The sequence below is a fragment of the Sphingomonas rhamnosi genome, from assembly GCF_036663615.1.
GTDB lineage: Bacteria > Pseudomonadota > Alphaproteobacteria > Sphingomonadales > Sphingomonadaceae > Sphingomonas.
In genome coordinates this window covers 1-53,934 of sequence record NZ_JAXOJJ010000010.1, presented here as the reverse complement: position 1 = coordinate 53,934, position 53,934 = coordinate 1, and the positions used below count along the sequence as shown (strand labels likewise).

45 protein-coding genes and 3 pseudogenes are annotated in these 53,934 nt (G+C 62.7%); 24 read left to right on the top strand and 24 right to left on the bottom strand.

All coding sequences use genetic code 11. The features are described 5' to 3' along the window. A partial coding sequence (locus tag U1701_RS17275; RefSeq protein WP_332783821.1) for an Ig-like domain-containing protein occupies positions 1–1,418 on the top strand: 1,418 nt, incomplete at its 5' end. Positions 1,419–1,562: 144 nt separating this feature from the next. Here U1701_RS17275 and U1701_RS17270 read toward each other — a convergent pair. Together U1701_RS17270 and U1701_RS17265 are read right to left on the bottom strand one after the other, a co-directional pair. Continuing rightward, positions 1,563–2,453: a hypothetical protein gene (locus tag U1701_RS17270; protein ID WP_332783820.1), complete on the bottom strand. Its 891-nt coding sequence runs from the start codon at positions 2,451–2,453 to the stop codon at positions 1,563–1,565. A gap of 332 nt (positions 2,454–2,785) precedes the next feature. Further along, positions 2,786–3,742, bottom strand: a complete 957-nt coding sequence (locus tag U1701_RS17265) for a glycosyltransferase (RefSeq protein WP_332783819.1) — start codon at positions 3,740–3,742, stop codon at positions 2,786–2,788. A gap of 174 nt (positions 3,743–3,916) precedes the next feature. Here U1701_RS17265 and U1701_RS17260 point away from each other — a divergent pair, with 174 nt between their 5' ends. From U1701_RS17260 to U1701_RS17240, 5 genes are all read left to right on the top strand, one after another. Continuing rightward, positions 3,917–5,404, top strand: a complete 1,488-nt coding sequence (locus tag U1701_RS17260) for a lipopolysaccharide biosynthesis protein (RefSeq protein ID WP_332783818.1) — start codon at positions 3,917–3,919, stop codon at positions 5,402–5,404. A gap of 207 nt (positions 5,405–5,611) precedes the next feature. Then, complete coding sequence (locus tag U1701_RS17255) at positions 5,612–6,592, top strand: NAD-dependent epimerase/dehydratase family protein (protein WP_332783817.1); 981 nt, start codon at positions 5,612–5,614, stop codon at positions 6,590–6,592. Positions 6,593–6,595: 3 nt separating this feature from the next. Continuing rightward, positions 6,596–7,660: a glycosyltransferase family 4 protein gene (locus tag U1701_RS17250; RefSeq protein ID WP_332783816.1), complete on the top strand. Its 1,065-nt coding sequence runs from the start codon at positions 6,596–6,598 to the stop codon at positions 7,658–7,660. Beyond that, positions 7,657–8,808 (top strand): GumK N-terminal domain-containing glycosyltransferase, encoded by a 1,152-nt coding sequence (locus U1701_RS17245; RefSeq protein ID WP_332783815.1) that lies wholly within the window; start codon positions 7,657–7,659, stop codon positions 8,806–8,808. Before U1701_RS17250 ends, U1701_RS17245 begins: the two co-directional genes overlap by 4 nt. An 84-nt stretch (positions 8,809–8,892) precedes the next feature. Next, the gene (locus U1701_RS17240; RefSeq protein WP_332783814.1) at positions 8,893–11,424 is read left to right on the top strand and encodes a cellulase family glycosylhydrolase; all 2,532 of its coding nucleotides are present in this window, start codon (positions 8,893–8,895) and stop codon (positions 11,422–11,424) included. Positions 11,425–11,448: 24 nt separating this feature from the next. On the opposite strand, the gene U1701_RS17235 is transcribed toward U1701_RS17240, so the two are convergent. From U1701_RS17235 to U1701_RS17200, 8 genes are all read right to left on the bottom strand, one after another. Beyond that, positions 11,449–12,315: a glycosyltransferase family 2 protein gene (locus U1701_RS17235; RefSeq protein ID WP_332783813.1), complete on the bottom strand. Its 867-nt coding sequence runs from the start codon at positions 12,313–12,315 to the stop codon at positions 11,449–11,451. Continuing rightward, positions 12,315–13,382, bottom strand: a complete 1,068-nt coding sequence (locus tag U1701_RS17230; protein WP_332783812.1) for a glycosyltransferase — start codon at positions 13,380–13,382, stop codon at positions 12,315–12,317. Before U1701_RS17230 ends, U1701_RS17235 begins: the two co-directional genes overlap by 1 nt. After that, positions 13,379–14,203 (bottom strand): polysaccharide pyruvyl transferase family protein, encoded by an 825-nt coding sequence (locus U1701_RS17225; RefSeq protein ID WP_332783811.1) that lies wholly within the window; start codon positions 14,201–14,203, stop codon positions 13,379–13,381. The genes U1701_RS17230 and U1701_RS17225 overlap by 4 nt, the downstream gene beginning before the upstream one ends. 46 nt (positions 14,204–14,249) lie before the next feature. Next, a complete protein-coding gene (locus U1701_RS17220; RefSeq protein ID WP_332783810.1) occupies positions 14,250–15,338 on the bottom strand; it encodes a glycoside hydrolase family 5 protein in 1,089 nt (362 codons plus the stop codon). A gap of 3 nt (positions 15,339–15,341) precedes the next feature. Further along, a complete protein-coding gene (locus U1701_RS17215) occupies positions 15,342–16,460 on the bottom strand; it encodes an acyltransferase family protein (RefSeq protein ID WP_332783809.1) in 1,119 nt (372 codons plus the stop codon). Beyond that, on the bottom strand, positions 16,457–17,692 hold the full coding sequence (locus tag U1701_RS17210) for a hypothetical protein (protein WP_332783808.1): 1,236 nt from the start codon (positions 17,690–17,692) through the stop codon (positions 16,457–16,459). The genes U1701_RS17215 and U1701_RS17210 overlap by 4 nt, the downstream gene beginning before the upstream one ends. 144 nt (positions 17,693–17,836) lie before the next feature. Next, positions 17,837–18,985, bottom strand: coding sequence for an acyltransferase family protein (locus tag U1701_RS17205; protein ID WP_332783807.1), 1,149 nt, complete (start codon positions 18,983–18,985; stop codon positions 17,837–17,839). Positions 18,986–19,117: 132 nt separating this feature from the next. Next, on the bottom strand, positions 19,118–19,924 hold the full coding sequence (locus U1701_RS17200; RefSeq protein WP_332783806.1) for a WecB/TagA/CpsF family glycosyltransferase: 807 nt from the start codon (positions 19,922–19,924) through the stop codon (positions 19,118–19,120). Between the two features lie 240 nt (positions 19,925–20,164). Here U1701_RS17200 and U1701_RS17195 point away from each other — a divergent pair, with 240 nt between their 5' ends. Then, positions 20,165–20,419 carry a hypothetical protein gene (locus U1701_RS17195; RefSeq protein ID WP_332783805.1) on the top strand — a complete coding sequence of 85 codons (255 nt, stop codon included), beginning with the start codon at positions 20,165–20,167 and terminating at the stop codon, positions 20,417–20,419. Between the two features lie 123 nt (positions 20,420–20,542). Here U1701_RS17195 and U1701_RS17190 read toward each other — a convergent pair whose 3' ends face one another. The 7 genes from U1701_RS17190 to U1701_RS17160 form a co-directional block, all read right to left on the bottom strand. Further along, a complete protein-coding gene (locus U1701_RS17190) occupies positions 20,543–21,427 on the bottom strand; it encodes a tyrosine-protein kinase family protein (protein WP_332783804.1) in 885 nt (294 codons plus the stop codon). Next, entirely contained in the window at positions 21,424–22,797 is a 1,374-nt protein-coding gene (locus U1701_RS17185) for a GNVR domain-containing protein (protein WP_332783803.1), read from the bottom strand. The genes U1701_RS17190 and U1701_RS17185 overlap by 4 nt, the downstream gene beginning before the upstream one ends. Then, the gene (locus U1701_RS17180) at positions 22,794–24,068 is read right to left on the bottom strand and encodes an ATP-binding protein (RefSeq protein ID WP_332783802.1); all 1,275 of its coding nucleotides are present in this window, start codon (positions 24,066–24,068) and stop codon (positions 22,794–22,796) included. Before U1701_RS17180 ends, U1701_RS17185 begins: the two co-directional genes overlap by 4 nt. A 41-nt stretch (positions 24,069–24,109) precedes the next feature. Further along, complete coding sequence (locus U1701_RS17175) at positions 24,110–24,964, bottom strand: polysaccharide biosynthesis/export family protein (protein WP_332783801.1); 855 nt, start codon at positions 24,962–24,964, stop codon at positions 24,110–24,112. A gap of 11 nt (positions 24,965–24,975) precedes the next feature. Then, positions 24,976–26,235, bottom strand: coding sequence for a hypothetical protein (locus tag U1701_RS17170; protein WP_332783800.1), 1,260 nt, complete (start codon positions 26,233–26,235; stop codon positions 24,976–24,978). A gap of 190 nt (positions 26,236–26,425) precedes the next feature. Beyond that, complete coding sequence (locus U1701_RS17165) at positions 26,426–27,061, bottom strand: polysaccharide pyruvyl transferase family protein (RefSeq protein ID WP_332783799.1); 636 nt, start codon at positions 27,059–27,061, stop codon at positions 26,426–26,428. Between the two features lie 328 nt (positions 27,062–27,389). Beyond that, a complete protein-coding gene (locus tag U1701_RS17160) occupies positions 27,390–28,493 on the bottom strand; it encodes a hypothetical protein (protein WP_332783798.1) in 1,104 nt (367 codons plus the stop codon). A gap of 207 nt (positions 28,494–28,700) precedes the next feature. Between U1701_RS17160 and U1701_RS17155 the strand changes: the two genes are divergently transcribed. From U1701_RS17155 to U1701_RS17125, 7 genes are all read left to right on the top strand, one after another. After that, the gene (locus U1701_RS17155; RefSeq protein WP_332783823.1) at positions 28,701–29,516 is read left to right on the top strand and encodes a GGDEF domain-containing protein; all 816 of its coding nucleotides are present in this window, start codon (positions 28,701–28,703) and stop codon (positions 29,514–29,516) included. A 119-nt stretch (positions 29,517–29,635) separates the two neighbouring features. Next, the gene (locus tag U1701_RS17150) at positions 29,636–29,893 is read left to right on the top strand and encodes a helix-turn-helix domain-containing protein (protein WP_332783797.1); all 258 of its coding nucleotides are present in this window, start codon (positions 29,636–29,638) and stop codon (positions 29,891–29,893) included. A gap of 160 nt (positions 29,894–30,053) precedes the next feature. After that, positions 30,054–31,253 (top strand): AAA family ATPase, encoded by a 1,200-nt coding sequence (locus U1701_RS17145; protein WP_332783796.1) that lies wholly within the window; start codon positions 30,054–30,056, stop codon positions 31,251–31,253. 41 nt (positions 31,254–31,294) lie between these two features. Further along, the gene (locus U1701_RS17140; RefSeq protein ID WP_332783795.1) at positions 31,295–32,383 is read left to right on the top strand and encodes a ParB/RepB/Spo0J family partition protein; all 1,089 of its coding nucleotides are present in this window, start codon (positions 31,295–31,297) and stop codon (positions 32,381–32,383) included. A 172-nt stretch (positions 32,384–32,555) separates the two neighbouring features. Next, the gene (locus U1701_RS17135) at positions 32,556–33,779 is read left to right on the top strand and encodes a replication initiator protein A (protein WP_332783822.1); all 1,224 of its coding nucleotides are present in this window, start codon (positions 32,556–32,558) and stop codon (positions 33,777–33,779) included. 459 nt (positions 33,780–34,238) lie between these two features. Further along, entirely contained in the window at positions 34,239–34,589 is a 351-nt protein-coding gene (locus tag U1701_RS17130; RefSeq protein ID WP_332783794.1) for a hypothetical protein, read from the top strand. Between the two features lie 53 nt (positions 34,590–34,642). After that, positions 34,643–35,143, top strand: coding sequence for an RES family NAD+ phosphorylase (locus U1701_RS17125; RefSeq protein ID WP_332783793.1), 501 nt, complete (start codon positions 34,643–34,645; stop codon positions 35,141–35,143). A gap of 11 nt (positions 35,144–35,154) precedes the next feature. Here the strand turns inward: U1701_RS17125 and U1701_RS17120 are convergent, their stop codons facing one another. After that, on the bottom strand, positions 35,155–36,639 hold the full coding sequence (locus tag U1701_RS17120; protein WP_332783792.1) for a lipopolysaccharide biosynthesis protein: 1,485 nt from the start codon (positions 36,637–36,639) through the stop codon (positions 35,155–35,157). 200 nt (positions 36,640–36,839) lie between these two features. Here U1701_RS17120 and U1701_RS17115 point away from each other — a divergent pair, with 200 nt between their 5' ends. Together U1701_RS17115 and U1701_RS17110 are read left to right on the top strand one after the other, a co-directional pair. Next, entirely contained in the window at positions 36,840–37,556 is a 717-nt protein-coding gene (locus tag U1701_RS17115) for a hypothetical protein (RefSeq protein WP_332783791.1), read from the top strand. Positions 37,557–37,679: 123 nt separating this feature from the next. Further along, on the top strand, positions 37,680–38,429 hold the full coding sequence (locus U1701_RS17110) for an HAD-IIB family hydrolase (RefSeq protein ID WP_332783790.1): 750 nt from the start codon (positions 37,680–37,682) through the stop codon (positions 38,427–38,429). 315 nt (positions 38,430–38,744) lie between these two features. On the opposite strand, the gene U1701_RS17105 is transcribed toward U1701_RS17110, so the two are convergent. Both U1701_RS17105 and U1701_RS17100 read right to left on the bottom strand, forming a co-directional pair. Beyond that, complete coding sequence (locus U1701_RS17105) at positions 38,745–39,947, bottom strand: acyltransferase family protein (RefSeq protein ID WP_332783789.1); 1,203 nt, start codon at positions 39,945–39,947, stop codon at positions 38,745–38,747. Positions 39,948–40,188: 241 nt separating this feature from the next. Then, positions 40,189–41,268, bottom strand: a complete 1,080-nt coding sequence (locus U1701_RS17100) for a helix-turn-helix transcriptional regulator (protein ID WP_332783788.1) — start codon at positions 41,266–41,268, stop codon at positions 40,189–40,191. A gap of 246 nt (positions 41,269–41,514) precedes the next feature. Here U1701_RS17100 and U1701_RS17095 point away from each other — a divergent pair, with 246 nt between their 5' ends. Then, positions 41,515–42,366 (top strand): hypothetical protein, encoded by an 852-nt coding sequence (locus U1701_RS17095; RefSeq protein WP_332783787.1) that lies wholly within the window; start codon positions 41,515–41,517, stop codon positions 42,364–42,366. Positions 42,367–42,546: 180 nt separating this feature from the next. On the opposite strand, the pseudogene U1701_RS17090 reads toward U1701_RS17095, so the two are convergent. Then, positions 42,547–42,744, bottom strand: a pseudogene (locus U1701_RS17090) (IS3 family transposase); the annotation flags it as partial. 507 nt (positions 42,745–43,251) lie between these two features. Beyond that, positions 43,252–43,554 carry a hypothetical protein gene (locus U1701_RS17085; protein ID WP_332783786.1) on the bottom strand — a complete coding sequence of 101 codons (303 nt, stop codon included), beginning with the start codon at positions 43,552–43,554 and terminating at the stop codon, positions 43,252–43,254. A gap of 168 nt (positions 43,555–43,722) precedes the next feature. On the opposite strand from U1701_RS17085, the gene U1701_RS17080 reads away from it, so the two are divergent. The 7 genes from U1701_RS17080 to tnpB all read left to right on the top strand — a co-directional run bounded on the left by U1701_RS17080 (position 43,723) and on the right by tnpB (position 51,704). After that, positions 43,723–44,160 (top strand): hypothetical protein, encoded by a 438-nt coding sequence (locus U1701_RS17080; protein ID WP_332783785.1) that lies wholly within the window; start codon positions 43,723–43,725, stop codon positions 44,158–44,160. A 52-nt stretch (positions 44,161–44,212) separates the two neighbouring features. After that, the gene (locus tag U1701_RS17075; RefSeq protein ID WP_332783784.1) at positions 44,213–46,144 is read left to right on the top strand and encodes a M10 family metallopeptidase C-terminal domain-containing protein; all 1,932 of its coding nucleotides are present in this window, start codon (positions 44,213–44,215) and stop codon (positions 46,142–46,144) included. A gap of 670 nt (positions 46,145–46,814) precedes the next feature. Further along, positions 46,815–47,681 (top strand): UTP--glucose-1-phosphate uridylyltransferase GalU, encoded by an 867-nt coding sequence (gene galU, locus U1701_RS17070; RefSeq protein WP_332783783.1) that lies wholly within the window; start codon positions 46,815–46,817, stop codon positions 47,679–47,681. A 773-nt stretch (positions 47,682–48,454) separates the two neighbouring features. Next, on the top strand, positions 48,455–49,438 hold the full coding sequence (locus U1701_RS17060; protein ID WP_332783782.1) for a replication initiator protein A: 984 nt from the start codon (positions 48,455–48,457) through the stop codon (positions 49,436–49,438). Positions 49,439–49,876: 438 nt separating this feature from the next. Next, positions 49,877–50,734 (top strand): helix-turn-helix domain-containing protein, encoded by an 858-nt coding sequence (locus U1701_RS17055; protein ID WP_332783781.1) that lies wholly within the window; start codon positions 49,877–49,879, stop codon positions 50,732–50,734. A gap of 239 nt (positions 50,735–50,973) precedes the next feature. After that, positions 50,974–51,270, top strand: a complete 297-nt coding sequence (locus tag U1701_RS17050; protein WP_332783780.1) for a transposase — start codon at positions 50,974–50,976, stop codon at positions 51,268–51,270. A gap of 119 nt (positions 51,271–51,389) precedes the next feature. Then, complete coding sequence (gene tnpB, locus U1701_RS17045) at positions 51,390–51,704, top strand: IS66 family insertion sequence element accessory protein TnpB (protein WP_332783779.1); 315 nt, start codon at positions 51,390–51,392, stop codon at positions 51,702–51,704. 910 nt (positions 51,705–52,614) lie between these two features. Here the strand turns inward: tnpB and U1701_RS17040 are convergent. After that, a pseudogene (locus U1701_RS17040) lies at positions 52,615–53,444 on the bottom strand (IS3 family transposase); the annotation flags it as partial. 407 nt (positions 53,445–53,851) lie between these two features. Next, positions 53,852–53,934, bottom strand: a pseudogene (locus tag U1701_RS17035) (integrase catalytic subunit); the annotation flags it as partial.

The following is a 53,934-nucleotide window of genomic DNA, read 5'->3' as shown; positions in this document are numbered from 1 at the left end:
GCAGCTTCGTTTATACCGCCAAGACCGGCTTTGTGGGCACCGACACGTTCACCTATGCCGCAAGCGACGGCCATTCGTCGAGCAATGCCAAGGTTACGCTCAAGGTCAGCGCGCCGGTGCCGATCGCGCTCGCCGATGCGGTTTCGGCGGTCTCCGGGACCGCGGTCACTGGCAACGTGCTGAGCAACGACAAGAGCGGCACCGGCGCCGCCCTCACCAGCATCCTGGCCACCGGACCGAGCCACGGCGCGCTCCAGTTGGCAAGTAACGGCAGCTTCACCTATGTCCCCGATGTCGATTTCACCGGCACAGACAGCTTCACTTATTTGGCGTCGGACGGTTCGGCATCCGACGCTGCCAAGGTGACGATCACCGTCACTTCCAAGCCCAACACTGCCCCGGTCGCTGTGGCCGACAATGCCGGCAGCGTCGAAGCTGGCGCACTGTTGACCGGTAACGTGCTGACCAACGACAAGGACGCCAATGGCGACGCGCTGACGGCAAGGCTGATCAATGGTCCTGCCCATGGCACCCTCAAGCTGTTGGCCGATGGCAGCTTTGTCTACACTGCCGACACTGACTATAGCGGCGCAGACAGTTTCACCTACAGCGCGTCCGACGGCAAGGCTGCCGACACCGCGCTGGTATCGATCAACGTGACGGCGCCGCCGTCCGGGTCGTCGCCGCTCGAAAAACTGCTCGCCGCGCACCAGACGATCGACGGCTCCGCTTCCTCCAGTGAGGTGTTGACGGGGCCGAGGGGGGCCAACGCCTTCTACTTCGACGTGAACGAGAAATCGGGCAATGACACCGTCGTCAATCTGGAGGGTAGCGATGTGCTGATCTTCAGCAACGCGCTGAACGACGGCAATGGCGATGGCCTGATCACTTTCAGCGGTAACAGGCTGCGGGTCGATCGCACCAACACGGGCGACGTGCTCATCCTGACCGACGTAAGTTCGCTGCGCTATCTCGGCGCCGCGATGGACGGTGCGCATGTCTATGCCGATGGCGCGGTGAAGCCTGAGGGCACACTCGAAAGCCTGTTGGGTAATGATCGCATGTCAGGCGATATCGTCGATAAAGGAGTGCAGAAGTTCTTTTTCGACACCGCTCTCGGCTTTGACCTCGGCGACGACACGATCGTTAACATGGGCAAGAAGGACATCCTCGTCACGACCACCGCCCTGAGCGATGGCGATCATGACGGGATCGTCGGATCCGGCGCCGGCGCGCAATTTGATTTGGGCAAGACGCCGCAGACCATTGGCGACGCAGGTCATGTCAACATCTTCAACACGACAGGCGCGGCCGTCAACACACTCGAGTTCGACGGGTCTGTCATCCACGATGGCGTCAGCTATTATGTCTACAGCCTCGAAGGCTCGACCGGCGGCCTGGCGACGCTAGGATTCTAGCAGGTTGTATACAGAAGAGCCGGGCGTCAGGCCCGGCTCTTCTCATGACTGATACTGTTTCTGACGCGCCGCCTGATAATATCAAACAAGAAAGGCGCGCTCTTGCGAGCGCGCCTTTTGCATGTCCAACGGTGATGCTGCCGATTAAGCAGAGGCACCTTCCGGGAAGCCGTAATAATAATAGGTGTGGCCTTCGATGACCTGCTCACCCAGGATCGTCAGCGAACTCGGAGTCGGCGACCCTGCGCTACCGAATACGATCTGACCGCCGGGGTTCTGCGAGGGATCCGAATAAACGCCGCCATTCGAACCAGGAAGATCGAGAACGCGGTTGGTGCCGTAGGTGATCTCGCCATTGGTGTTCTGGTTCCAGATCTCACTCGTGGTCACGATCACGTCACCGGCACCGAAGTTGCTGATCGTGTCGCGGCCCAGATTGAGACCAAGCGCGGTGTCGAACAGGAAATAATCGCTGCCCGACGTGCCAGTCAGCGTGTTGTCGCCAACGGTGCCCTCGATCACGTTTGCCGTAGCGCCCGAATAGAGAAATTCGTTCAACGCGCTATGATCCGGGGTCAACTGGTTGGACGAGTTGAGCGAATTGTAGAGATCGACGCGCGTTGCCGCATCGGCATAGACGAATGCGCCGTTGGCACCGGCGCCGCCCTTGCTGCCGAGTTCACGCATGGCGTAGATCGACTCACCGCTCTCGTTAATCATGTTGAATTGCGCCGTCCCGCCCTTCGTCGCGCTGGAACGCTCGACGTCGAGGCGCGCATTGGCGCCGAGAACGATGTAACCATCGTTGTTGCCGTCGAAGATCTCGGAGCCGGCGAGCAGCGAATCGTTCAACCCGAAGTTTTCGAACAGCTTGTCGCCGACCGAGGCGCCGCCACGAGTGTTGTCGAAGTAATAGGCGTTGGCGCCGGCGGTACCTGCCAGCACGTCACCAGCGTCGCCCGTGCCGTCCGGCGAGGCGTCGAGACCAAATTCCGTAAACGTCGCGCCCTTAACCAAAGTCGAATTCGCGGCCATGTTAACATCCCTCTTTCGGTGAATTTTACCGTTAACGAAACGTTAATGGTTTGATCCCCAGTGGAGTCTGATTAAGAACTTGTCAACTAAATTGGCGATCGAACGCGCCATAGGACCAAGTGTCCTAAATTAATACACTTTCCGGTAAGTGATTAACCAGGGAACCAAAGGCTTACCCGGGAGCGCGAACCAACCCAGCGATCTTGATCGGCAGACAAGATAGGCAACATAATGGGCCTATTCGGGCCGGGGATTGGACCCAAAGGCGCAGCAAAACCGGCGTGGCAAGCGTTCCGCCAAGTACCGTGTAGGATGCTGATTCCCGCGGCCGGTCAGCGATCGAACGCTTGCAGGCGGCGCGCCAATACAGACCGGGCAATCGACCACACGCCCGGTATCCGGTGAGTAACGCCCAACAGCCAGATCATCGCGACCTGACGCGTCAAGCATTCGGCGCGCGCGGTCGTTACCAACGACCAGCCGGTGACCTTGTCGCCCATTACCATGCGCCTTGCGCCGGTCCAGGCGATGGTTCGGGCAAGCCTAGGGGATTTCTTGCGGAGGAACGCCGCCAACGGCCCGTAAAGGGCCAACAGGTCTCGCTCGCCGCCGGCGCTGGCGAGCTGTACGGCAAAATCGGATGCATAGGCTTGCAGCAACAGCTTGTGCGGATCGCTGCTCACGCCGTCTGCGAAACGTCGCCGGATATACAGGACTTCGGGCACGATCGCATAATCCGTATGCCGGCTGATGCGCAACCACAGGTCGCGATCCTGTGCGAAGGTGAACATCTCGCGATACCCACCCACCGTATTGAAGACGTCGCTCCGGAACATGACCTCACCATGGGTGAACAGGTTGCGCTCGAGCAGAGTTTGGAAAAACGGCAGGGCGTCCGGTGGACGGACCACGTAGCTATCCGACCCGATTTTGGCATCGTTCTGAACGTGGCAGCCGACCACGCCCACCTCGGCCCGGGCGTCGAGAATTGCGGCCTGACGGGCGATCCGCGTCGGCAGGGAGATGTCGCCGGCACCATGGACGGCGATATAGCGTCCCCGCGTCAGCGCGATCGCGGCATTCATGGCGCGGGTGAAGCCGCTATTGGCCTGCGGCACAACAATGAGCCGGGGATCGGTGATGGCGCGCAAGCGAGCGAGGGTGTCGTCGGTCGAACCATCGTCTATGGCGATGATCTCGAAATCCGCCCCTTCTTGGGTCAACAGGCTGGTGATCGATTCCGCTACGGACGCCGCACGATTGTAGAATATCGTGACGATCGATACCAACGGTGCCGGCGCTAATGATTCTTGCACGATCGATCTGCCCCCTTATTCACCTCAGCATGCACCATAAGCGTTTGAGATAAAATTGCGGTCGCAAATCACTGTCCCACGGCGGGCCGAGCCATGCGGCCCGGGCAACCCCCCGGTCCCCCTGCTCGAACCGATGAGTGTCACGTCATGAAGCGCATGCTGGTCGTCAACGCGAGCTGGATCAGCGTCATCCAGCTCGGCCAGCGGGTCGTCGAACTTGGCTTTACCGCGGCATTGGCCCGCTTGCTCGACCCCGCCGACTTCGGCGTAGTCGCGGCGGCGATGATCGTCATCCAGCTGGCGCAATTACTGGTCGAGCTGGGGGTCGGCGCAACGCTGGTGCAATTGCCCGGGCTGACGGAGCGCGACGTGCGGGCGGGGGTGACGGTGATCGGGCTGAATGCTGTTGCCTATGCCTTGGCGACCGTCCTGCTGGCGCCGGTCGCCGCGATGCTGCTCGACATGGACGCGCTGACCACCGTGCTGCGGATACTCGCCCTGATGTTCCTGATTCAGGCGATTGGCGTCGTTCCGGAGGCATTGCTCGTCCGTAGGCTCGAGGCGCGCCGGGTGGTTATCGCGCGCTTTGCGGCAAAACTTGCCGGTACCGGGCTGGTAGGCGTTGGCCTGGCGGTGATGGGCTACGGCTATTGGGCGCTGGTCGCCGCGACGCTGGTGGAAACCGGGGTCGCGGCGCTGTGGTTGTGGACGATCGTCCGTCCGCCCATGCGCCCTCTGTTCGATCGGGCGGTCACGGCCCGCCTGTTGAAGCGCGGATCGGGCTTTTCCGCGTCGCGGCTGCTGAACTTCGCCGCGCTGCGCGGCGACAATGCGTTGGTTGGTCATTCTCTCGACGCGGCTGCGCTCGGCCTCTACGCCCGCGCCTACAATCTGATGAACATACCGGCGGACTTGTATGGCACGATCGCCGAACGCCTCGTTTTTCCCGCCCTCGCCTCGGTCCAAAGCGAGCCGGAACGGCTACGCCGCGCCTATCTGCAGGGGCTCGAACTGACCGCGCTGTTCGGCCTGCCGGTGTCGGCCTTGCTCTATGTGTTGGCGCCCGAAGTGATCGGCATAGTCCTCGGCCCGAAATGGCACGATGTGATTCTGCCGTTTTCGATCCTGGCGGTCGCTACCTTTTTCCGGCTTGGGATGAAGATCAGCGGCTCGGTACAGCGCGCCTTGGGGGCGACCCGGCAGATGATCTGGACGCAGGCGCTGTATGCGGTGCTGGTTGTCGGCGGCTGCCTCGTCGCCATGCCCGGTGGCATCACGCGGGTCGCGCTGGCGGTCAGCATAAGCGTGATCATCGCCTATATCGCGATCACCTTGGCCTGCTGCCAAAGGGTGGGCGTCGCCCTGATGCCGTTGTTGCGGGTCCATCGGGCGGGCGTCTTGCTGGCGCTGACCGTCATCCTGATCTGCGCGCCGGTGGTCGCCATGGCGCGGTCGGCGGATCTGCCGGACGTGCTGGTGCTGCTGGCGGCGGGAGTGGCGTTGCTGCCCTGGATCGTGATCCTGATGGTGACGGCGCCGGCCGCCTTGCTGGGAACGATCGGCCGTCAGCTCGCGGTGACGATCCGCGGAGCCGCAGCGCAGCGCTGGCATGGTTTGCGTGGCCGATCGCGATGACAAGGCATGCGGCCAACACCAATATTACGGCAAAAGCGTCAGATCTGTCGCCGAGAACCCCGATGTCATGTTTATAGTATCGATGTCATAGCGGCTATTGTTTCGGATTGTCCGAGCGTTAATCTTGTGCGCTGCGGCATGTGACGGTAGGCTTATGGCAAAGCGGTCACACACCGTGCGGCCAACGATTTCATGGGGGTTCTACCGATGACCGACACTTTTCCGTTCCAGACGGTGCTCATCACCGGCGGCGCCGGCTTTATCGGCTCGCGCGCGGCCGCGATCCTACGTGACCGGGGCGTCCGGGTAATCATTGCCGACAACGGTTATGTTGGCTTGCCCCTGCCCGAGGCGTCGGACGGCATCATCCCGGTCAACGTCGATATTCGCGACCAGCAGGCGATCGCCGCCGTGCTCGCCGAACAGCGGCCCGATGCGATCCTCCATCTGGCCGCCGTGCATCATATCCCGACCTGCGAGCGCGAACCGCATCTCGCCTTCGACGTCAACGTGCTCGGCACGCAGGCGCTGCTGGACGGCGCTGCCGCGGCCGGCATCAAGAACATTGTTTTCGCCTCGTCGGGCGCGGTCTATCGCTGGGATGATGGCCCGCTCGACGAAGGCCAGACGCTGACCGGGGCGACCGACGTCTATTCGATCACCAAATTGTCGAACGAATATCAGCTCGCCGGCTGGGCGGCGCGCACCGGCGCACGGGTGCACATCGCTCGCCTGTTCAACACGATCGGCACCGGCGATCCCAACGGCCATTTGATCCCCGACATTCTTGAGCAGATCGGCACCGGCGAAGCGAACCCGGTGGTGAAGCTCGGCAACACCAAGCCCAAGCGCGACTATATCTTCGTGGAGGACAGCGCGGCCGGCTTCGTTGCCTTGCTCGAAGGACTGCCGGAAGGCGAAGCGGTCGAATATTTCAACCTGTGCACGGGCGACGAGATGTCGGTCGGCGATCTGGTCGCGCTGATGGGCGAACTGATGGGCGTCGATGTGCGCATCGAAAGCGACCCCACGCGGTTCCGCAAGATCGATCGCATGCAGCAACTGGGCGATCCGACCAAGCTGAAGACCCGGCGCAACTGGACGCCGCAATGGACAGCACGCCGCGCCGTCGCCAGCATCATGCGCGATTTGGGCTATAAGATCGTCGATACCGAACAGGCGGCCTGATCGATGAAGGTTCTTCAGGTCCACAAGGACTTTCAGCCGCTATTGGGCGGTGGTGGTACCGCCCGTCATATTCACGGGCTCGCCCGCGCGTTCGCCGCGAAGGGATGCGAAGTGCGCGTGGTCGCGCCCGATGCCGAGGATATCCAAACGCCTTACACAACCGCGCGGGCGACCGCGGCTGAACTGACGCCGCATCTCGCCTGGGCCGACATCGTCCATGTTCATGGCGCGCGCTCGAGCTATGCGGTGCGCGGTGCGATTGGCGCGGCGCGGCGCGGCAAGCCGTTCTTCTATACGCCGCACGCCTTCTACACGCCGCACAATCCGATCAACGCGCTCACCAAGGCGGTGTGGGATCGGACGGCCGAGAAGTTCCTGCTCGAAAAGGGATCACAGACGATCCTGCTGACCGACGCCTGGTTCGGCTGGTTGAAGGACCGCGGCATCTCTGCCGCCCGAACCTCGATCATCCCCAATTGCATCACCGCGTCCGACCTCATCACGCCCGCCGCGCCAGCCAGGATGGCGGGTCATCCGGCAATCCTGTCGATCGGTCGGCTCGACAAGGTCAAGCGGATCGACGACGTCATCCGCGCGCTCGCCGAACCGGTGCTGGCTGAGGGGCATCTGCACATCGTCGGCAAGGGCCAGGAGCGCGACGCGCTCGAGGCGCTCGCCAAGGACAAGGGGGTCGCCGATCGGGTGACCTTTCACGGCTTCGTCGATGACGATGGCGTCGCGGCAATGATGGCGGGTGGGCATGTCTTCGTGCTGGCGTCCGAGCAGGAAGGTCTGCCGACGGTGCTGCTCGAATCGCTGATGGCCGGCATGCCGATCGTCTGTTCGCGTATTCCGGGCAATCTGGCGATCGCCAGCGTGGGCAAGGTCGACAGCACCTATGACGTCGGCGACGTGCCGGCTCTCGCCCGCCTGCTTGCCGCCGCGGTCGATGCCCGCGTCGACGCCGCTGCGGTCGAGGCGCTGCGCCATACCTTTACCTGGGAATATCGGGCGGACGAGATCCTCTCGCTCTATCGCGCCGGGCTGAACGTGAAGCAGCGGGCATGAGCGCGAGCGGGCGCAACGTCGTCTTCCTGTCCGCCTATCACGATTATCGGACCGCGAAGCGCGCCAGCATCCAGCAGGTCGCCGACGGGCTGGTCGCGGCCGGCTACGACGTATCGTTCGTTTCCACCCGGTTCAGCCGACTGTCGAAGATCACGGGCGATTCCCGCATGTTCCTGTGGGACAAGGCCAACCAGGTCGAAACGGTCAACGGCATCCGCTGCTATCTGTGGCGGACGGCAGTGCATCCGTTTCAGTCGGGCAACAAGCTGCTCAATGCGGCCATGGCGCGGCTCTACCCGCTATATGCCGAAATGCGCGACCGGCAGTTCGATGCGTTCATTCGTGCCGCGGATTATGTCGTTCTGGAATCGAGTGTTGCGGCGATCTTCATGCGGCGGATCAAACGGCTCAATCCCGACGTAAAGATCATCTACTATGCCACCGATCGGCTGGATACGGTCGGCGCGCATCCGTTTATCCGCGAGCGGCTGGAGGCGGACGCCGCGCTGATCCACCATGTCTGTCTGCGCTCGCCAAAGATGGCGTCGGATTTCCAATGGGCCAAGGGGAAGCTGTACCGCGCCGAGTTCGGCATCGAGCCCAAGGATTTCGCCGGCATCGGCCCCAGCCCCTATGCGCCGGGCAGACGGACCGCCGTGTCGGTCGGATCGATGCTGTTCGATCCCGGCGTCTTCCAGCTTGCCGCGGCGCAGTTCCCCGATGTCGATTTCCATGTCATCGGTTGCGGGACGACGTTCGACGCGCCGGCAAACGTCCATATCCATGCCGAGATGAAGTTCGTCGATACGCTGCCTTATGTGAAGCATGCCACGATCGGCGTCGCCCCCTACCGCCCTGCCCCCGGTGTCGAATATCTGGCGGAATCGAGCCTGAAGATGGCGCAATACGAATATTTTGCCTTGCCCGCGGTGTGCCCCTCCTTTGCGGTTGGTGACGTCGCCAGCCGGTTCGGCTATACGCCGGGGGACGCCGGATCGATCGGCAGCGCCATGACGGCGGCCTTGGCGGCTGCAGGAACGATTGCTCCGCGCACCTTCCTGACGTGGCAGGAAGTTGCAAAACTCGTAGTCGAGCCACGCCGCTATCCCGCCATCGCGATCAATTATCTCCACGAAAATCGTGCCTAATTAAATGTTTACTCGATTCGCTATCAGTTAGCAGTGAGCCCGTTAGCTATTCCTTCCCCAACACCGGAAAAGGAAGTTCGGGAAATGATCGGGGTTAACCTGTCGGGCGCGGAATTCGGTAATGGCGGCAACGCCTACGGATATTCGTATATCTATCCGTCGGCAGCGGACATAAAATATTATACTGATCGCGGCGTCGAGTTGGTTCGCCTGCCGGTGAAGTGGGAGCGGCTGCAGCACACTGCCAATGGCGAACTCGACATCGTCGAACTCGGCCGCCTAAAAAAATTCCTAGCCGCCGCCGATGCCGCCGGCGTCAAGGTGATCGTCGATATTCACAATTTCGGCAGCTACGAGGGTGACAAGATCGGCTCGCCCGAAGTCCCCAACGCGCAGTTCGCCGATTTCTGGAAGAAGCTGGCAACCGAGATCGGCGACATCAAATCGGTTTATGGCTATGACCTGATGAACGAGCCGAACAAGATGGGTAACATGGAAGCCTGGCCGCAGGCGGCACAGGCTGCGGTCGATGCGATTCGCACCGTCGATATGAACACCAAGATCTATGTCGAGGGCAACAATTATGCCGCCGCCAAGGGGTGGGCGGCGAACAACCCCACCCTCGACATCCAGGATCCGGCGAACCTCATCGTCTACCAGGCGCATATCTATTTCGACCGCTGGTCGTCGGGCACCTATGGCGAGAGCTACGACCAGCAGGGCGCCACGCCGGAAATGGGCGCCAAGGCGATCCAGGGCTTCGTCGCTTGGCTCGCCGAACGGGGTGCGCAAGGCATGATCGGCGAATTCGCGGTGCCGGACAACGATCCGCGCTGGCTCGTTGTCCTTGACAATTTTCTCACCGCAGTGCGCGACGCTGGTCTGGAAGCGACCTATTGGGGCGCCGGGCCGTGGTGGGGCGACTATATCCTGGCGCTGCGCGACAAGGATGGCAGCGAGAGCGCGCAGCTAGACGTCCTCGAAAAGCATATCGCGCTGGCGGCGGCTGAGGATGCGGCGGTCGGTTCGGGCGACGGCGTCGTCATCAACGGCACCGCCAGCGGCGACAAGCTAACGGGCAACGCGCGGGCCAACGTGCTGAACGGCCATCAGGGCAATGACGTGATCGAGGGCGGCGCGGGCGCCGACCGGATCGACGGCGGGACGGGCCTGGATAGCAGCAGCTATGCAGGATCGTCGGCCGGCGTGACGATCGACCTTGCAGCGGCGTCGCAGCGTGACGGCGACGCCCAGGGCGATACGCTGACGGGCATCGAGAACGTCACCGGTTCGGGCTTTGCCGATGTGTTGAAGGGCGATGCAGGCGTCAATCTGCTGCAGGGCGGGGCCGGCGACGATCGGCTGGTGCTGAGCAGTGGCCGCGACACGATGGATGGCGGCGATGGCGTCGACACCGCGGACTTTGCCGCGGCATCGTCGCGGATCGTCGCCAATCTTGTCACTGGCGCCGTCCTAGTCAGCAATGGCGCGGTGACGCTACGCAACGTCGAGAATATGATCGGCGGAAGCAGCGGGGACCAGATCACCGGCGATGACCGGGCGAACATGCTCGTGGGCGGCGGCGGCGGCGATTATCTCGACGGCGGCAAAGGCGCCGACTGGCTGATCGGCGGGACGGGCGACGATAGCTATGTCGTCGACGCCGCTGGCGATATGGTCATCGAGCAGGCGGGCGAAGGCAGCGACACCGTCCGCACCACGCTGGCCAGCTACACGCTGGGCGCCAATGTCGAAAAGCTGTTGCTGCAGGGAATTGGCGACCAGTCCGGTCGCGGCAACGCGCAAGCCAACAGCCTGACCGGCAATGCTGGCGCCAACCATCTATGGGGCATGGCCGGCACCGACTATCTTCTGGGCAAGGACGGTAACGACGTCCTGGACGGTGGCGATGGCAACGACGTGCTCGACGGCGGCACCGGTGCGGATACGATGATCGGCGGGACGGGTAACGACAGCTATGTCGTCGACAATATCCGCGACGTCGTGACCGAACAGGCGGGTGGCGGCATCGATACCGTAAAATCAGGCATTGCCAACTTCACGCTCGGCGCCGATGTCGAAAAGCTGATCCTGACCGGCACCGGGGGGCAGACCGGGATTGGCAATGCTCTCGCCAATGTGCTGACCGGCAGCACCGGCAACGACACGCTGAGTGGCGGCGCCGGGAACGACACGATCGACGGCGGCAAAGGCGCCGATCGGATGGATGGCGGCGCGGGCGACGACGTGCTGACCGGTGGAGCGGGCGCCGACCGGCTGACCGGCGGGGCGGGCAAGGACGTCTTCAAGTTCGCGCTGGCCGACAGCAACAAGAGCGCATCCGACGTGATTACCGATTTCGTCCAGGGTCTCGACCGGCTCGACCTGTCGGCGATCGATGCCAGCACCGCCAAGGGCGGCAACCAGGCCTTTGCCTTTATCGGCAACGCCGCCTTCTCCGGCAGCGCCGGCGAGTTGCGCTATTCATCCGGCACGACGGACGGGCACGCCATTGTCACGGTGCAGGGCGACGTCAACGGCGACGGCGTCGCCGACTTCGCGGCGATCCTCGATCAGTTCAGCAGCGCGCTGAAGGTCGCCGACTTCATGCTGTAAGCTGCCCCCTTCGGGGGGCAGCCGCTACCGTTCCGACGCGGACTTGCGCAGTTGCAGCGCCAGGCGATCGAAGGCGTAGGTCCAGTTGATCAACACGCAATAGCACGCCACCAGGAGCCGCCGGCCGAACGGCACGTCATGCAGCCTGAGCACGGCGCCGATCCGCGTCCGTGGCGGCAGCATGTGGCGGGCCATGAAGACAGACGCCTGGCGCCAAGACGGTCGCCGATCCCGTTCGCCCCCGACGATGCGGCGTACTTTGCGGCGCACATCGTCGTGCGACCCGCGCGCGGGATGATCGACACAGGCGTCGGCGGCATAAATCAAGGCGAGCCCCGCCGCGGCGACCCGGCAGCCCCAATCCTTGTCTCCGCCCGACATCAAGCGTCCGTCGAACGGGCCTATCCGTTCCATCGTCTCGCGCGTGGTAATCATGTTGGCCGTGGCGGCGTAGCGGCCATGGGCGATGTAGGTGTCCTGGGGAAAGGCGATCGCGACCTCGAACAGTTCGGGGATGGTCGGCACGCCCGCTCCGTCGACGACGGTCACGATCCGCCCACCGACCAGCCCGACGCCATTGATCTGCTGCAAGGCGGCGACGCCGTTGGTCAACCATTGCGGATGCGGGCGACAGTCGGCATCGGTGAAGGCGAATATGTCATGCCGCGCCGCCGCCATCCCGCAATTCCGGCCGTTATACGAGCCCGGCTTGCGCTCGACCAACAGTGTCACGTCCCTTGGAACGGTTGGCGGCACGAGCGAACCGTTATCGACAACGATGATCTCGATCTCGCCGGCATAATCCTGTTGCTTTAAAGCGGCGATACAGCGGCTCGATGCCGCGCTGTCGTTGAACGTGGGGACGATGACCGAGATGCCAGGTTGATTCATCAAAGCGTCCTACGTGCCAAGTGGGTGAAACTTTCCAGCATGCGCTTCGACAATTCGTCCGGGGTAAAGGCGTCGAGCGCGTCGCAATGCCGCCCCCGCGCCGCCGCCGTCGCGTCGAAGGCCGCGCGATAGTCGGCATCGTCGGCATCGATCGCGGCCAGCGCCATCCACTGTCCGCCAACCGTCCTGGCCAGTTCGGGGAGCGATCCCACGGCGGGGGCGACGACCGGCGTGTCCATCGAGAGCGCCATCATCGCGGTGCCGGAATTGAGCGTGCCCTGCTGGTGGATCAGACATATATCGATGGCCGCGAAGGCGGCGGCCATCTCGGCGTCGCTCAGCCGGCCACGTCGGATGACGATGCGCGGATCCTGTGCGGCGACATCCTGCACCTGCCGCCATAACGCCTCGTCGGCGCATTCGCCCGCAACCAGCAGCATTTCGTCGGCATGGGCGACGCGGCAGAACATGGCGATGGCGTCGGGAATGCCCTTGCTCACCCTGATCGACCCGATGATACCGATCACAGTTGCCGCCGGCGCCAGTCGAAAGGCGGCGCGCGCGTCCGGCCGGGATATGGTGGACACGTAACTTTCGCGATAATGCGGATGGGGTATGACTTCGGCGGCAATCGGCGCGGCACGCGGATAATGGTCGCGGAACAGCGTGAGCCCTTTAGCGGTCAGTGCGATGATCAGATCGACCTTGCCGAGCAGGGCATTGACATACCACGCATATAGCCGGCGTTGCCACGCCGACAGGGTGCCATGCGGCATGAGGTTGTGGGCGGTCAGCACCACTGCCCCGCCACGACGCCGAACGGCGTCGGCGGTCGCCAAGACGCGCAACGCCTTGGCCAGGGCGACCAAGGGAATGGTGCCGCCGCGCCCTTCGAAGATGCCTTCGGGCCATTGGACGTGGAACAGGTCCGCCTCGGGCACGTGACGCATCAGCGGTCGGTACGCCAGCAAGGCGACGTCCGGCGGCACGAACCGGCGGTACATCAATCGGACATAGGGGTTCAGATCGTCCGGTGTACCGACGGGCCATCCGAGGACGGTGATCATGCTTGCCAAAGGTCCCACGGAAAGGCCGCCAGCAGCCCCTGCGTATCGATGACCGCCGGCGGCATGCCCCCCATGTCCAGCGCGGCCTCGATCGAGGTGGCGGGCAGCAGTTCGTCGCGGCCGCTGCCGAACGCGTAATCCTCGTATTTGAACAGATTTTCGTTTTCCGACAGCCGGACGTAGCGGGCGGGAATGCCGAAGCTTTCGGCGATCACCAGACCGTGCAGCGAACTGGCGACGACGAGCTCCGCCGACACGATCTGTTCGACCACCCGGTTCCAGCCCTGGAGCGGCGAGATGACGGGCAGCTCGGTCGTCACCTGCCCCAGATCGTGCAGATTGGGGACGAACACCGCCTTGTGGCGGGCCTGGCGGACGAAACGGCCCGGAAACAGATGCGGGATCAGCAACGCCGGATCGCCATAGACGGACGGCACGTTGATCCCGCGATCGCGCAGAAATGCCGCCGTCCGCGGGCCGCGCACGGCGCGCACGTCGAGATCGGCGAAGACGTGCCGATCGTCGGGCAGCTTGCGATTGATGCCGCTGCCCCATACGACATCGCCGGTCGAGGCGAAGTGCAGGACCGAACCGACGGAAAACATGCGCCGCCCGCGCGCGACCTGTTCCCCCGGCAGGTGGCCGCCGTCCGCCAGCACCTTGGCGACGACGACGGTGGCCAGGTGATCGCCGAAATTGATCGCCCCCCCGCCCGGCCGCCATTCGAAGACGTCGACCGTCGGGAAGGTTTCGGTGAAGCGCGCGCTGGCATCGGTAGCGGTCAGCCGCCGTTTGACGGCATGCAATACTCGGTCGATCACCTCGGCCTCCCCTGCTGCGAATATCGGTCGTGTGGATATCGGTCGGTCACATGCGCTTCCTGCCGGCAATATGTCGCATCAGCACCCGCATCTGCGGTTTCGCGCCGTTGGCGTCGGGTTGGATGCTGAACGGATACGTGCCCCACCACGCGCCGCCCGCCCAATAGGTCCAGCCGAGCCACGCGTCCGGGGACTGCTCCATCCGCCCCAGCATCGCCTCCAGCGCGGCCAGGCACTGCGGGTTGGCGGCGACGCCGAATTCGCCGAGGACGGCGCGGGCATGCTGAGTCTCGAGCCAGGCGGTGACGCTGTCGAGCCGGTGCGCGGCCGCCGCAGGATCGATACAGTCGTTATGCGTGCCCGATGAGTTGCTATCGGCATATTGGTGCAGCTCATAGGCAAAATTGCCGCCGGGATCGCGGAAACTGGCAAAGGCCGCGGCGTTTGATCGGCTGCCCCCGGCGGTCCAGCTATACGCCCCCGTCCACTGCACGCCGGGCACCAGCACCAGATTGCGCGCGCCCGTCGCGCGGATCGCCTTGACCACCTGATCGACGACGCCGCGCCACGCTTGGGCATCGATGCCATGCGGTTCGTTCATCAGCCCGAAGACGATGCGCGGGTCCTTGCCATAACGCTCGGCGAGGCGGGTCCACAGATCAGCGAGCATCGCGCCGCTTTGCGGATCGGCGATCTTCACGCCCTGATACCGAGCATAATTGTGCACATCTAGGATGATCCGATCGAACCCCGACAAGGCGGCGAACGAGGCGTCGATGCGCTGCATCTCGGTCGCGTCGAGCGGCGCCATCGGCTGCGCCTGCAGCCGGTCCCACAGCACCGGCACGCGCACGATGTTCATCCCCGCCGCGACAAACGGCGCCGCCTCGCGCGCATTGGGATACGCGTAATGCTTGCCGTAAAGCGCCGGCTTCTGCTTCGAGGCGAAGCCGCCCGCGCCGAGATTGAGGCCGGTATAGCGCAGGGGCCGTGCCGGCGCCGCCGGACGCGCCTTCTGCGCAGCGCCCTGCCCCGTCATCATCAGCGCAGCCGGACTGGCCAGCGCCCACAGGCTCGTGCCCGCTGCCAAAAACGCGCCCGCGACCAGCGCGATCGGAAGAAGCGGACGCGGCATGATTCAACCCTTCATTACGGATACCGGCACCGGGTCGCCCGAACGCCCGGCGGACGCCGACCGTCTGCCGGTAAGATAGCGGGTCACCGGCCGCTCGAACAGCAAGTGGACGATGATTCCCCCGATCGCCGCCACCAGCATGGCGGCGAGCACGAAGCCCGCCTGCGGCACGACGCCGTCCCGCAGCAGGGGCATCGGCACCAGCCGCAACACGACGACCCGCAGCGCGGCGATGGCGAAGATATGGGTCAGGTAGATGCTGAACGAGGCATCGCCGAGCAGCGTGAGCAGCCGGCTTCGCGGCATCTGGCCTTGCCGTTCGAGCGCGATCAGTCCCCACAGGACGAGGAAGCTGGCGATGCCCAACACGGGATACATGATATGGGCAGAGGCCCGCGTTGCCTCCACCACGGGCAGCGATACGATGCCCAGGATCACCGCGCCGACCGCCAGCACCGCCGGTGTCGAACGACGCTCGCCCAACGTCATCCTGGCCAGGACCACGCCGCCCACGAACTCCAGCAAGCGCAGCGAGCCGTAGAATTTCAGCACCATGCTATACGGTGAAAAGGCCATGCAGGCGAGCATGACCAGCGGCAGGCCAATCAGCAACGTCCGGAACCGCCAGTGACCCCCCACCGTCACCACCAGACCGAACAGCAGGTAGAAGAACATCTCGTAATTGAGCGTCCAGCCTGGGACCAGCAACGGCGTCATCAGATCGGTGAACGGGCGGCCAGTCATGCCAGGATTGGGCCAGGGCACGAACAGATAGGACGCCACGACATGCCCCGGCGCGAGCATCGCGGTTTCCGTTGCCCGCGGGAGCAGCAGCGTCATCACCAGCAACAAGCTCGTCATCAGCCAGTAAAGCGGCACAATCCGCACGATCCGACGCCGGTAGAATTCCAGCGTCGAGATCGGCTTACCGACGGTCGATGTCCACATGACGAAGCCCGACAGCGCGAAGAACAGATCAACCCCGAACGCGCCGACCCAGGGAAGCGCCGCGCCCCTGCCGGCAAAGGCGTTGACCGAGGCTAGCACGGCGTGAAAATAGACCACCGCCATCGCCGCGATACCACGGATATATTGCAGCGAGGCATACACGGGGGGCTTCATGAATAGTCGCTTCGTCGGGCGGTCGTACCGACCAGCAACCAGAGCGGTGCGGCCACCTTCATCGCGAAAATCGCCGTCCCCCCGATCAGCAGGTTGCCGAAGACGTACAAAGCCAGCGAATAGGCGCATCGTTTCTGTATCGCGTCACGCTGCGGCACTATCATCGAAACGTAGAGCCAGAACAAGATAAGCCCGACGAGCGAGGTCGAGGCGATAAGATAGCCATAGCCGGTATCGAGGAACGAGGCGGCCCGCGCGATCTCCGCGCCAAGCCAGAAGGCGAGGTCGCTGCGCTCCAGCGCCTGGACGGTGATGCTGACCCGCCCGACCAGATCGTCGGTTTGCGATAAGCCGGTCACGGCGATCAGGCCGAAGGCAGACACCATCACCAAAGGTACGAAGGCCAACGTGCCGTAGCGGGGCAGGCGCGGGTATAGCGGGTAGGCGGCGACGGAGGCCACTGCCAGCATCGTCGATGTGCGCGAGCTGTTGGTCAGCAGAATGCCCACGATGGTCACCACGTGCAACAGGCGCAGATGTCGCGACAGCATCGCCCACCGGGTCAGAACCATGACCGTCAGCACCCCCGCGAAATTTGCCAGCGATACCTGTTCGGTGAAGATCGACGAGGTACGGTGCGAGACCAGGCCGAACGACCATCGGCTGGCAAAGCTCCGCGCGTTGCCGAAGAGGCCGGATTCGTCCCATTCTTTGACTTGGTAGCCGCGGAAGTTCTGGTAGAAGGAAGCGGGCTTCAGGATCGCGACGTACAGGTCCGTCGAAACCACCTCGATCGCTAGGAAGATCAGGGTGACGATCGATATGATTGCAAAGACCCGGTCCGACACTGTCGGCGACACACGCAAGCCCAGCAGCGTGAACAAGGCAATGATCGCCATGTTGCGCAAGGGATCGGGGTAGATCATGTCGTTGATCAGTGACACCCAGACGCTGAGCAGCGTGAAAGCGAACAGCAGGATCAGCGGCAGCGCATCGCCGTCCCGAAGACGCGCCTGCGCGATGATCACCACCGCGCCGATCAGGATCAGGCCCTCCGCCCCTGCGACGATCGCATAGCTGACGGGGAACAGATGCGCGTTCAATAACGCCAGAATACCAAAATAAAGCGTTGCGAAGACGGTGACCGCGATCGTCGCGGTGTCCCACGCGCGCGACCGCTTATCCACCCGATCAGCGAACGGCATCCGAACAGAACCGGCTAGCTCGCCCATATCTGTCCTTGTACCCCGTTCTCGCAGCCTAACGGTCGCATCGAGACAGCCCCGATGACCCGGTGTCATTCACGCAACAGTAGCAGCGCTAGGCAAAAACCCCTCACGCTACAAGTGCGCATCGCGTGCGCCCAAGCGACGCGGTCACGCCGATTGGGTGGCGATATCCTGCTTGGGACGTGGTGAAATGCGAAACAGGCGCATCAGGCCGGCGCGCGCAGCGATACGGGTCGGGTCTTCCACCCCGTGGAACGACAGGCCGGCCACCAGCAGCACCGTGGCCAATATCAAGGGCACGGCGATAAAATAGGGAAGTGCTGCGGATATGCCGCTATGCTGGAAAGCATATAAAACCGGTACGTGTAGAAGATAGACCGAGAAACTATATTTGCCCACGGTCTTGGCGAGCCAGTTTTCCAGCAGAATGCGGGCATAGCCAGTTGGGAAGCTGAAGGCGAAGACGACGAACGACAGCATCAGCAACTTGCCGAAATCGGCGTAATAATGGTTGTGCTTAACATCGCCGGCCGTGGTCGGATAGAGTGCCGATCCGACCACGCTCTGCGGGAGCAGAAGCGCCACGATGACCAGCGTCGCCAGCAATTGGGCGATCAATGCCGCGCGGGACGACATCTTGCCCACCAGCAACGGGCGCAGCACGCCGAGCAGAATGCCTGCCAAGAAGATGTGGAGTTTGGACAGGACGACGATGCCGGGCCATTCCGATCGATAGAGGATGACCGTCAGGACGACGAACATCATCGGCACGCCCCAGGTCACCGCCCGGGCCGGGGCCTGGCTGAGCAGGATCCAGACCAGCGGGAAAAGAAAATAGAATTGGAATTCCGGCCCGATCGACCAGAATACCGAAACGTTGCCGATAAACGCCAAGCATCGCAGCAAATCCAACGGCGACATCGCGTAGGTGAAGCCGTGATCGACAGAACGGCCATATAGGAACGATGCGATAATGACGATGTAGTAGATCGGGACGATCCGCGATATTCTTGCAGCGAAATAGGTCTTCACGCTATTCGAGCTTGCCTCTTTCGTCAGATACAGGTGGCCCATCAAGAAGCCACTGAGTACGAAGAACAGAAAGACGCCGTAATTGCCAATCGGCGTGTCGAACAACGGCTTGAGCCCGAAAGCGCCGATATGCGAAAAGACCACCAGCATCGCCGCCAGCCCCCGCAAGCCATCCAGCGGGCCGATATGCATCTGCAGATGATGGTGAACACCGCCCTGCCCCGCCGTCTGGTCGCCGGCAAGGTCGGTCGCGGCGCTACTCATCGATGCGTTTCCTTCATTTCTGACGGGCCTTCTGCGCTACCGATCCCGTTCCTGCAACCCGTGGCTGAACGCGGGTGTCCCGATATCGCGCGACAGCATCGCGCCGCAGCAGGAGTGTGCCACCATGCCCGGTCATTGCCCGGCCGCCTTGTGGCCCAGCCGGTGTCGTATCGCGACGCCGGTCATCGACAGCAGGAAGCTGGGATTGCCCAGGACGTAGCGGCGTAGCAGCCGGCGCGGCTCCTGCCCCAGCCGATACGCCCATTCCAGGCCGTAGCGCTGCGCCCAGACCGGCGCCCGCGTTACCACGCCGGCGGTGAAATCGAGGAACGCGCCAATGCAGCAGGTGACCGCGCCGATCTGCTCGGTCCATTCCGCCGCCCATAATTCCTGGCGCGGCTGGCCCATGCCGACCAGCACGAGCGCCGCCCCGCTGTCGCGGATCCGCTCGGCCAGCGCCGGGGCGTCCTGCGGCGTGAAGAAGCCGTGCTGTGCGCCGACCACCTTGGCATGCGGATAGCGTTCAGCGATCACCTGACCGGCCCGTTCGGCAATGCCCCGCGGGCTGCCCAGCAGGAATATTCGCGTCGGCCGCGGCAGCGAGGCCAGCAGCCGCGGGGTCAGATCGGTTCCGTTGAGATTGGCGGGGAAGCTGCGCCCATACACCATCCGGCTGGCGATCTCCAACCCGATACCGTCGTTGAACACCGTCATCCGCCGCAGCGCTGCCACGAAATCGCCGTCGCCTCGCGCCACGTTGACGCTGTGCGCGTTGCAAAAGCCGAACATCGCCGGTCGCCGCGCCGCCAACGCCGCCAGGATCATCGCCACCGCCTCGTCCTCGGTGCCGCCGGTGACGCGGACCGGGCCAATGACACGCTCATGGAAAGACGCCGCGTGACCCTGCCCTGCCGCCTGGATCGGCCCCTGTACTGCCACCGAATGATCGCCCCCGCTGTTTGCCGTATGGTATCAGGTCTTTGTTGGAGCGCAAAACGACGATCTGCCGTCGCCCGAGATCGTCGCGTGCGATGGTTACTACCGGATTAGCAAGTTGCCGATCCTTTGCTAGAAGCAATGAAAAGGGAGATGACCATATGGCGATCATGGCTTGCGTGACGACAGCCGGGCGCAACTCCTCGAACGTGTCCGGCGGACCATATCGCGGTCGGCTAGGAGGTGCACGGCAAGGAACCGACGCAAATCCAGACCAACGCCGGCATCTTGCTCGCAATCGGCGAGGTCATGGCGCTGATGCTGGAAGACCTGCACGCCTGCGACGGGACGCAATGCATGGGCCGGGCGATCGATGGCATGAAGCTGTGGGTCACGCAGGACCGGTTCAATGCCGCGCAGAAGCGGGCGGTGCGCATGGAAGACGCGTTGCGCCGCATCGCGGCCGATGGGGCCAGGACCAGGCCAATGACATGCTGATCAACTGGCAGGAGACGACGTTGTCACTGCGCCGTTTTGCCCGCAACATGCTCGACGAGCCCGGCTGAGAACCTGCGGCGACGCGCCTCTCGCGCGCCGCCCAAACTTTCAGCCAGCCGGCCCTCAATCCATCAGGACCGATCCAAGCAGCAGGGTCTGCGATGTCGCCAGCGCGTTGGTGACGCGGCGCACCTCGCGCATGTCGCTGCCCCCCTTGCGGGTCAGCATCAGCATCGCGTCGCTGCCATCGCTCGCCTCCAGCGCAACCTCGCCGCCGACTTCGAGAATGATCATGTCGTACACGTCGGTCAGCGGCTGCAGGCGCCGGATCAGGCGCTGGCGATCGAACAGTTCGCCGGCATTGGGCACGGCCGGGCCGGCGGTCATCAGCGTCAGCCCGGGCACCGATGTCGCTTGTCCCACGCCGTCCAGATCGACATCGCTGGACAGGAAGGTCGACACGCCGATGCGGTTGGGCAGCCGGAACAGGCCGTGTAGTTGAGGATGGTCGAGCACCGCATCGACCATCAGCGTCCGATATCCGGCCTGCGCGAAGGTCACGCCGAGATTGGCGACGATCAGGCTGCGTTCGGAATTGGCGTCGAAAGCGAGCAGCGCCAGCGTCAGGATCCTGCGATCGCTTTCGGTCGCCCGGCGCGTGATCTCGCGGCGCAGACGCCGCACCTCCAGCGACAGCGGATCGTTCGGATTGAACGCGGCAACGACGAGCGGATCGACCGTGTCCGAATCTTCCGGCAGGACGAAAAACTTCTGCTGCTGTTCTATCGCGCTGCGCAGCTCCATGTCCGAGATCAGGCCGAGCGCAACGGCCGCCTGGCCGAACAATTCCCCGGTCTGATCCTGCCGTTGCAGAATGCTCTGTACATCGACGTCTGACACAGTGCCGGATTCGAACAGCACCTTGCCGATCCGCTGCCAGTCCTCTGCGCGTGCCTGGTCCTGGAAGCCTTCTGCTCCCCGGCTTTCCGGATTGGCCCGAAGTCTCATATGTTACCCCCTTCGGTCGACAGGCGTCGGGCGATCCCCGACCTGCCGAAATCGATCACCCCCAAGACCGGCGCATCCGTGGCCGTGGACAGGCCGGATATCGTCCGCACGCGGGGTCGCAGCAGTTCGAGCAGTCCGGTCGCGCCCACCGCCAGCATCGCGCCCAGGACCAACCCCAGCAGGATCCGCACCGGGATGTTCGGCTCGGTCGGCAGCACCGGCGGACGCGCCTCGTCGAGCTGACGGACGTTGGTGCTGGGCAATTCGGCCTGCAAGCGCATGGTGCTGAGGCGGCTCATGACATTGTCATAGGCGGCCCGCGCGGAATCGACGTCGCGTTGCAGCACGTCAAGCTGGCTGCGGTCGCTGCCCAGGCCCAGCACGTGGTTGCGCTGCTGATCGACCAGCGCGCGCAACTCCGCCTCGCGACCGCTCGCTGCGCTGTTGGCAACCCCGACCGACCGGGTGCCGGTAGCGACCTCGGCGTTGAGCTTTGCCCGCAAGGTGCCGAGCTCCGCTTCCGCTGCACGGATGACCGGGTGGTTGGGACCATAAACGGTGCGCTGCTGGCTGATCTCGGCGGATTTGCCGGCGATCTGCGTCCGCAGCCCCTGTACCACGCCGCTCGACTGGACTTCGCTCGACGCCGCGGCGCCGCTGCCGACCTGCGCCTGCGCCTGCGCCCGGGCCGCCTGCGCATCGGCCAGCTGCGTTTCCAGCTGCTTCAAGCGCGCGGTTTCCACATCGGCATTGCCGATGCTGATCACCCCGGTTCGGCGCTGATACTCGACCAATCGGCGCTGCGCCTGTTCCAGGCTTGCCCGCACTTCGCCGGTCCGCGCCTGAAACCACCGGGTATAGGCGCGCGCGGGATCCGTTTCGAGCCGCAGGCGGGTATCGATGAAGGTCGCGGCAAAGCCGTTGGCCATCTGCGCGGCGACATCGGGATCGCGCGACTTGTAGCGCACCGACAGGACGTTGGTGTTGCGCTCCGGCTCAACCGTCAGATTGCCGAGCAGGGAACGGCCGATCCAGCTTTCGATCGTGCCCGGGCGCCCCGCCGCCGCCCAGCGCGCGCGCGCCGCAGGCTTGTCAGCCAGATGCAGCCGCTTGACCATGTCGGTCGCGGTCGCCGCACTGGCAATGATGTCGGCCTGCGTGCCCAGCACATTGGCGTCGATCTTGGGCGCATTGTTCTCGGCCGTGACCGCCTGCGTTTGGCGATCATCGAACAGCAACGTGGCGGTCGCAACATATTGCCGGGGCGAGACGATCGTCCACGCCACCACCAGCGCAAAAACGATCGCGGCAATGGCCAGTTCGAGCCGCCAGCGGGCGCGCAGGGCAGCGATCAGATCGGGCAAGTTCACGATAGGTCTCCCGCAACGAAGGTGCCGTCGCCCTGGCGTCGTTCGGCGAGGATAAGGGTGGCGATCAGGAATTGCGGCGCCAGCGTATCGCGAAACAGCGTGCGGCCGAGCTGGCGACCATCGGTCATCAACGCATCGTCCAGCCCGTGCGATACGGCGCCCGGGGCCTGGGTGAAACCGTCGTCGATCGCGGCCTGCACGGCGATCTGGGTGAGCGTAGCGCGCGCTGCGGGCTCGCGGGCGAGATGGTCGAACAGGGCGCTGTCCTCTTGGTTGAGCGAGGCCCAGCGCCGTGTCGCCGCGGCAAGACCCTGCAGCGCCGCCGCTTCATCGACCATGGTGGCGGACCGGGCCAGCGCCGCCAGCCCGGCCTGGTGGCAGAACAGGCGTACATGGTAAGGCGAGCCGGCCGAGGCCTTTTCGATCAGGCGGGTCGCCGCAGTATCGAATACGACGCCACTGCGCTGGCTTCCCCCGGCGATCAGGCTGCGGACGCTGTCGTCGCCGATCCGGCGCAGTCCGATCGCCACCAGATGGCGGCGCAGCGAAGGATGCAGCTCGATCAGGTCGTTCACGTTGCCGGCGATGCCGACGATGATCAGCTGGAGCGGGACGCGGGCGTCCGACAGCAGTTTCATGAACGTGGCGACATCCTCCTGCAGGGCGCGATCGGTGATCCGGTCGAACTCGTCAAGGATGAAGAGCAGTCGCGCCGACGTGACCTCGGCGAGCACCGAGACGAGTTCGCGCGGACCGAAAGCACTACCCAGCGTATTCAACCGCTGGCGAAAACCGGCCTGTTCCTCTCGGGCGACCGACATGGCGGGAATGAACGGCAGATAGGGACCGAGCAGCGCGGCGAAGCTGCCGATCGCATCACAGGCGAAATAAATCGTCACGATCCCGCGCTGATCCGCTTGCGTGCCGAACACGCGGGCGAGCGAGGTCTTGCCCGATCCGCGCGCGCCATGGATCAGCGCATGCGCTTCCTCATCGAACACGGTGGCAACCAGCGTTGCGATCTCCTGCTCGCGCCCGGCAAGCTCGGCCGCCGCATCGACTGGGCGCGACGAATTGAACGCGGCGTGCAGCGCCTTGCGTTTTGCATCGACATTGAGCGGCGCAGGCTCGGGCGTCGACATAACATGCTTGGGCGGCGCGACGGCGCGCAGCGAAGCAACCCGCCGCGCTTCGCCCGACAGCAACAAGACGCGTTTGGACTGAGAGCGGATGCCCAGCCAACCATATATCCGGTTGAGCAGACTGCTCATCGCACAGTTCCTTCGATCGGGGATGAACCGTTGCGGTGCATTTAGAAGAATCGCTCATTGACGAACAGCACGTCGTCGGCGCGAACTTCTTCATCAAGGTTGATGCGTTTCAGGATTTGCCCGTCGCGGCGCAGCGTGACGCTTTTCTCATTGCCCGCCAGCGTCAGTCCGCCGGCGCGGATCAGCGCCTGGCGCAAAGTCATCCGCCCCTTGATGGGATAGCTGCCGGGCGAGCCGACCTGGCCATAGACGAAAACCTGCGGCGCGTTGTTAACGACCACCGTATCGCCGGGCTGCAGCAGCGTGTTGATCCCGCCGGTGTCGGATAGATCGGCAAAGTCGATCCTGCGCTCGTTGGCTTCCCCAATCCGCCGCAGCAGGGCAAAGTCCGCGGCATCCGATTTCACCCCGCCGCCCCGGGCAATTGCCATCGCCAGCGTCGTCGGGCGATCGATGGGATAGATGCCAGGCGTGCCGAAGCTGCCGAACAGCGTGAACGACTTGCTGACATAGGACGTGACATCGACGTTGACGATCGGTTTGGCATAATAGCCGCCTGCCTTCAGTCGCGAGGCGATGATCGTCGCGACGTCCGCAGCGCGGCGCCCGGCGACGCCGACATTGCCCAGCAGCGGATAGGCAATGGTGCCGTCTTCCCGCACGCGTGTGCGCACCGTCATGTCCTGTTGCCCGAACAGCGTGATCTGCACCTCGTCACCTGTGCCCAGTTCATAGGCTGGCGTCGTCGCGGCAAGAGGGAGCGCCAAAGCGGCCGGGGGGGTGGGCATCGCCGTCTGCGCCAGCGCGCCTGCCCCGGGAACGGCGATCGCGACAACCATTGTCGCGATCATCGCCGTAACCTTTGTGAATGTCAGCACGATACGGTGTAGTGCCATGGCGAACCTCATCAAAAACCAGCCCTCGCGCTAAACTCAACGCGTGTACTATCAAAGTCGTAAAAATCATTCCGGCTGTCGCGTTCGCTACGCGACACGCCGAGCTGCAGCCGCAGCGAGCGTAGCGTGTAGCGAACGCCCACGTTCCCGGCATTGGTTTGATCGGCGATGCGCAATTGAGGGCGGATCAACGGGTCTTCGCCAAAATATCGCCGATTGATCTTGCCGATCTGCGCGACGATCCCCGCCCGGGCGCCGATCGACCAGTTGAGACCGAGACCGACTTCGCGGCTGAGCACATAATCCGAGCCGGCGTTGATGCTGCCGATGAATTGCCGCGATACGCGCGGCGACAGGATGAACGACGGAAAAGGGGCGATGCGCACCTCGGCCGAATAGGTCGTCCCTTCGAACCGCCCGGCAAGCCGGCGGGTCGGGCTGACGCGGACGCCGGCCACGGACAGGCGCGCGGCGAAGCGAGACGTGATCGCCCGATCGAACTGCAGGCCGATACTGGCAATATCGGCACCGGTATCCGGCCCCCCGACAGTGCTCGAGCGACGAAACTGACCGGTATTGGCGAACAGCTGGACCTGCCCCAGGCTTGGGCGAGCATAGACGATGCCACCCGTCGCGCTCCAGTTCCGGCGGCCAAGACCATTGTCTCCCCCGCTATTGGTCAGCCGCAGGGCATCGGCGCGGACGACCGGGTAGAAGCCCACGGTGCGCGGACAACGCGCCGTCACCTGCCCGGCGAACACCCGCGCCGTGCGGCCGACCGCAACGCCCAGATCCTCGATTTCCGCCTGCTGGATCAGCAAGCTGGCGCTCGGGCTTACCTCGCACCTGGCGCCGAGCGGAATTCCCGCACCCGCGTTGAGGTTGGTCCGCAGCCGCTGCAAACCCTTGAAACGCCGATAGAAGTCATAGCCGAGATCGCCCGAAAGCGACACCGTGTTGCGGGCAAATCCCTGCCGTATGTTGAGCGTGAGAGCTGGTGTGACGCGAACATCGTCGCGGGCCGCCGATCCGGAGCGGATGGAGTTCAAGCGGAGAACGTTGCTATCATAGACCGTGGTGAGGGCGGGAGTGACGGAAAATTGATCCCCGCCCCGCGACGCGCCTGGGGCGGCCCGTGGAGCGATGCCGATGAAGGGGCCGGACACCTGAGCCAGCGCACCGGTCGGCAACAGGATCAGTACGGCGCCCGTCAGGGGGCAAAGACGTTGTGATCTGCCCCGCTTGGGCAGTTTCGAATGCTTACGCGTCAATGCCCGTTTTCCCCCTAAATTGCATTCATTTCGCCCAGAGTGGGCAAGGGCGCAAGCGCATTCCCGTATTGACCGGCCCGCGCAGGCGGAGACGCGCCGCACGTCAGGCCGGGTCCGAAATGCGCCGCACGCCTGCCATGCTTCCCCGTCGATCCGATGCGCTGTCGCCGGCGCGATTATCCGGGCTGCGTCATTGGCCGCGATTCACTGTCGCGAAGGCGTCGGCCATGCGCCCGACGCGATCGTCGAACACATCGTTTGCGCTGAGCACGAACCGATCGTCCCGTAATCCGCCGCGCAGCAGCGCCGCCAGATCCCGGCTGCCGAGCAGCCCGTTCAAACCGGCGCGGACCTTGGCCAGTTTTCCCTCGACCGGCCAGGCCGCGATGCGATCCAGCGGCTGGACCAGCGGATCGAACGTGAGGTCGACCGATTCCGCCCAGTCGCTCCACTTGAAGCAATGGGTTTCCCCTTCGAACAGCGCATTCTGGAACGAGACCGGTCGCCACGGTATGCGCAGCGCGTCGGCGAAGATGGCGCCGTGCATCGCTTCGCAAAAAACGCGCTCGCAACTGCTGAGCGCCTCGATGAAGGGATCGACCGCCAGCCGGGGGGAAATGATGCGCGCGCCCATCTGCGCGGCGACCGCCTGCCAGATGCGACGGCTGCTCCTGTAATAAGGGACAATGCCGATGCCCTTGCGCGTTTTCGTCGGCGTCACATAACGGGATATCAGCAACGCCGGATCGGAAATCGCCGGGACGTTCAGCGCGGCTGCGGACCGCGGGCCGCGCACGAAGCGGACATCCCAGCTGTCGTCGAGCACGGGTATGCGGCCCAACGATCGGGCGCCGCTGCCCATCACCAGCTTGGTGGCATATCCTTCCCAGCGACCGGCGACGATGATCGATCCGATGCAGAGCAGCACCTTGCCGGATTCCGCAAAAGTAACGTCGGGCAAAAGCCGTTGCATGAGCCAGGGATTAAGGTCGTCCCCGACATTGCCGAACGACGATTTCTGATAGCCGAGCGTAAAAGTATTCACGCGATGTTCCCCCGAATACCTTGGCGCAAGGCCGAATGTACGATTTTCATCATGCCCGTCTCGCGGCCGAACTGGCGAGGCGGACGTTTGTTGGGCGGACGGACGCCGGTCATGTCGCTAGTCGCTTTTGAATACGCCGGGTCCATGACAGAAGGGCTAAGCGCAGGCGCCAGATCACCGGGTTGGTCCTTCTCACCGGCTGCAAGGCGCGATCAATGTCGGCAAAGGGAATGGTCGCCACAAAGGCCGCTTCGTCATTGACGCCGTAGGACACCAACACATCGCCCTTTCCAACGGCGATGTTGCCCGATGGATAGACCACCGAGGTGACCCTCTTGTTCAGTTTCGGCAGGACGAACCGGTCGGCGCGTGGATTCGGCAGAGGCAGCGGTTCGAAGGTGAAGCGCGTCAGCCGAAACGGCGGGCGATTTTCGAACTCATAGCATTGGGCGACATAGCACGACCCGCTGGGATAGCCGGACGATGCGTGACAGAAATGATAGAGATAGGCGCCGTTCGCGACCGGCTGGGCGCCCCCGCGCGGCGGGCCGAAGCGCCGCAGGAGCGCGATTGAATCCCACCATGTAGTAACGGCGTCTTCGAACACGATGCGCCGTTCGGACCGGTCGCGCGCGCGGAGGATGCGGTGGGGAGAGATGGAATAGATCGCATACAGGTCCGCGCCCTGTTCGAACAGGATCCAGTTCTTTTCGATACGCTGTCGCGTGCCGTCCAGCATCATCTCGATCGGGCCACCGACCGGCCGCAGCGTCGGGCGATCGACCTCGATCAGAAATTGCTGGTTGTCGCCGTGTTCGGGATAGCCCGTATTCCAGTAGACATAGCATTTGCCTCCCAGCAGGTAGGCGCGGGGATCGGCATACCATGGGTTATACGATCGGATCATGTCCGAAAAGGGGATCGCCGATCCGGGTATCGCAACGCCATCGGCATCCAAGCGACATGCGGCGATTCTGCGCCCCAGATCGGCGCGCACCACGCGATAGAATGCCAGCATGCCGTCACCGTCGGCGATCACGGCAGGATTGAAGACATAAATATCGGCACTGTCGCGCCACGCCGCAGGAATTAAATCGGCCGTCATCAGTTCCCGGTAGCCGGCTATGACGTTCATGAGTCCCCTGTCGAGCAAGATGTTGCGGCGGGTGCCGGGTTGCGGATGTTGCGTATCGAACTTTACGGGACGCGCCAACAGCCGGGAAAGCCGTTACGCGTTCCAGCCTGCCATACATGGTGCTAAATCGGATCGACAATATACCCGGCGCGATCGATGATCGCCGCCATATAATAGGACGAGACGATAATCCTCATGTTTTGCGCAGCATCGGCAGGCACAAGCGCTTTCCTTCGTTGATGTCAGCATGTACGTCTAGATCATGGTGGGGCTTGGTTGGGCAAGATGACGGATGAATCGTACGATCCGGCAATCCTGCTTGCGGCATGCCCGGTCCCGTTACTTGTCGTCGATGGGCAGAACCATGTCCTTTTCGCCTCGGCTGCGGCCTATATGCTTTGGCCGACGGAGGTGCTGATCGGCCGCCATATCGATGCGCTCCTCGTATCTAGAAGGATAGCACGCGAGGGAAACTTTCGTGCCTATATTGCCCGTCAGGCCGCGCGGCAGCGTTTCGACGTGCGATCCGCGTCGATCGGCGATGCCGACCATCGCTTGTTGGCGCTGCACGACGTCTCCGTCTACGCCGCCCGGCTGGCACGGTTGAACCGCCTCGCGCTGACCGATCCGCTGACGCGCCTGGCCAATCGCCGTGGCTTCCATAGGGCGCTGCGCCACGAACATCGCCGCATGATGCGCGAGAACCAGCCGTTATCTTTGCTGGCGATCGACCTCGACGGCCTGAAGGCGCGCAACGATACCTATGGTCATGCGGCAGGAGATCTCTGGCTGCAGAATGTAGCCGCGACACTGATCAACGCCGCCCAGCGACCGGGAGACGTGGCGGCCCGCGTGGGCGGCGACGAATTCGCGTTGCTCTTGCCGGAAACCGACTTGGACGGCGCCGGCAAAGTAGCGACGAGGATCCACCAACTGCTGGGCGCACGGGCGCCGACCGGCGACGCCGGTCCGACCGTAGGGATCGGTATTGCCACAATGGGGCAGCACCCCGGCTGCGACAGTCCCGCTGCGCTGCTGCATGCCGCGGATGCCGATCTGTACCGAAGCAGGACAAGGCCCTTGCGACGGTCGGGCGGCTGATCAGGAGCGCCCTGCACCATGCAATGGCGCGCGCAACGGTCAGGTCGGCCGGCGGAATGTCTCATTTTGGCACTATTTATATCGTTGATACTGCTCAGATTTCCTTGAAGGTACGCGGTATGAAGGCTCGTATCTGGGAAATCGAGGGGACCATGGCGCACGCCCAGCGACGGGCGATCGTGGAGGCGCTCGAAGCGTGCGACGGCTCGGCTGGCAAGGCTGCTGCGCGCCTGAAGATCGGTCGATCGACGGTATATCGCCTAATTGACATCTACGCCGTGCCGGTGAAAGGCGCCGGAGCCAGGGGCCACGAAGCGGCCTCGCCCGCCCATTTACCGATTGACGACGACTATGCCGCTTCGATGTCCTCGGACTGACTTCGCCCACATGCGATAATCAACCGATCAGACACGAAAAGCCGCGCCAATCTTCGCTCGCGGGCCGCCCAATGCCGCAAACTGGCGATTTTGTTGTCGATTGAACCTTTGTGTGCGATATTACGGGTGACAACACTCAATCCGTGCACGAGGCTTGCCGATGAACGCAATCACCAGTCAGATCGGCGACCTTGCTGATGCCGGCGAGCGCATGATCGAGCGGCTGCGGCGCAAAGCGTTCCTTCCTGAGAGCCGCAAGGGGCTGCATGTCCGCTTCGGCATCGCGGAGGCGGCGCAGTTGCTCGATTGTTCGACCAACCGCATCCGCATGGCGGAGGAGGACGGCCGCCTACCCCCCTCCCCCGCGGCCAGCAACGGCCGGCGTCTCGGCTATTCGGTCGACGAGTTGCTGCACATGCGCGACGTGCTTGGTGCATCGCCGGCGCGCGCGCCGCTCGACGTGCCCGCGGTCATAGCGGTGCAGAACTTCAAGGGCGGCGTCGGCAAGTCGACCGTCACGACCCATCTCGCGCACTATTTCGCCGTGCAGGGCTACCGCGTGCTGGTCGTCGACTGCGACAGCCAAGCGACCACGACCACCTTGTTCGGCTTCAACCCGCATTTCAACATCACGCGGGCGGAGACGCTATACCCCTACCTGTCGATCGACCCGACCCAGTCCGACCTGCTCTACGCCGTCAAGCGCACGTCTTGGCCGAACGTCGACCTGATCCCCTCGAACCTCGAACTGTTCGATGTTGAATATGAGCTTGCGGCGTCGGGATCGGATGGCCAGTCGGTGCTTGCGGCGCGCTTTCGCAAGCTGAAGCAAGGGCTGGCGGATCTCGCCCGGTCTTATGACATCGTCCTACTCGATCCCCCACCCGCACTCGGCACGATCAGCCTGGCGGTAATGCAGGCCGCCAACGCGCTGCTCGTCCCGCTCGCCGCGACGACGCCCGATTTCTGCTCGACCGTCCAGTTCCTGTCAATGATGGATCAGTTGATCGAGCAGTTGACCAGCGCCGGCATCGATGTCGATTACAGCTTCGTGCGGCTGATCTGCTCCAAGTTCGACGCCAACGACCCAAGCCACGCGATGGTGCGCGCGATCATGGAGCAAAGCTTCGGTCCCGCGCTCCTGCCTGTCCCGATCCTTGAGTCGGCGGAGATCAGCCACGCCGCCATGCGCATGATGTCCGTCTACGAACTCGAAAAGCCGATTGGCACGCCCAAGACCCACAAGCGCTGCCGCGCCAATCTGGACGAAGCGCTGGGGCAGGTCGAACAGCTGGTGCGCCAGGGATGGGGCCGGATCACCCCGTCGAGCGAAGAGGACATTCTTCATGCCGCGATGTGAACACGCGACGCGGACACCCATAAGCTCCACGGAGGCGAGTTATGGCGCGTAAGCAATCCGATTATCTCGCGGCCCTGCTGGCCGATGAGGAGGCCGTGCCTTCCCCTGCCCCCGCGGAGGCTAGGTCGGAAGCGGAGGCCCCACGGCAGGCTCCAGCGGGCGCCATGGCGAATAGCGCGCCCGATCGCCCCCGTGGCACCACCTTGCTCAGTCGCGAGTCCGCGCTCGCGCGCGTCGCCAGCGGCGAGGTGCGCCAGGTTACGCAGCTCCTGCTCGATCCGCTGCGCGTCCGCATCTGGCCGGGCAATGCCCGTTCCTATGCGCATCTCTCAGCGGAAAGTTGCCGCGAGCTAATCGATTCGATCATCGCCGAAGGAGGCCAGAAGGTGCCCGCCGTGGTCCGCCGGGTCGAGGACGATCCGGCACATGATTACGAGGTCATCGCCGGCACGCGACGTCACTGGTCGATCAGCTGGCTGCGCGTGCATTCCTATCCCGACATGCAGTTCGTCGCGCAAGTGGCCAATCTCGATGACGAGGCCGCTTTCCGCCTTGCCGACCTCGAGAACCGGGCGCGGATGGACGTCTCCGATCTCGAACGAGCACGCAACTATGCCGCCGCGCTCAGGAGCCATTACGGCAACCACCTGACCCGCATGGCTGAGCGCCTCAAGCTCTCCAAGGGCTGGTTGTCGAAGATGCTCAAGGTCGCCGGCCTGCCCGATGCGGTCGTCGCCGCCTTCGCCGCGCCGGGCGATGTCCAGCTCAAGCCCGCTTATGCGCTGGCCCAGCTGCTTGACGACATCGATACCGCGCCGGCGATCCTGTCAGAGGCGAAACGGCTGGCGCGGGAGCAGCAACGCCGTCGCGATGCCGGCGAGCAGGCGGTGCCGGCCGCCCAGGTCCAAGCCCAGCTGATTGCCGCGACGTGCCACGACACGCCCCGTCTCCGGCTTTTCACCTGGACTACGTCGCACGGCCATACCGCGCTCTCCGTGCAATCGGTCAATCGGCAGGGCGTGACGATCCGATTGCATGCTGGTTCCGGTGCCGGTCCCGATGAACTGGCCGAGGCGCTGCGCGAGGCACTGGCCACGCTCGAGGCGCAAGGCCGGGGGCTTTCGCGGTGATGTTTCCCCAGGGAAACATGCGCCGTGCGAGCAACGCGGTGGCCGGGTTGCCGTTGGCTGGGGGCAGGTCGGTCGTGCGCACGCACACATCGCCTGCTCATCCCGATGCACTGTTTCCCCGGGGAAACACCGCTCGCTTGTCCAGTCGCCTGGCGCCGTCGGAAGGGCACCCGTGAGCCGCACCGGGCGCAAGGCCGGGTCGGAACAGTTCGACCTGCTGCTGCCCTATATCGCCGATCTGCCGCTACGCGACCAGCGCGAGATGATGGAGCGCCCGTTCTTCTCGCTGGCTAAGTCGAAGCGGGTGAAGCCGATCGACTATGAAAGCCCAGACGGGAAACTGTGGGTCCATGTCTCGGCGAATCCCGATTACGGCATGGCAACGATCTGGGACGCCGACATCCTGATCTATTGCGCATCGGTCCTGGCCGGCATGGCGCGGCGCGGCGTCAACGACGTACCGCGCAAGCTGCACCTGATGCCCTATGATCTGCTGCGCGCGATCGGCCGGCCGACCACGGGGCGGGCCTATGAACTGCTTGGCCAGTCGCTCGACCGGCTGGTCGCGACAACGATCAAGACCAATATCCGGGCCGAAAGCCGACGCGAAGCGACGTTCAGCTGGCTCGACGGCTGGACGCAGCTCGTGGACGAGAGGACCGAACGCTCGCGCGGCATGACGATCGAACTGAGCAACTGGTTCTGGGAAGGCGTGATGATGACGGGCGGCGTCCTGTCGATCGACCGCGCCTATTTCAATTTGACCGGCGGGCGCGAACGCTGGCTCTACAAGGTCGCGCGCAAGCACGCCGGTGGGGCAGGGGAGGGGGGCTTCGCCATCTCGATGCCTACTTTGTTCGAGAAATCCGGGGCCGAGGGGGAATATCGCCGCTTCAAATTCGAGATCGCCCGGATTGTCGAAAAGGATCCGCTGCCCGGCTATACGCTCGCTGTCGAACAGCCAGCCGGCAAGCGCGAACCCGCCGTCCGCATGCGACGCCGGGCCGAGGGGGAGACGCAAATGGCGGCGCCGCTTCAAGCCCCGCCCAAGCTGGCGACCAAGCTTCCACCTGAGCTGGCGCCTGAGGTTATCGACAGGCGCGCGCCGCTTGTGGCGCTTACCTCGAAAAGGACGGCCGAATTGTCCGACGCGGCCGCGCTGATCCGCCGCTCGATCAAGGGCCTGGCGACCCGCGGCACTGCGGGCGACGTTACCGAGGCCACCCTGGCGACGCTGCGCAACGACTGCCCGGGCTGGGATTATCAGACACTGCACGAGGAATTTCGCAAGTGGATCGGGACCGACCCGGCCAAAACGCCGGTCAGCTACCAAAGCGCCTTTATCGGCTTCGTTCGGCGTTGGGACGAAAAGCACCGCCACGAATTGCCGCGCTAGGCGGACCGGCATCGCGCGCCGATCACCGGTCGCGCCGTTCCCGAAGTGTCGGCTCCTTACAAACCGTCATCATCATCACCCGCCGAACTACGCCCGCCGGGCCGAATTTGAACATCTCCAACATGCCAGCTGTTGATATTGATTCAATCAAGCGCGCGCATTTCGCGATCCGTCCGATTGTTCGACACTTCGGGAACACTATCGGCCTTTCGGGAACGAAGGCTCGACACTCGGGGAACGGCAGCATCGGCATTTCGGGAACGTGCACCCGACATTCCGGGAACGCCGGACGGAACAAATGCGCGCACGATCAGTCACTTACACCGCATTCCACCAAGCCTAACCCTCTAACCTTTTCTAATAAACCTCGTAACCCGGCAGGATGCTTCGCTATGAGGGATTAGGGATTGATTGAACTCCGCCAATCCGGGGTGCATATGACAGGCAAGGAGTGCACTCATGCTTGCCGCTTTTCTCGACGACATCCGAGACGCCGACATCATCGCGCCGCGCCGCATGGCCGAGCGGCTCAAACTGCCTTTGTCGCAGCTCGCCAAACTAGCCCGCGTCAACCGCAACACGATGACCGCCAAGCCGCAAAGCCCCGCTGTCCAGGTCAAGCTCGGTGAGATCGCCCGCATCATCACCCGCGCGGCTGATCTGGCGCAGGACGAAGGCAAGGCAATCATCTGGTTCAAATATCAGCCGCTCGCCGGGTTCGGTAAAACGCCAGAGACGCTGGTGGAGGAGGGGCATGGCGATCTGGTGATTGAAGATCTCGAACGACAGGCTGCCGGCGTCTATTCGTGACCGTCGGCGCACCAACGGCCAATGCGCCAACGATCACCCTCTGATCGACGGCGATGACCTACCCACTTCGGCCATTGGCCGCGCCGCTATGGCGCATGATTTATCCACGTCATCAATTGGCGCCCTTCTCCGGGGACGGCGCGCGGCTTTATGGCGGCCGTTGGAATATGAGGGGCACCGCGGCGCTCTATCTCGCCCTGGATTACGCAACCGCGGTTGCCGAATATTATCAGGGCTTGCCCAAACCCGGCATGCTCGCGCCGTACCGCGTCGAGGCGACACGAATCGCTGATCTCACCCGCCCCGATGAACGCGTGACGCAGGCCCTTGCCTGCGACTGGAAAGCAATCGCGCTGATCGCTGGGCAGGTGCCGCCGAGCTCGGCGCTGACGCAGGAACTAATCGCCGCTGGAGCTCAAGGCGCGATCGTTCCATCGGTCCAAAACCGCGGGGGGCAGAGCTTGGTGCTGTGGCGCTGGCACGACGCCCCTGAAGCGGGCGATGGGGCGGCGCTCACCCTGCTCGATCCCGAAGCGGTACTGCGCCCGCGCTAAGGCACCGATGCCTAGCGCCGCCGCAGATACGTCCCCAACACCGCCAGCTTGTGCAGCCCGAAAACCTCCGCCAGTTCGTACAACGCCGCCCGTGTGCGCGCAAACAGCAGGCCGACTGCCAGCGAGGTCAGCGCTGCGCCGCCCAATATCCCGCTGGCCTGGATCGCCGGCGCCTGGCCCGCGCCGCCCCAGATCGCCACGATGCCCCCTAGGCAGGCCCCGGCGATGAGCGGCAAGGAGGGCAGGGCCTGCGAGAATTGGTCGCGAGTCGTCACCGGCCCGGTCCGGCCGGCCACCCGGATGCGGACGATGCCGACGATCGTCGTGCCGATCGAATAGCCGGCAGCCGCCCCCACCAGCCCGAACAACAGGCCGACGCAAACGGACGCCACCCGGATGACCATTTCGAATAGGCCGAGATTGCGCAGTTCGGCCGAGCGATCCTGCGTCACGAACAGATCGCCGACCGCATACATCAGCCCGAGCACCCCCAGGACCGGCGACAGCGCCATGAGCACTTGGCCCGCCACGCGCCACTGGTCGCCCAGCAAGGCCATGGTTAGGGGCACGCTGGCAAAGGTCAGCGCGACGGCCATCGGCATCAGGAAGACGCACAGTTTGCGCGTCAGAGACAGGTAGGCCAGCCGATATTCTTCTGGGTGCGCGCGCAGCCGGGTCATAAGCGGCAGGATCGCCTGGGTGATCGGCTGGATCAGATTGGCGGTGGGCAGGTTCAGGATGGCTTGCGCCCGGTTATACTGGCCCAGCGCGGCCGGGTCGAACATACGGCCGATCAGGATCGCCGATATGTTCTGCGAGACGAAGATCGACAGCGCATAGACGCTGGAATTGCCGCCGAACTGCAGCAGCGAGCGCAGTTCCTCGGTCTTGCGAAACCGGCCAGGACGCCAGCCGCTCAGCACGACGTAGGCGACGGAGGTCAGGACCGCCTGGAACACGCCGCCCAGCACGATCGACCAAACGTCGTGCCACATCAGCGCTAGCACGATGGTCAAGGCCAGCCCCGCGGCGCTGCAGACCGTGTCGGTCACCGCGATCGCCGTGAAACGAAGATCGCGGTTGATCATCGCCCGGTGCTGCAAGGTGAGCCCGTTCACCAAGAACCCGGCCAGCGACACGAGCACGACGTAGCGGACGATGGGTTCACCGTAGAAATCGGCGATGAACGGCGAGAGGATGGCGATAACCAACGACAGGAAGAGCGTTGTCGCCGCGTTGAACCAGAAGATCAGCGTCAGCTCGGACTGCGAGATGTGACCTTTCCGCAGCACCGCGTTGGTAAGGCCGAAATCGCGGAAGATGGCCGCGAACGAAAAAATGATCGTGGACATGTTGGCGAGACCGAACGCGCTTGGCCTGACAAGGCGGGCGATAGTTACAGTGGAAACAAAGGCGACCAGCAGCGCGAACAGGCGTCGGATAATCAGGATTCCGGGACCTGCCTTGGCCCGACGTTTAGCTTCTTCGATATCCAATTTGTGCGTCCCGTTATTAGATTGGCGCTACCTACTCCGCGTCCGGCGCACAAACAACGCAACCGTTGCGGTTGTGTATCGTCACCGATATAGTGCGAGTCGCTATCGGTATAGTAGCTGGGGGGGCCTAGATGCTGACGTTTATAGTGCCGGTTAGACACCAAGACTCTGTGCCGGACTGGGGCAGAGTAATTGATTTCATGCGCATTACCTTCGATTCCATCGCCGCGCAGGCTCATCCTGAATGGCAGACCATCGTCGTGACCAGCCGGGGAGCGGTGCTGCCGTCGCTGCCGCAAAAGTTCCGGCATGTCGAGGTGGACTTGCCTTGTCCGTCCCTGCCCGGGGCGGATCGCCCGACGGAAGAACTGTATGACGCGATCCGCGACGACAAAGGCGCCCGGGTGTGGGCAGGCCTGCAGACGGTCGAGCCGCGCGGCCACTTCATCGTGGTTGATTACGACGATCTGGTCAGCCGGCGGCTGGCGTCGACCGCCGCAGCCACGCCCGACGCCGCCGGATGGTATATTTCGCACGGCTACCTCTATGATGGCTCGCCGATCGTGTTCCGACGCGCGGGGTTGGACAGGATTTGCGGGTCGTCGGCGATCGTGCATGCGCGATATTTCTATCCCGCCCCCGCTGATGATCTGCCGCTCTTCAACCGCCAGGTGCATGGCAGCCACAAGTTCATCAAGCAGAAGCTGGCGGCTCTGGGCGACCCGATGACACCGCTGCCTTATCCGGGGGCTATGTACCGGGTGGGGCACCCCCATGCCGCGTCGGGCAGCGTGGGCGTTCGTCAACATCTCGGCCTGAAATCCTTCGCCCGCGAACCGCTGCAGGGCTTGCGGCGATTACGCAACCTGTCGTTCATCAGCCCATCGCTGCGCCGCGAATTTTTTGCCGCCGCGTAGAAGGGCGACCTGCCGGTCGGTAGTGCAGGGGGGCGGTGCCGCGGTCCCCATGACGTGACGTAGCGCTTGACCGGACCGGGTTACCGCCCAAAAGCGATCCCGCAGCCCCCACGGAGTTTTCGCATGAAGCAGCTTGTCGCCTTCGACCTCGACGGAACGCTCGCCGAGAGCAAGCAGCCGCTAACGGAGGACATGGGCGAGGCGCTGTCCGATCTGCTGTCCGTCGCGCAGGTCGCGGTGATTTCGGGTGGCGACTGGCCGCAGTTCGACAAGCAGGTCGCCAGCCGCCTGCCCGCCAGCGCCGACCGGTCGCGGCTGTGGCTGATGCCGACGACGGGGACGAAACTCTATTGCTACACCGACGGCGCGTGGAGCGCGGTCTATGCCGAGCTGTTCGATGAGCAGACCCGCGCGCGGATTAAGACCGCCTTTGATGAGGCGCTGGCCGCCACCGGCTTCGTACCGGAACAGGTTTGGGGCGAACGGGTCGAGGACCGGGGAAGCCAGATCACCTTCTCCGCGCTGGGCCAGCAGGCTCCGCTCGACGCCAAGCAGAAGTGGGACCCGGACTTTGCCAAGCGCAAGGTCATCCAGGCCGATCTGCGCGCCCGTCTGCCCGGCCTGTCGATCAACATGGGCGGCGCTACCTCGATCGACATTACCAGGGAAGGGGTCGACAAGGCTTACGGACTCAAGAAACTTCGCGGCGCGAGCGGCATCCCGCTCGACGCGATGATGTTCGTCGGCGACGCCATTTTTCCGGGCGGCAATGATTATCCCGCCAAAGAATTGGGGCTGGACACGGTGCGCGTGCGCGACCCGCAGGAGACGCTGGCGGTGATCGCCACCGTGGTTGCATGCCAGGCCAAGTAAGCCGCACGATCGGCCAGCAGGCGGAAGGGGCGCATACCACGCGCCCCGACGGGCAACTTGCTGGAGACGTCCCGGTCAGAACTGGCCGAGCGAGGCCAAGCCGGCCAACGAACTCGGCAGGCTGTAGACGAAATAGTCCCGGTTGGTGGCGTCATCGTGATACATGCCGTCATACTCCAGCGCGCGGACAAGCCGCCGCCGCGTAGCAAAACATTTACGCGCTCGGCCGGTGACGCCGGCACGATACGCCGCGCTGGCCGACCGCCAGCGACAACAACGCTGGCGATCAGCGATTCGCGCCGTGTCGCGGGACAGTTACACCGTGCTTGCCGTTTCGGCCGCGCGACTGGCCACGATCTTGCTGGCCGGGATCTTTCCATTGAACAGGAAATCGCCGACCGGATTGGAGGCGACCAGCACCGTGTGCGCCACAATACAGGCGGCATAAGCAAGCGGGATCGACAGCCAATAGGTCGATATCCGATCATAGCCGGTACTCACCAATATATATTGCACGATCGAGATCATCAGGACGTGGAAGATATAAACCGAATAGGACACCTTCGACAAATAATCCGCGAACGTCCGGGGCTTGTTGGCGACCTTGCGAAACGTCGCCAGCAATATCACGCAGACGAAATACCCGGCAAAACCTTTGCCGAGATACTCGACCAGCTCGGCGGGGCCGAGCCCGGCAAGCTGCAGGACCGGCTTGTAGGCGACATGGCTCGCCGCCAGCGCGCCGAAGGACAATGCAATCCACGGTAGCGACACCGTATGGAGCGCCTCCATGATCTTCTCGTTGCGGAAGGCGACCAGGCCGAGAATGAAATAGGGAAGATACAGCCAGGTATTCATGGCCAGATAGTTGAGCGGGGAATCGACCCCGGCCTGCTGGGTGGTCACGAAGTGCGCGACCCGCCCCCCGGCAAACGCCAGGCCCATGAACAATCCCAACATGCCTGCGCGGACATCGCCCTTGGGCGAATAGAATATCGCCGTTGCCGCCCTCTTGACGATCGCCAGGTCGATCAAGCGCAGGAACAGCGGCGTGCCGGCGATGAGGATGACGGCGACATACAGGAACCACAGCTGCAGGTGCCAGCTCATATAGGGCGGGGCGATCTTCCCCCATTCGAAACCCGCCTTGTTCCACTGTAAATTGTTGCTGAAGAACGCGTTCGGCGAGATGAAATCCACCGCCGTGCCATACAGGAAATAGTCGGCGATCGGGTTGAGCAGAATGGTGCCGGCGACGGCCGGCACGCCAAATCTGATCAGGCGCTCGCGCAGCGTCGCATTGATGCCTCTCCGCGAGATCAATAACGCGACGAAGAACCCGGCGATCAGCATGAACAGCTTCATGCGGAAAAGACCCGAAAAATAGCCGACACCGCGGGAAAACCAGAAATGCCCGATGACGGAGGCATGCAGAACCACGCCGAGCGTCATCACGAACGCGCGCAGGGCGTCCAGGTAATGAAGTCGCGAGGATGTTCCGTCATTGCCATTGTTCATGGTACCGCCCCCGGACATTATCCTGAATTGCCAATCAAGTATCGCAGGACTCTGATCAGGGAATCAAGGGAAAGTTTGGGTCGGGTCGGGACTCGAATATCGTCATCGGTCTGTAGTACTTCGGCGACTGCAATGGATCTACCGCGCCGGTCCAAGTCTCGGCGCGATATCTGCATTCTACAATCCCACTTGTGGCGGGCTCCACTGTGCCGCCCAAGGTCCGGCACGCCGGGCCGGCCGCCTAGCAGCGGCGGGGGGTGACGCAGCGTAGCTGGGACGACAAGGCCGCCTGCCGCTCCGCGCCGGTTTTGGCGAAGGCGCGTTTCAGGTGCGTCCGAACGGTTTCGGTCGATACGCCAAGCGCCGTCGCCGCCTCGGCGGGGGTCGCCCCGGCCGCCACCCGGTGCGCGACCTCGGCCTCGGCGATCGTTAGGCCGTACAAGGTGCGAATCAGATCCACATCCAGCACCGTCGATGCGCCCGGTACGGCAATGACGGCGATCACCGTTCCTGACAGGAACAGGTCCTGGGCGGGCCGCAGCGTCGGCACAAGGTGCAGCACGAATTGCGGCTCGCCCAGCCTTCTCACCGCGATCGAGCGCCCCGATCCGCGGTTGGCCGACTGCATCGCGATATCGAACTGGTGCGCCGAGGGCGGATCGAACAGCCTCAACCGGCCCTGGCACTCATTCAACACCCCGCCGAACCACGCGCCGAACGCATCGTTGGCGCAGATGATGCGCGCATCGCCGGTGAGCACCGCCGCTGCCGTGCCGATCGACGCCAGCGCATCGGTGGCGGCGACCGCCTGTTCGACATTGATCCGCGCGGAAATGGTCGAGGCGCGCGCCAGATGCGGCCGCAGCGCATCCAGCGCGGGGACCGCGGCCCTGGCGGCGCGGTGGCTGGCGAACCCGTCCACCGTGACGATCAGGCTCTCCGGCGGCATGCCCGGCAGGGTCGTTACGGCGCCAATGCCGAGACCCCGGGGATGGAGGAATTCGGTGTAGATCGGCAAGCGCTCCAGCTCGTCCGGCGTCATCAGATCGGCATCGGTCAGAAAGCCGGGATGCGCCGCCGCGGCGCGGCACCGTAGCGCCCTTACATCATGCTGATCCCACCCCTGCTCGGCGAATTCGAGCATCACCGGCGCCAGATTGGGCGACGTCATCCACTTTTTCGTATCGCCCGACCTGGTCATCAGCCGCCCGCCGCGGGCGCCGACATATGACGCGAGCCGGTCGAGCATGGACGGCCACAGCGCAGGCCTCACGCCCGCCTCGTAGATCGCCTCAGTCATCAGATCGAGGCTGTCCGCCACCGGTTCTTTTCCCAAAGAAGAAATGATCGCCGACCTATCTTCCTTCACCCATCCGGGTGACGCATTCATTGGCTAACATCGCCCAAATAGAATTACAACGGATTATTAACCAATCTATCCTTTCTCACGCGGGGGCATCGCTTCGGAAAAACCGTCTTTCTACTTAGGTAGATGTGCGCCTGCGCAATCTGTTCGCCAAGTTACATCGCTTGGCAAATTCGTGACAATTTGATGGGGAGAATAAAAATGGCGAATAACAACACATTGGTCAAAGGTGCCGTGGTCACCACGTTCTCGCTCGACGCCACTCCGGACGGAACAGGGGATATCGGCGACGTTCAGAACGGCACCTCTGGCGCAGACGCCTACGCCTTCGACAACACGATTGGCGGCCTATCGGTAGGAGACAAGACTTTTACCGGTTTCGGTTTTAACGATTCCCTGCTCGCGCGCGCCGAAATCTTCGACGGCAACAATGATGGTTATATCGTGCTGGGCGCCAATGCTCGCCTCGACGTGGAAAGGTCGAGTGCGACGAAGACCGGGTCTGCCCAGTTCAATATGATCAACGAAGCGGGTGAATCGATCTACGCCGTACGTGAACTCGGCTCGAAGACCACCTCCGTGGGTGAAGATGCGTCGTTCGTCTATGCCGATGCGTCCACCCGCGTCGAGCTGATCAATGCTTTCAACAGTGGCGCCAACGGGCCATTGGGCCAATCAAACGGTCTGCAGGTCAACGTGATTGAGGGAACGGTCGGGGATGACATCCTCGCCGCCACTGCTGGCGTCGATTATTTCCTGTACGATACCGCGCTAGGGCTGAACCTCGGCGGTGATGTCATCACCGGCTTCGGCCTTGGTGACCGCATCGTTACGACATCGGAAATCTGGAATCAGGATCTTGATCCTTTCATCACCTTTGGTGGCAACCGCATCCTGGATCTGCCCGGGGCGGAAGGGGGAATATCCTCCGATCCATCGACCAATCCCGGCGGTCAAATCGATTTCAACGCGCCCAACGATTTGAATCTGGCCATTCTCGGCTCCCAGCTTATCGCCGGGCACACCTATTATTTCTATGAATACGTCGCATAAGCGGCAAACATCTTATTGCAGCTAAGTAGTTGCGTGGCCCCGGCCCTCAGCCACCCGGGGCCACGCTTTTTTGCTCCGGCGTCAGGTGTAAAGTCCGTCCGCGCTCTCCCCCCTCGGGTGAAGATCGGCGATCGCGGATGGTCCAGTCGATGACGCCGCCGTTCTCGGCCGCCTACGTTGCAACCCACCGCACGTGCCGCTGTCGACCTCGGCCTTCTTCACCCAATCATGCAGCGTCTGCGGAACGCAGGCGAGCTTCTCGGCTATCGATACCACGGTCGCCCATCTTGACGGGTGATCCCGCTCGTGATCGAAAACCATCCGCACCGCTCGCTCGCGGACCTCGGGTCCAAAATTGTTCGTCGTCTTGCTCGCCATGGCTCCACACTCTCAGGAGTTGGAGCCACCGGTAAATCCGGGGCGGTTCAGTCGTGTCCAGAATGTGCATATTGGATTATGGCTGGGTCAACGTAGGCTCGGTCTATAATCTGTTTAGCCACATCACAAACGACGTAGTCATCTCAAACCTCTCCACTGACGTGGGGAATGCTTCCCACATCGTCTTATCTGGCGTGGGCTCGTTTGCCGCTGCGATGCGCAAAGTGAAGCAGACGGTTCCGCTCGTACAATTGAAATCCTCGATCCTCGACAGCGGCAAGCCATTTCTCGGCTCTCCGGTTATGTTCGCAATGCCGAGCTGTTCAAGAATCATGTCGCTGATCGTTTCCTCTGATCGGCATGACGGCCGGGGCCTAGTGCATCCGCGCGAGGCGCGCGGGTCTTCGTACAGGTGGCGGATGCCGCGCCTTCGAAACACGTTCAACCATCGCTGCCAGCGATGTTCGGCGGCGTCGTGGATCATATGGCACCGCTGGCAGAGCGCTTTCAGATTGGCCGGCGCGTTATGGCCGGGATCGTGATCGACATAGCGCAGGCCAGGACGACATTGTTCGTGCGGATCGCAGCAAGATCGACGCCGTCGCCAAGCGCGATCTGCTTGCCCCGCGCGGAACGCCAGCAGGCGGCTTCGGCATCCCACCAGCGGCCATCCCCTAGATGCGCGACCCGCTGCAGATGCGGTCGCGCGCAATGTTCGCACCGCGCGCGCGCCCGCTCGAAGCGGATCGCTTCCGACAATTGCGGCCCGTCGGTCAGATAGAGCCAGCGGTTCTGGGGGCGGATCGGCATGACGATTCTATCGATCGATTCGACAACAAAGCGAAATCGTGCGCGCGCCGGGCGAAATATTCTGGTTGGTTGCGCGAAGAAAAATAGCGTCATTGCGGTGACATAATGTTGACACCTCGCTCAATGGTGTCAGCATGGTTAACGAAAGAGACAGGGGAGTGTAGCCGAATGTTGGCGCCGGCGCTCGGGATCGGACTGACGCTCGCCCTGCCCGCGGCCGGGGCGATGGCACAGATGCCGTCCCCGCTCTGGCGCGGTGTCTCGCACATCGTCCTAGCCTGTTCGGCCAGCGTCGATCCCGCCTTGTGCCAGACCATCGGCGAGGCCGCTCGGGGCCATAGCGCGCTGCCGGTCACGCTGGCCCCCCACGGGGCGCTAAGCGACGGGACGCGCCCCGATCGCGGCGCCGTCATCGTCACCATCGAACTCGACGATGATCGCCGCAGCCTGGTCGCAGTCGCCCGCCGCGCGCTTGAAATCGACGATGCCGAAGGTCCGGCGCGCTACGCGGTCGCCTGGAATGCCGCTGCCCCTATGGCCGCGATCAGCGACCTTCTCAACCGTATTCTGCCGCATCGGTCCGCCAGAGGCCGACGGCTAGAATAGGAGGTCTGTTCACTAGGACGGGCCGACAACCATCACGAAAGGGAGAATATACATGGCTGAATCCTTTGCTGACCTGGATGATGGTGGCCCGGGCCCCCTTGCCGCATCGCTCGATCCGAATGCCGGCTCCAGCTATGCCGGCAAGCCGATCTGGAGCGCCGCGCAGGTTGGCGCGTTCCTCAATCGATCGGACTATGACTGGTACACCAACAATTACGGCGAGCTCAACGACGGCGTGCTCAACTACGGCTTCTGGCTCAACCAGGAGGAACTGGGGAACAGCTATTACGTCAACATCGCCGGAACGGCGGCGTACAGCGAATATTTCGATTTTACCGCCTTCAACGCGGGCCAGATCGCGCTGGCCCAGCGATCGATGACCTTGTGGGACGATCTCGTCGCCATTTCCTTCCAGCAGACCAAGTCGGGCTCGGCAGACATCACCTTCGGCAATACCGCAACCGGCGGCGCGCAGGCCTATGCCTATCTCCCGTTCGGCGACATCTACGATGCCGAAGGGCTGGCCGATGGCTATGAGGATACCGGCCGGCTGAGCGGCGACGTGTGGATCGATGGCGGCGTTGCGTCGAACTTCTCGCCGCTGCTCGCAAGCTATTATGCCCAGACGACGATGGTGCACGAGATCGGCCATACGATCGGCCTCAGTCACCCCGGCGATTATGACGCACTCGACGATGATGACGGCGACGGCGAGCCTGATCCGATCACCTATGCCAACGACGCCTTCTATGCGCAGGATTCGCGTCAATACAGCATCATGAGCTATTTTGACGCGTATGAGACCGGCGCGCAGCATATCGATTTCTCGCTGCTCAACTTCGCCTATGCGGCGACCCCGCTGATCCACGACATCGTCGCCATCCAGAAGATCTATGGGGCCGACCAGACCACCCGCACGGGCAACACCGTCTATGGCTTCAACGCCACGGCCGGTAATGCGGCGTACGATTTCGCGCTCAACACGCGCCCGATCGTCGCCATCTGGGATGCTGGCGGCAACGATACACTCGACTTTTCAGGCTGGAATACGTCGTCGGTGATCGACCTTAACCAGGGCGCCTTTTCCTCGGGCGGCGGGATCCAGGAGTTCCTCACCCTGGAGCAGGTCAACGCCAACCGGGCGGCACTGGGCTTTGCGCCACGCAACGAGGCGGCCTACGCCTTTTACGAAGACCTCAAGGAACAGCTCGGGTTGGACAACGGCCTGTTCACCGACAACGTCTCGATCGCTTATGGCGCGGTGATCGAGAACGCCATTGGCGGGGGCGGCAACGACCGCATTATCGGCAATGAGGTCGCCAATGTGCTGACGGGCGGCGCCGGCCGCGACGTGTTCGAACTGCGCTCGGGCGGCACCTCCGGGTCGGATCGCGTGACCGATTGGCAGCGCGGCGACGTGCTCGCCACGACCAAGGCGATCAAGGACTCCAACCACGACGGCATCATCACTTGGAGCAAGAGCGTCCTGTCGCTGGACAGCGCCGACAGCGACCGGGTGGAATTGGCCGGCGCGCAGGGCAGCACCGGCTTGCGGTTGCTGGGTCAACTTGACCAGGCCTTCTATTATGGCGATGCGCGTGTTCGCCCGGTCGCGTCCGTGGGGCAGAAAGTGTACGAAAGCACGCTGGGCAATGATACAATGCGCGGGCGCTCGACCGTCAACGCGACCGACGTGTTCTTCTTCGATACCGCCAACCCGGTCTCCGGCCTGGGACGCGATACGCTCACTTTCACTCGCGACGATCTGTTTGTCACCACGACCAAACTTGCCGACAGCAACAACGACAACAAGATCACCTTCGGTGGCGGCAACCGGCTTGATCTGGGCGGCGCCGGCGGCAGCGTCGCCTTCAACGGCTCGAGCGCGCTGGAATATGACGGTATCGTCACGAGCAACGGCATCGATTATTACGTCTACAGCAATGTCGGCTCTGCGGTCGGCACCACCGCACTGCACTTCTGATCCGGATCGGGGCTGCCTCGCGGCTGCCCCGATATTTTCAGGGCAACGATCCTCCCGTCGCCCCTGCAAAAGTCGCCGCGACATCCCCGCCGACCGCTGTATCTGGTGGACCTCGGTCGAAACGGCTTTTGCGGCAGACGAAGGTCGAACGGGCAAGTCCGGCTGCAAAGGACGGCGCCAGTCGCGTTAGTAGTTTCGACCTTTAACATGCCTATTTCTCCAAATTCGGATCAAACCTCGAACATTACTGTTTTTAAAATGCTGAAACTGCCATGGAGGCTTCGCCGAACTCTGAAAACGGTGTATTACAGCCAATGCTCTATGAGATTTGGAGATCAAACAACGCGTGTTTCACAAGAGCACCCTACGCACTGTAGTACGGTAAAAGCCCGTATGTTAAAGCGTAGTACAGATCACGCTACTTTAGAAAGCTGTTTTGGATTAATGACTTGAGCGTGGTATGTCGTACTACGCTCTTCCACCATTTTGCCGTCCGCGCCGACCTGGCAAAGAATCAGACAGTAGGTCACAACACGTCCACCTTCGTCGCGACGGAAACAGTTCGCGACATCTATAGCTGACGGCCGCCTAATTAGTCCCGCCCTACTTATTCCTTGTCTCGTCACGACTGTCAGCATAGAGCTAGCGCGGAACTTGGGGGGACGTTTCGATGATCAAACGACTGCGTAAAGCGGTGTTTCCAGTGGGTGGACTCGGCACACGGTTTCTGCCTGCGACCAAGGCAATGCCCAAGGAAATGCTGCCGGTGGTCGATCGGCCGCTGATCCAATATGCGATCGACGAAGCGGTCGAGGCGGGGATCGAGCAGATGATCTTCGTCACCGGCCGCGGCAAATCGGCGATCGAGGACCATTTCGACATGGCCTATGAACTCGAGGCGACGATGACCGGGCGCGGCAAATCGCTCGACGTGCTGGGCAATACCCGACTGAAGCCCGGCGCGGTCGCTTATGTGCGACAGCAAGAGCCGCTGGGGCTGGGGCATGCGGTGTGGTGCGCGCGCGACATCGTCGGCGACGAGCCGTTCGCTATCCTGCTCGCTGACGAATTGATGATGGGGCAGCCAGGCTGCCTCAAGCAGATGGTCGATGCCTATGCGCGGGTCGGCGGCAATCTAGTGTGCGGCTATGAAGTGCCCGAACACGAGACCGACCGTTATGGCATTATCGATCCGGGGGCCGAGGACGACGCGCTGGTCGAGGTGAAAGGGTTGATCGAGAAGCCCGCCGCCGGCGCCGCGCCATCCAATCTCATGATTCCGGGCCGCTATATTCTGCAGCCGGAGGTGATGCGCGTACTGGAGACGCAGGAAAAGGGCGCGGGCGGCGAGATCCAGCTGACCGATGCGATGGCGCAATTGATCGGCCAGCAGCCGTTCAACGCCTTTCGCTTCGGCGGTGCGCGCTACGATTGCGGCGACAAAGCAGGCTATATCCAGGCCAATCTGGCGCTGGCGATCGGCCGGCCCGATATCGGCCCCGCGGTGCGCGCCTTCGCCGTGGACCTGCTGCGCTGATCTTCTGACGTTTTAGTGCGGCTTGCGGGATCGTCGGGCGTGGTGCCTGCGAAGCGCAGCACGGACGAATTGGTAGAGCTGTGTTTGTTCCACGATGAAGGCACGTCATTTTTGTCGGTGAGCGTGTAGAAGTAGGGTGGCGTAGGAGTAGCTGAGTAGTGATCACGAACCGGTCAGACCGGGGGTCGGCAAAACCCAGGAGGGCACAGCGCTTCGAGCGCGATGACGCGATTAGGGAGCCGGCCTGCGGACTTCATCAGGGGCCAGCAGTCATCGGTGCTGCGCGAACAGGCCGAGCACATGAATGCACCCGACCGGTGCTCATCGTCGCACAAAAGCTCTTGCGCTGCAGGGGTCGTCCACACATTGACCTACGACGACCGCAGTATTGCATAGCCACGCTGGTGCAGGGGCCGTCCACGCCACCACGTCAGCCTAAGGCAGAGGACATCACGCCCTGCATCTAGGCCGAAAATCCCGGATCATGCCCGTCAATTACAACAAGCGTCGCTACCGAAGCCGGAGTCGTATCGAGAGTATGTTCGGCCCCTGAAGGCCTGGCGCCGCGTCCCCAATCGCTACGATCAATGCCGACCGTCTTCTCTCCGCTATCGCCCTCGTCATCTTCTGGCTCAGATAAACGAGTCCTGACCGTAGCAGCTCGGCGTGGTACCGGTAATCCTACTCGAAAGCACGAATAGCGAAGCGCTATTGCCGGTTTTTCTGAGGAAATTTATTCTGAGTGTGCCATAATTCGTGCTTTCGAGTAGGAAATGGTCATGGCTCGTTCGACCGCACCCACCCGCTCTCCTGTTGCACAATCGGTCAAGTCCGGCAGCATTTCACAAGGAGACCTGTTCCTGCTCGACAGCCCACTGCACGGTGAAGTTCGAGGTGAACGTTCGCTGATGGCTTTTCCATTCTTTGCGCTCAGCAAGAACGCTTGGCTGAAGCCATTGACCTACAACGATGCTACCGTATCGATTGAGGTGCGGCCGTCAGCGAGCGGCGTCGCTACAATCTACGACAAGGAGATTGTGCTTTATATCGCCAGTCTGATGGCGGCGAAGCTAGAGGCTGGCGGTAGCGTCGAGCAGGACTTCATCTTTACCGCACATGATCTTTTCTCAGTAACGGGTAGTAACCACTCCGCACGCTCCTATGGCCGACTGTCAGAAGCACTTGAGCGATTACAGGGCACTCAAATCAGAACCAATATCGAAGCGGGTGGAGAAGGGGAGGAAGGTTTCTTCTCGTGGCTATCTGAGGCCAAGTTACACTACACTAAAACAAAGAATGGTGACCGTCGGCTGAAGGCTGTAAAGGTGCGGCTTTGCGATTGGCTATTCCGCGCAATTCTACTAGATCGCCATGTACTAGACTATGCCTCAGCATATTTTCAGCTAGGACCGATCGAGCGGCGCATCTACGAAGTTGCGCGCTCTACGTGTGAGAGTGATGGGCTGGACATCGATCTAGCGACCTTCCGGTTGCAAATTGGTTATCAGAACCCGCTGTCGAACTTCAAGGCAGCGCTAAAGCAGATCGTAGCAATCGACAGTATTCCGGACTACCACCTTGAACTGATCGAGGAGACCCCGAACCTCGGCGCGGCTGCTGCGCCGCGGCGCGGACGGCGCGCTGCGCAACACCGGGTGCTGATCACCCCGCGACTACAGACTTCTGCCTCACAGATGCTGAGTGATGCTACAGGTATGCAGCACCGGAGCAATCCCGAATCGTCTAGGGAAACCTAGAGTTCGGCACACACGTGAGTCGTACGACAGCACAATTGTTACTCGATAGCACGAACGAAACGGGTCCGTTATTTACTCGTTAGCACGAATCTACAGGAGAGAGACTTTACCAAAAACCACGAATTTTTTGCGTTATATACTCGAAAGCACGAACCGTAACCGCTTCCTCTGTTGGGTTATTACTGCAAAAATACAGTCACGCGGCCATTCCGGCCGCTGCAATATTTATGGAACGGCTGTGACCACATAAAGGAAAGCCCGGCACGAAGGCCGGGCATCCCAAGGAGGTATTTTAAGGCAGCGTCGCCAAACGCTGATGGCGTGAAACTTAGCAGATCACGCTCCTGTAATAGCTCCGAACGAACTCTGGTTCAAGGATGCGCGTTTCGCGCCACGAATTTTTTTGTGCGTGTCCCAGCCCCGTGGGGGGGATGGAATATGACGACGTTTACCTTAGGGGAAGCGAGTGCGCGCGTGCTCACACGTGCGTGCAAGGGAAGGCATGCGCTTGGGGGAGGTGAGAGCCGCGGACGCTCAACGCGGCCCGGCGGGCTGTATCGCGACGGTACTACTGTTCTGCGCGGCAGTATCGAGGCCGGAACATTTGAGAAGACCTTTTTTGCAGTACCGCTGTCTGGCGAGCCTGACCGGCTGCTACGAGCTTGTCGCCGTGCGCTCGATGCGGGACGTCGCCTGCGCCGCGAGGCGCATGCGGGCATGCGTACGTTGACAGCGACCGAACGGTCGATTGCCGCACTGACGGGGGCGGCGGTTCGCGTTTACGAAGAGATATGCACGCTCGCGCGCTTAAACGATGGAAAAGTCTATCCCAGTTACGATTGGCTCGCCGAAGCGACCGGGCTTGGCCGCGCCACTATTGCGCGGGCGCTGCACGTACTGGAGCGGGTCGGATTTTTGGGGCGTCAACGCCGCTTTAAACGTCTCGAAGGGGAGGGGCCCGGACCCCGCTATCACCAAACCTCAAACGTCTACCGCTTGCTGATGCCCGCACGTGTTGTCAATTATCTGCCACGTTGGATGCGTCCTGCGCCTTTGCCCGTAGACCTCCTGCAGCATGACCAAGCTCAAGCTGAAACGCACGCGGCCATGCTGGCCTCCTTGTCTTGTCGTGAGTTGGCTGCCGTCACGATCGCTGGAGTGTTAGGCGAAGCACTCACACGTCTCGGCGCCCAAATTGATCGTAATCTCGAAAGGTTGGAGCGTGAGTCTCAAAACGATCCGCAATCTCTCAGGAATTCATCCGAACTGGCGCAAGCTGTGTTCGCAAACGGGTGACACTGCATCGGATGTTCAGCAACGCTTGCGCGACTATCCGGGGTTTACGGTCGACGGCTGCGCTCAAGCGCTGGATCCTAGTCGTTCTGCTCGCGCTGGTACGTTAGACGGCAAGCAGTTGAGCATCAGCGCCGGACCGCCGGGTGAGCTTCTGTATGTTTTGAGGTAAGCGTCCGGTCTGCCCTGCCTTGCGGGTGATGTGAGCTGCGGGCCACAGTGGCAAGCACTGGTACGGCATTATGGCTACGCGGGTTATCGACGGTTCGGGAGCAGGTGGGGCTGAGCCGCGGCGACGTTTCAGCGACGACGACAAGGCGGCGATCGTGTCGGAGGTAACGATGCCGAAAGCAAGCGTGTTGGATCTCGCGAAACGGCACCGGGTATGCTCCTCGCTCGTGTATCGCTGGCGGCGCGTGCTGCTGCGCGACGGGGCTTCGGTCGAGGCGCTGCATCTGCCGGCACCGGCGTTCGTGCCGGTCAAGTTGGCCAGCGCCCCTTCATCCGCCACCAGAGGCGTTTGGGCCGGGCGTTGTTGAGGTAATCAGCTTGCGTGAGCAACGTGTTCGCCTTGCGCCGCCCATCGATGCGCGGGTGCTCAAGGCAGTGCTAGCTGGGTTCGGGTAATCGCTCACCGATAGGTGTCCGGGTTTACCTGGTGGCCGGCATCACTGATCTGCGCAAAGGCTTCGTCGGGCTGGCGGCGCTGGTGCAGCAGCGCCGCGGCGATCTCGTCAAGCTGCTGTGGTTGGACGACCAAGGCTTGGTGGTGCATGCCAAACGGCTCGAGCGCGGCCAGTTTATTTGCCCAGCGACCGCCGAGGGCGTGGCCGTGCTCACCCGGCAAATACTTCTCTTTGACGATCCGGACCTCTTCTTCGAACATGTACCGCCTCCGGCGCTGAACACCCGAGAGGACCTCGCCGTCACTGCAACGTCTGGTCGTACCGTCAGTGATGTGCCTCACTCTTAAATCAAAGCGGGGCCTCACCTCAATGGCGATCCTTACGATCACAAGCGTTTCGGCGTTCGCTATGGATCACAACCGAATGGCCCGCCGGCACGGCAGGAAGGCCGGGTCGACACAGAAATCGCCTAAGTAGTTTCCAGGGCAATTGTGGACCAGCGGAGGCCACGCTTCGCCATTTCGGCTGACGCAATGTCACCCAGCGGAGAATTCTGCTGCACTGGAAAAATATCGGCGAGGTCGAGTAGATCCTCGTTATCGAGTCCGGCGATGGACGTTTCAATAGCCGCAAGGCGCTGCGAGGCTTGCGACCCCGTCGCGGAAATTCGTCTTATCCGTGTTTTTAGCATTTGGTGTCGATAGCATGGCATTTAAGCAATTGTCAGCCGAATAAACAAGATTGCGATGGTTCGAGAACGACAACGTCAAGCGCGTGGGGCACTTATCCAACGAAATGGTTAACGCAAGCGTAGATTTTGCTCTAAATACCCACATAAACACTCAGATCTCAGTATCGTACGACACGATCGGACGACTTGACAGTCACGGCTCGCTGATAACCTACGAACTCAGGCTGTTGGCAACCGAACGGAGATAAAAGTTGTTTGACGGATTGTGTTCTCGCAGGTACGCCATGCGATAATTTGGTCGGACATATGCTCGAAGGCGCGATGCGGGCCTTGGAACTGCTGGGTGGCTGGTGGCAGCGCAAGTTATAATTGCTCAGAACTTGGGCGGACAACGACTGTTGATCACCTATGCGACGAGATATTCCTCCATCCAGATCTTTCCGCTGCCAATGTTGAAGGGACCAAGGCGCCCGCAGTCAAACGTAAAGACCTGCGATACCGAGTGTTGTTGCCCCCTAAAGGCCTGACAGGGCCTCGCGGGTTTGCGCGATGAACTCGCGGGGTGATCAATAGCGCAAAGCGCGGTGCGGATGCACCTCGTTATAATGGTCGAACCAGCCGGGCAGTTGGTCGATAACGCTCTGCGCATCTGGCCTGGGGTTCACACGGACATGATCGCGCTTGAGGGTGCGGACGAACGCCTCAGCCATGCCATTCGATTGGGGACTGCTGACTGGGGTCGTGCGCGGGATCAGCCCAATGCCTCGGGCGAACGCACGTGTGTTGCAAGCGGTGTAGCAGCTGCCGTTATCCGTGAGCCACTCGATCGGTTCGGGCACGCGGTTCACCTGTCCGTAGCGATGCTCGACGGTGGCGACCATCAAGTCCTGGACGTCCTCGGCGGTGATGCCGCCCGTCGTCGCCACGTGTCCCATAGCCTCGCGGTCACAGCAGTCGAGCGCGAATGCGACACGCACCTCCTCGCCATTATCGCAGGTGATCTCCAACCCGTCGGAGCACCAGCGAGTGTTGCGGAGGTCGACGGCGACCCGGCCATCGTGACGCCGTTCTTCGCGGCGTTCGCGTCCCGCTGTAGCAGCAGCCCATGAACCTTCATGACGCGGTAAACGCGTTTCGGATTGGGCTCTTTGCGCCCGGTCTTCTCGGCCTGCCGGCGGAGCAGAGCATGAACGCGGCGATAGCCATAGGTTGGCAGATCGGCGACGAGCACGCGGATGTCGGCGACCAGCTCGGCATCCGGCAGCGACGGTCGTCCACGTGGTCGGGGCGCCGGGCGATGGCGCATTGCGGACAGGTGTGGGCGAGCGATTCCGACCGCCTCTGCGACCGCGCTCACCGTCCATCTCGCGGCAACGAGGTCGAGCGCAACAGCAGTTTATGGGATGGCCCGCCCCTGATAATCTGAAGCTCTTTGAAGCCTGTTCACGAGGAGAGGACCGATGACTAAGAATGATGTCGCAGTACTTTTAACCGATTATAATACTTGTCATCCTTAGCGATCGCCCGAGAAAGAGCCGTGCCTTGCACAGTCATCCTGCTGTCCTGCATCGTCACGCCTGTGGGGCATTGAGAAGCTGCCCCTGAAGTCGTAGCGGGTACTGGCAGCGTGTACTCCACCTGAAAGTCGCCAAGATCCGGATGGTGCAGCCAGATCTTTTCCGCATCGGTCGTGACCGTATCATGGCCGCCTTGTTCGCTGTGCTTGTGAAACAGGTTGAAACGGCCAATCAGTCCGGCGCTTTCCGGCCTGGGCAGCCCCCACCGGGTGGTCCGGATAGATAGTTAGTGCATTGTTGTCTCCGCCGCCATTGCCGGGCGTAGGTGGAGCGAAGCGGAGCCGGAGGCCGGCAATGGTGGTGTCGCGG

Coding starts and splice junctions, on each gene's coding strand:
- U1701_RS17235 (WP_332783813.1), bottom strand. CDS start 12,315: ATGAATCAACCTGGCATCTCGGTCATCGTCCCCACGTTCAACGACAGC.
- U1701_RS17115 (WP_332783791.1), top strand. CDS start 36,840: ATGCGCATTACCTTCGATTCCATCGCCGCGCAGGCTCATCCTGAATGG.
- U1701_RS17210 (WP_332783808.1), bottom strand. CDS start 17,692: ATGGGCGAGCTAGCCGGTTCTGTTCGGATGCCGTTCGCTGATCGGGTG.
- U1701_RS17155 (WP_332783823.1), top strand. CDS start 28,701: ATGACGGATGAATCGTACGATCCGGCAATCCTGCTTGCGGCATGCCCG.
- U1701_RS17055 (WP_332783781.1), top strand. CDS start 49,877: ATGACGACGTTTACCTTAGGGGAAGCGAGTGCGCGCGTGCTCACACGT.
- U1701_RS17220 (WP_332783810.1), bottom strand. CDS start 15,338: ATGCCGCGTCCGCTTCTTCCGATCGCGCTGGTCGCGGGCGCGTTTTTG.
- U1701_RS17230 (WP_332783812.1), bottom strand. CDS start 13,382: ATGATCACCGTCCTCGGATGGCCCGTCGGTACACCGGACGATCTGAAC.
- U1701_RS17140 (WP_332783795.1), top strand. CDS start 31,295: ATGGCGCGTAAGCAATCCGATTATCTCGCGGCCCTGCTGGCCGATGAG.
- U1701_RS17180 (WP_332783802.1), bottom strand. CDS start 24,068: ATGAGCAGTCTGCTCAACCGGATATATGGTTGGCTGGGCATCCGCTCT.
- U1701_RS17175 (WP_332783801.1), bottom strand. CDS start 24,964: ATGGCACTACACCGTATCGTGCTGACATTCACAAAGGTTACGGCGATG.
- U1701_RS17245 (WP_332783815.1), top strand. CDS start 7,657: ATGAGCGCGAGCGGGCGCAACGTCGTCTTCCTGTCCGCCTATCACGAT.
- U1701_RS17145 (WP_332783796.1), top strand. CDS start 30,054: ATGAACGCAATCACCAGTCAGATCGGCGACCTTGCTGATGCCGGCGAG.
- U1701_RS17080 (WP_332783785.1), top strand. CDS start 43,723: ATGTTGGCGCCGGCGCTCGGGATCGGACTGACGCTCGCCCTGCCCGCG.
- U1701_RS17060 (WP_332783782.1), top strand. CDS start 48,455: ATGGTCATGGCTCGTTCGACCGCACCCACCCGCTCTCCTGTTGCACAA.
- U1701_RS17110 (WP_332783790.1), top strand. CDS start 37,680: ATGAAGCAGCTTGTCGCCTTCGACCTCGACGGAACGCTCGCCGAGAGC.
- U1701_RS17270 (WP_332783820.1), bottom strand. CDS start 2,453: ATGGCCGCGAATTCGACTTTGGTTAAGGGCGCGACGTTTACGGAATTT.
- U1701_RS17240 (WP_332783814.1), top strand. CDS start 8,893: ATGATCGGGGTTAACCTGTCGGGCGCGGAATTCGGTAATGGCGGCAAC.
- U1701_RS17260 (WP_332783818.1), top strand. CDS start 3,917: ATGAAGCGCATGCTGGTCGTCAACGCGAGCTGGATCAGCGTCATCCAG.
- U1701_RS17205 (WP_332783807.1), bottom strand. CDS start 18,985: ATGAGTAGCGCCGCGACCGACCTTGCCGGCGACCAGACGGCGGGGCAG.
- U1701_RS17125 (WP_332783793.1), top strand. CDS start 34,643: ATGACCTACCCACTTCGGCCATTGGCCGCGCCGCTATGGCGCATGATT.
- U1701_RS17105 (WP_332783789.1), bottom strand. CDS start 39,947: ATGAACAATGGCAATGACGGAACATCCTCGCGACTTCATTACCTGGAC.
- U1701_RS17075 (WP_332783784.1), top strand. CDS start 44,213: ATGGCTGAATCCTTTGCTGACCTGGATGATGGTGGCCCGGGCCCCCTT.
- U1701_RS17050 (WP_332783780.1), top strand. CDS start 50,974: ATGGCTACGCGGGTTATCGACGGTTCGGGAGCAGGTGGGGCTGAGCCG.
- U1701_RS17085 (WP_332783786.1), bottom strand. CDS start 43,554: ATGCCGATCCGCCCCCAGAACCGCTGGCTCTATCTGACCGACGGGCCG.
- U1701_RS17255 (WP_332783817.1), top strand. CDS start 5,612: ATGACCGACACTTTTCCGTTCCAGACGGTGCTCATCACCGGCGGCGCC.
- U1701_RS17215 (WP_332783809.1), bottom strand. CDS start 16,460: ATGAAGCCCCCCGTGTATGCCTCGCTGCAATATATCCGTGGTATCGCG.
- U1701_RS17095 (WP_332783787.1), top strand. CDS start 41,515: ATGGCGAATAACAACACATTGGTCAAAGGTGCCGTGGTCACCACGTTC.
- galU (WP_332783783.1), top strand. CDS start 46,815: ATGATCAAACGACTGCGTAAAGCGGTGTTTCCAGTGGGTGGACTCGGC.
- U1701_RS17250 (WP_332783816.1), top strand. CDS start 6,596: ATGAAGGTTCTTCAGGTCCACAAGGACTTTCAGCCGCTATTGGGCGGT.
- U1701_RS17190 (WP_332783804.1), bottom strand. CDS start 21,427: ATGAGACTTCGGGCCAATCCGGAAAGCCGGGGAGCAGAAGGCTTCCAG.
- U1701_RS17150 (WP_332783797.1), top strand. CDS start 29,636: ATGAAGGCTCGTATCTGGGAAATCGAGGGGACCATGGCGCACGCCCAG.
- U1701_RS17130 (WP_332783794.1), top strand. CDS start 34,239: ATGCTTGCCGCTTTTCTCGACGACATCCGAGACGCCGACATCATCGCG.